A 43730-nucleotide genomic window follows, 5' to 3' on the forward strand; every position below is an offset into this window, starting at 1 on the left:
GGTTGATGCCGACGTCGATGACGATGGCGCCTTCCTTGATCCATTCACCCTTGACCAGGCCCGGCTTGCCGGCGGCCACGATCACCAGATCGGCACGCCCGACGTGGCCGGCCAGATCCTTGGTGAAGCGGTGGGTGACGGTAACGGTGCAGCCGGCCAGCAGCAGCTCCATCGCCATCGGGCGACCGACGATGTTGGAAGCGCCGACCACGACTGCATCCATGCCGTACAGATCGGCACCGGTGCTTTCCAGCAGGGTCATGATGCCTTTCGGGGTGCATGGACGCAGCAGGGGGATGCGTTGGGCCAGGCGGCCGACGTTATAAGGATGGAAACCATCCACGTCTTTATCCGGGCGGATGCGTTCCAGCAGTTTGGAGGCATCGAGGTGTTCGGGCAGTGGCAGCTGTAGCAGGACGCCATCGATGTTCGGGTCATCGTTGAGGCGGTCGATCAGGCCGGCCAGTTCTTCTTGAGTGGTGCCTGTAGGCAAGTCATAGGCTTTTGAAAGAAAGCCGACCTCTTCGCAGTCTTTACGCTTGTGCGAGACATAAACCTGAGAGGCCGGGTCGCTGCCGACCAGGATCACCGCGAGGCCTGGAGTACGCAGGCCTTGCTGGCGACGCTCGGCGACACGTTTGGCGATCTGCTGGCGCAGGCTAGCGGCGATCGCTTTGCCGTCGATTAGTTGTGCAGTCATGACGCGTGATTAACCATCGAGAGGGAGAGAAAAAGAGAACGCATTCTCGCATGCCAGGACGTGAGGGCAAAGGCGCTTGGTCTGCAAATTCCCCTAACTCCTTTAATTAAATGAATTTTTTTCAAAAAAGAGTTGACGACCTAACGGCTCGTCTATAACATTCGTCGCACTTGTCGGGCACAGCCTAGCACTGGTTAAGAAGGTCGGGCAGAGTTGATGTTTAGCTCGTAACGACTGAAAGCACTTAGTTTGTAATCATTAAAGAATACAGATTAATAAGGCGCCCGTAGCTCAGCTGGATAGAGCATCCGCCTTCTAAGCGGATGGTCGCAGGTTCGAGTCCTGCCGGGTGCGCCATTAGGCAGCTTTGGCACAAGTAACGCAACAACGCAATATGGTGGGCGTAGCTCAGTTGGTAGAGCACAGGATTGTGACTCCTGTTGTCGTGGGTTCGATCCCCATCGTCCACCCCATATTCCGAAAGGCGCCAGATTAATAGTCTGGCGCCTTTGCTTTAAAAGCTTGATACGCGGACGTGGTGGAATTGGTAGACACACTGGATTTAGGTTCCAGCGCCGCAAGGTGTAAGAGTTCGAGTCTCTTCGTCCGCACCAATTAAGTAGCTATTTATATAGCAGATAACGGCGCAGCACCTGAAAAGGGCTGCGCCGTTTTCGTTTCAGAAGTCTGTATTTCCAGCGGGTCGCAGGTGGTGGACCAAGGATGCGACGAAACACTCGTCCTTTTGTCGCTGGAATGCTGAAGGTTTACCGGTCGGGCTGTGGTTTGGTCCGGCTATCGGGGAGGTGATGCGCCATTCCTTCTATATATAGAAGCGTTGGTGCAGAGGCCCTGGTTTGATTCGCTGTATTTGCTCTCAGGGCGAGGCTCAACCGTTGGTCCCCGCCTTTAAATCGCCAGCTGTTTTTTTACCCGTTTTCAGTAGGGTGACTTCTTGAGTTTGACCCACTAGAATGCATGCCCTTGATTCTGGGGTCGGAAACGGCCGGCTAACGTCTGTGCAACGAGGAATATCCATGCAAGTTTCTGTTGAAAATACTTCTGCTCTTGAGCGCCGCATGAGCATCACCGTGCCGGCTGAGCGCATCGAGACACAGGTCAACAAGCGTCTGCAGCAGACTGCCCAAAAGGCCAAGATTCCAGGCTTCCGTCCTGGCAAAGTCCCAATGAGCGTGATCCGTCAGCGTTATGAAGCTGATGCGCGTCAAGAAGCTGTGGGCGACGTGATCCAGGCTTCCTTCTACGAAGCTGTTGTCGAGCAGAAGCTGAACCCGGCTGGCGCTCCTTCGGTTGAGCCAAAGGTTCTGGAGAAGGGCAAGGATCTGGAATACGTTGCAACGTTCGAAGTGTTCCCTGAGTTCACCGTTGCCGGTTTCGAGTCCATCGCCGTTGAGCGTCTGAGCGCTGACGTGGCTGATGCCGACCTGGACAACATGCTGGAAATCCTGCGCAAGCAGAACATTCGCTTTGAAGTGGCCGACCGTGCCGCTCAAAACGAAGACCAACTGAACATCGATTTCGTCGGCAAGGTCGACGGTGAAGTGTTCGCTGGCGGTTCCGCCAAGGGTACTCAACTGGTGCTGGGTTCCGGCCGCATGATCCCGGGCTTCGAAGAAGGCCTGGTCGGCGCCAAAGCTGGTGAAGAACGCGTTCTGAACCTGACTTTCCCTGAGAACTACCAGAACCTGGACCTGGCTAACAAAGCTGCCGAGTTCACCGTGACCGTCAACACTGTTTCCGAGCCTAAGCTGCCAGAACTGACCGAAGAGTTCTTCGCTCAATTCGGCATCAAGGAAGCCGGTCTGGAAGGTTTCCGTGCCGAAGTTCGCAAGAACATGGAGCGTGAACTGCGTCAGGCCATCAAGTCCAAGGTCAAGAACCAGGTAATGGACGGCCTGCTGGCTGCCAACCCGATCGAAGTGCCTAAGGCTCTGCTGGACAACGAAGTGAACCGTCTGCGCGTTCAGGCCGTTCAACAGTTCGGTGGCAACATCAAGCCTGATCAACTGCCGGCCGAGCTGTTCGAAGAACAAGCCAAGCGTCGCGTCGTACTGGGTCTGATCGTGGCTGAAGTGGTCAAGCAATTCGACCTCAAGCCTGACGAAGCCCGCGTGCGTGAGCTGATCCAGGAAATGGCTTCTGCTTACCAAGAGCCGGAGCAGGTCGTGTCCTGGTACTACAAGAACGAGCAGCAACTGAACGAAGTCCGTTCGGTTGTGCTGGAAGAACAAGTTGTGGATACTGTTCTGCAGAAAGCTAGCGTGACCGACAAATCGGTCTCTTACGAAGAAGCGGTCAAGCCGGTAGAAGCACCACAAGCCGACTGATTTTTTACTCGTTCGAAAATACACACCATAAGCCAGCCTTCGTGCTGGCTTATGCGTATTCAAGACATGACTATTTGGGAGTGACTGCAGGACATGTCCCGCAATTCTTATTATCAGCAGAGCTCTGACATCCAGGCCGCAGGCGGCCTGGTCCCGATGGTTATCGAGCAGTCCGCCCGTGGCGAACGCGCCTATGACATCTACTCGCGCCTCCTCAAGGAGCGGGTGATCTTCCTGATTGGCCCGGTAGAAGACTACATGGCCAACCTGGTCGCGGCACAATTGCTCTTCCTTGAAGCGGAAAACCCGGACAAGGACATCCATCTCTACATCAACTCGCCAGGCGGTTCGGTGACTGCGGGTATGTCGATCTACGACACCATGCAATTCATCAAGCCGGACGTTTCCACCATCTGCATCGGCCAGGCCTGCAGCATGGGGGCTTTCCTGCTTGCCGGTGGCGCAGCGGGCAAACGTCACTGCCTGCCTAACTCGCGGATGATGATTCACCAGCCTTTGGGCGGTTTCCAGGGCCAGGCTTCGGATATCGACATCCATGCCAAGGAAATCCTGCACATCCGTTCGCGCCTGAACTCGCTGCTGGCTCATCACACCGGTCAGAGCCTCGAGACCATCGAGCGCGACACCGAGCGCGACAACTTCATGAGCGCAGAGCGTGCGGCTGAATACGGCCTGATCGACTCTGTGATCACCAAGCGTCAAATGCCTGCCTAAGCAACTCAAATGTAGGTGGTTGGTTTAACCGGCCACCTGCGGACTTGAAAAAGCCCGCAATTGCCTTCATCTTGTGTTGCAAGCCTATCGGATTTGGATCGATCGAATGACTGACACCCGCAACGGCGAGGACAACGGCAAACTGCTTTATTGCTCCTTCTGTGGCAAAAGCCAGCATGAAGTACGCAAATTGATTGCCGGCCCCTCGGTCTTTATCTGCGACGAGTGCGTCGACCTGTGCAATGACATCATCCGTGAGGAGGTGCAGGAAGCACAGGCCGAAAGCAGCGCGCATAAATTGCCTTCGCCTAAAGAAATCAGCGGCATCCTTGATCAGTATGTGATTGGTCAGGAACGTGCGAAAAAGGTTCTGGCGGTAGCGGTATACAACCACTACAAGCGCCTCAACCAACGTGACAAAAAGAATGACGAGGTCGAACTGGGCAAGAGCAACATCTTGCTGATCGGCCCTACAGGTTCGGGCAAGACTCTGTTGGCAGAGACCCTGGCGCGCCTGTTGAATGTACCGTTCACCATTGCCGACGCCACCACCCTGACCGAAGCCGGTTATGTGGGTGAGGACGTCGAGAACATCATTCAGAAACTGCTGCAGAAGTGCGATTACGATGTAGAGAAAGCTCAAATGGGCATCGTCTATATCGATGAAATCGACAAGATTTCCCGCAAGTCTGACAACCCTTCGATTACCCGTGACGTTTCGGGCGAAGGCGTGCAGCAGGCCCTGTTGAAACTGATCGAAGGCACTGTGGCTTCCGTTCCGCCTCAAGGTGGTCGCAAGCATCCGCAGCAAGAGTTCCTGCAGGTCGATACGCGCAACATCCTGTTCATCTGCGGTGGTGCGTTCTCGGGTCTGGAAAAAGTTATCCAGAACCGTTCGACTCGCGGCGGCATCGGCTTCAATGCTGAAGTACGCAGCAAGGAAGAGGGCAAGAAGGTCGGCGAATCCCTGCGTGAAGTCGAACCGGACGATCTGGTCAAGTTCGGCCTGATTCCGGAGTTCGTGGGTCGTCTGCCGGTTCTTGCGACCTTGGACGAGCTGGATGAGGCAGCGTTGATCCAGATCCTTACCGAGCCGAAAAACGCCTTGACCAAGCAGTATGCCAAGTTGTTCGAGATGGAAGGCGTCGATCTGGAGTTCCGTACCGATGCCCTCAAGTCGGTCGCCAAGCGTGCGCTTGAGCGCAAGACTGGTGCTCGCGGATTGCGTTCGATTCTCGAAGGCGTGTTGCTCGACACTATGTACGAAATCCCCTCGCAGTCCGAGGTAAGTAAAGTAGTGATCGACGAAAGCGTTATAGAAGGTAAGTCCAAGCCACTGTATATCTATGAAAACAGTGAGCCGACTGCCAAGGCAGCCCCGGACGCCTAAGCGCCGGACTGCTGGTTTGACAGAAGGGGCCTTCGGGCCCCTTTGCTTTTACTGCCTTTAAAGTACTGTCTTTGAGCTTGTTTTTTTTCGAGGCAGCCCCCATCTTGGTTTCAAGCTTACTTCCATCTGTTTACGGCCTTATGGCCGCCGTAGAGGCGAAATCATGAAGACAACCATCGAATTGCCTCTCTTGCCATTGCGTGATGTCGTGGTTTATCCGCACATGGTTATCCCGCTGTTCGTGGGGCGCGAGAAGTCTATCGAAGCCCTCGAGGCCGCGATGACGGGCGACAAGCAGATTCTTCTGTTGGCTCAGAAAAATCCTGCTGATGATGATCCCGGTGAAGATGCACTCTATCGCGTAGGTACCATTGCCACTGTTCTGCAATTGCTCAAGTTGCCTGACGGCACCGTCAAAGTACTGGTCGAGGGCGAGCAGCGGGGTGCTGTGGAGCGTTTCAGCGAAGTGGATGGCCACTGCCGTGCCGAAGTCGCCCTGATTGACGAGGTGGACGCTCCTGAGCGTGAGTCGGAAGTCTTCGTCCGCAGTCTGTTGTCCCAGTTCGAGCAGTACGTGCAGCTGGGCAAGAAAGTCCCTGCCGAAGTGCTGTCGTCCCTCAACAGCATCGATGAGCCGAGCCGCCTGGTAGATACCATGGCTGCGCACATGGCGCTGAAAATCGAGCAGAAGCAGGAAATTCTCGAAATCATCGACCTGTCGGCGCGTGTCGAGCACGTGCTGGCGTTGCTGGATGCGGAAATCGATCTGTTGCAGGTCGAGAAGCGCATTCGCGGTCGCGTGAAGAAACAAATGGAGCGCAGCCAGCGCGAGTACTACCTGAATGAGCAGATGAAGGCCATTCAGAAAGAGCTGGGCGACGGTGACGAAGGTCATAACGAAGTCGAAGAGCTGAAAAAGCGCATCGACGCCGCCGGCTTGCCAAAGGACGCCCTGGCCAAGGCCCAGGCCGAGCTGAACAAGCTCAAGCAAATGTCGCCGATGTCGGCCGAGGCCACAGTGGTGCGTTCCTACATCGACTGGCTGGTTCAGGTGCCGTGGAAGGCGCAGAGCAAGGTTCGTCTGGACCTGGCGCGCGCCGAAGATATCCTCGATGCCGATCACTATGGCCTGGAAGAAGTCAAAGAGCGGATTCTCGAATACCTCGCCGTGCAAAAGCGCGTGAAGAAGATTCGTGGCCCGGTACTGTGCCTGGTCGGGCCTCCTGGGGTCGGTAAAACCTCCCTGGCGGAGTCGATTGCCCACGCCACCAACCGTAAATTCGTGCGTATGGCCCTCGGTGGCGTGCGTGATGAGGCGGAAATTCGTGGCCATCGTCGTACCTACATCGGTTCGATGCCAGGAAGATTGATTCAAAAGATGACGAAAGTGGGCGTTCGCAACCCGCTGTTCCTGCTCGATGAAATCGACAAGATGGGCAGCGACATGCGTGGCGATCCGGCTTCGGCATTGCTCGAAGTGCTCGACCCCGAGCAGAACCACAACTTCAACGACCACTATCTGGAAGTCGATTACGACCTCTCCGATGTGATGTTCCTCTGCACCTCCAACTCGATGAATATTCCGCCAGCGTTGCTGGACCGGATGGAGGTGATTCGTCTGCCGGGTTACACCGAGGACGAGAAGATCAACATCGCGGTCAAATACCTGTCGCCCAAGCAGATTCAGGCCAACGGCCTGAAGAAGGGCGAGCTGGAATTCGACGAAGAAGCCATTCGCGACATCATCCGTTACTACACCCGCGAAGCCGGTGTGCGTGGGCTGGAGCGCCAGATCGCCAAGGTTTGCCGCAAGGCGGTCAAGGAGCATGCGCTTGAAAAACGCTTCTCGGTGAAGGTCACTTCCGACCTGCTGGAGCATTTCCTCGGCGTGCGCAAATTCCGCTATGGCCTGGCCGAGCAGCAGGATCAGATCGGTCAGGTAACAGGCCTGGCCTGGACCCAGGTCGGTGGTGAGCTACTGACCATCGAAGCGGCCGTGGTGCCTGGCAAAGGTCAGTTGATCAAGACCGGTTCGCTGGGTGACGTGATGGTCGAATCGATCACTGCGGCGTTGACGGTGGTGCGTAGCCGTGCGAAGAGCCTGGGGATCCCCCTGGACTTCCACGAGAAGCGCGACACCCATATCCATATGCCGGAAGGGGCGACCCCGAAAGACGGCCCTAGTGCTGGCGTAGGCATGTGCACGGCCCTGGTTTCGGCATTGACCGGCATTCCGGTACGGGCTGATGTGGCCATGACCGGGGAAATTACCCTGCGTGGCCAAGTGTTGGCGATCGGTGGTTTGAAAGAGAAACTTCTTGCAGCACATCGTGGTGGAATCAAGACTGTCATCATTCCAGAAGAAAATGTGCGCGATTTGAAGGAAATTCCTGACAATATCAAGCAGGATCTTCAAATTAAGCCAGTTAAATGGATTGACGAAGTCCTCCAAATTGCGCTGCAATACGCGCCGGAGCCCTTGCCGGATGTGGCTCCCGAGATAGTTGCAAAGGATGAAAAACGCGAGTCTGACTCTAAGGAAAGAATTAGCACGCATTAGTACGCATTAGCCTGGGGGGCTTCCTTGACAGCTTTTTAGAGCCCTTGTTATAAAGCGGCTCTTAAGTGTCTGTAGGCCATTCAGCACTGGTTTTTGCTTTCACCAAAAAACTTAGAATCATACTCAAATAGATATATAAGGGGACTTAGAGTGAACAAGTCGGAACTGATTGATGCTATCGCTGCATCTGCTGATATCCCGAAAGCTGCTGCTGGCCGTGCGCTGGATGCAGTAATCGAATCCGTCACTGGCGCTCTTAAGGCTGGCGACTCCGTTGTACTGGTTGGTTTCGGTACTTTCTCTGTTACCGATCGTCCTGCTCGCATTGGTCGTAACCCACAGACCGGTAAGACGCTGGAAATCGCTGCAGCCAAAAAACCAGGTTTCAAAGCTGGTAAAGCACTGAAAGAAGCCGTTAACTAAGCTTCCTTCAAGCCTTTGCCTACCCGGGTCGGGGTCTTTCCCGACCTGGCAGCGGAGCGGTAGGGCAGCCGGTTAGAAATCCGGTTTGTCACATCGGGGATCGAGGGTTCGAACCTCTGTCCGCTTCGCCAGTTACGAGAAAGGCGCATCCTCGGATGCGCCTTTCTTCTATCCGGACTCTACCCACGCTCCACGGTTGCTTAATTTGAAGTACAACCGTTTCTGGGGGACGCATGCTGCAGAATATCAGGGACAATTCACAAGGCTGGATTGCCAAGACCATTATCGGGGTCATCGTCGCACTGATGGCGCTGACCGGTTTCGATGCCATTTTTCAAGCCACTTCCACCAGTCAGGACGCGGCCAAGGTCAATGGTGAAGAAATCACCCAGAATGAGTTGAGCCAGGCGGTTGATATGCAACGCCGTCAGCTCATGCAACAACTGGGCAAGGATTTCGATGCTTCCTTGCTCGACGAGAAGCTGCTGCGTGAAGCGGCTCTCAAAGGTCTGATCGACCGCAAGCTGCTGCTGCAAGGCGCGGAAAACTCCAAGTTCGCCTTCTCTGACGCCGCTCTGGACCAGGTGATCCTGCAAACGCCGGAATTCCTGGTGGACGGCAAGTTCAGCCCTGAGCGTTTCGACCAGGTGATCCGTCAGCTGGGTTATAGCCGGATGCAGTTCCGTCAGATGCTGGCTCAGGAAATGCTGATTGGCCAAGTGCGCGCCGGTCTGGCTGGCAGCGGTTTTGTCACCGATGCACAGGTGCTGGCATTCGCTCGCCTGGAAAAGCAGACCCGCGATTATGCCTCCCTGACCATCAAGGCCGACCCGGCGGCAGTCAAGCTGACCGACGACGAGGTCAAGGCTTACTACGACGAACACGCCAAGGAATTCATGTCGCCGGACCAGGTGGTCATCGACTACCTGGAGTTGAAGAAGGCTTCCTTCTTCGATCAGGTCAGCGTCAAGGACGAAGAGCTGCAGGCGCTGTATCAGAAAGAAACCGCCAACCTGTCCGAGCAACGCCGTGCCGCGCACATCCTGATCGAAGTGAACGACAAGGTGAACGAGGCACAGGCCAAGGCCAAGATCGAAGAGATCCAGGCGCGCCTGGCCAAGGGCGAAAGCTTCGAGGCGCTGGCCAAGGAGTTCTCCCAGGACCCGGGTTCGGCGAACAACGGTGGTGACCTCGGTTATGCCGGCCCTGGCGTCTATGACCCGGCCTTCGAGGAAGCGTTGTACGCCTTGAACAAGGATCAGGTCTCGGCGCCGGTACGTACCGGTTTCGGTTTCCACCTGATCAAGCTGCTGGGCGTCGAAGCACCTGAAGTACCGAGCTTCGCCAGCCTGAAAGACAAGCTGACCCGCGAGCTGAAAACCCAGCAGGTCGAGCAGCGTTTTGTCGAGGCGACCAAGCAACTGGAAGACTCCTCGTTCGAAGCTTCGGATCTGGCCCAGCCGGCTCAAGAGCTGAAACTGACCGTGCACACTTCCGCTCCATTCGGGCGTGAAGGGGGCGAGGGCATCGCCGCCAATCGCGCCGTGATTCAGGCTGCTTTCAGCCCTGAAGTACTGGATGAAGGTGCCAACAGCACCGCCATCGAACTGGATCCGGAAACCGTAGTGGTCCTGCGCGCCAAAGAGCATCGCAAGCCAGAGCAACTGCCGCTGGAAAGCGTCGCCAGCAGCATCCGCACGCAATTGGCCAAGGAGCACGCCAGTGCTGCCGCCAAGGCCAAGGCCGATGCCTTGATCGCCAGCCTGCGCGAAGGCAAGACGGCGCTGAAGGCGCCAGTCGATGGCCAGAACTGGAAGGTTTCCGAAGCAGTGACCCGCGGCCAGGAAGGCGTCGAGCCGATCGTGTTGCAGGCCCTGTTCCGCATGGCCAAGCCAGCGGCCAAGGACAAGCCGACCTTCAGCAGCGTGACCCTGCCGAACGGCAGCCTGGTGGTCCTGCAGCTCAATGGTGTGAACGAAGCCGCTGCACCGAGCGACGAAGAAAAGGCTCAGTACCGCCGCTTCCTCGCCTCGCGTATGGGGCAGCAAGACTTCGCGGCGTACCGCAAGCAGTTGGAAAACCAGGCTGACATCAAGCGCTTCTGATGCCTGACTGAAGTCACAAACAGAGACCCCGGCCAACGCGCCGGGGTTTTTGTTTTCAGCCTATGGCGGGAAACCCATGGCGGCGGGCGTTCACGACCACTACCAGGCAAACCAGCAGCAGGCCGATGATCACCCAGGGAAACGACAGTACCCCGGGACCTTCCAGCAGTATGCCCCCCACCAGCCCGCCACCGGCGATGGCCAGGTTCCAGGCGGTCACCAGCATCGACTGCGCGGCGTCGGCAGAGGAACCGGAAGTCTTCGCCAGGGCTGTCTGCAGCAGGGTGCCGAGGCCACCGTACGACAAGCCCCAAAGGACCATCGAGGCGTAGACCGCGGCTGGCGCGTCGGGGCGCAGCGCCAGCAACAGTGCACAGAGGCCGAACAGGATGCAACTGACCAGCACCAGCCGCCGCAACCAGCGATCGATCAGCAGGCCGACGACCCAGATGCTCAGCACCGCGGTCAACCCGAATACCAGCAACACCCGGTCGATCTGCCCGGTGATACCGGCCGGCTCAAGGAGCGGCGCGATATAGGTGTAGAGGATGTTGTGGCCCAGGACATAAGCGAAGGTCACGAACAGCACCGGCTTGACCCCGGGCAGGGCAAACACGCTCTTCAGCGACAGGCGCTTGTCGCTGCGCAGGCCGGGAAAGTCCGGCACCTGCCAGCGCACCCAGCCGAGTAGAACCAGAGTCAGCACCGTCATCAAGGCAAAGCTGGCCCGCCAGCCGACCAATGCACCGAGCAGTGTGCCCGCCGGCACTCCCAGGGACAGCGCCAACGGTGCGCCAAGCATGGCGACGGCGATGGCCCGGCCTTGCAGGTGCGGTGCGACCATGCGGCTGGCATATCCGGCCAGCAGGGCCCAGAGCAGCCCGGCGAATATCCCGGCAAAAAAGCGCGCGACCAGGATCAGGCTGTACTGGGTGGAGAACGCGGTGACACTGTTGACCAGCGCAAAGCCGCCTATCGCGATCATCAGCAAGGGCCGGCGGCGCCAGCCCTGGGTGAGGATCACCAGCGGGATCGCCGCCAGGAGCGAACCAATGGCGTACAGCGTAACCAGTTGGCCCACCAGCGCCGGGGACACCGCCAGGTCCTGGCTCATCTGTGGCAACAGGCCGGCTGGCATGGCTTCGGTAAGGATGGTGATGAACCCGGCGGTCGCCAGCGCCAGCAGGCCGCTCAGCGGAAGTCGGTCGTGACGTCTGGATTCAATGTCCAGCAGGTCGACGGTGGCAAGAGGTTCGGTCATGGTCTCAGGCTCGCTACAGGTTTCAGGAAGTAGGGAGGCTGAGGGTAGGGCGCTGTGATAAAGAGAAAAATAGGCTAAGGTTCCGAACTTATCGGACATCCATGTCCGCAATAGCGAGGTTGGCGATGGACTGGTTGAGCAATATCTCAGTCTTCCTGCAAGTGGCGAAAACCCGCAGTTTTACCGAGGCGGGGCGGTTGTTGGGGGTATCGTCTTCGGCTGTCGGCAAGAGCATCGCGCGGCTCGAGGAGCGTCTGGAGACCCAACTGTTTCATCGCAGTACCCGCAGCATCACCCTGACCGCCGAAGGCGCAAGTTTTCTCGAGCGCTGCCGCCGGATTGTCGCCGAGGTCGAGGCGGCCGAATTCGATCTGTGCAAGTCTTCCAATGCTCCGAGGGGCAAGCTGCGGGTCAGCCTGCCGCAGGTGCATGGCCTGGTGATGCCGGTGTTGGTGGAGTTCATGCAGCGTTATCCAGAGATCGAGCTGGATATCGTGCTGACGGACCGCATAGTGGATGTCGTGGAAGAGGGGTTCGATGCCGTGATACGTACCGGCAGCCCCGGTGACTCACGGCTGGTGGCCCGGTCCCTGGGGCAGTACCGCCTGGTGCTGGTGGGGACGCCTGAGTACTTTCGCGAGCATGGCGTTCCGCAGACGCCCGCGGACTTGGCTAACCACGGGTGCTTGCGGCATACCTTCCACAACACGGGCAAAGTCGAGCACTGGCCATTGCGACGAGCGGTCGACGCCCCGGAACCGCTGCTGCCGACACGTTTTGTCAGTACCTCGATCGAAGCGCTGGACCACGCGGTACGGCGCGGCCTAGGGATCGCCTGCCTGCCCGATTTCATGGTTCACGAAGCGGTCGAGCGGGGCGAGTTGCAGCGGGTGCTGGACGAGCATCTCGAACACAACGGCACCTTCTGGCTGCTCTGGCCTGCGAGCCGGCACACCGCCGCCAAGCTGCGTGTGTTCATCGATCATCTGTGCGCGCGACTTTTTCCGGCAAACCGTGGTCAGTAACCTTGTATTCACCTTAAGACACTAATCCGCGCGCCCTGTGGCCTCGAACTGTTGCACAATACGCCCCGGACCGTTTTCCTCAGGATTTTCGATGCATAGAACATTTCACCTGCGTGCCGCCGGGTTGACGCTGCTGCTGGCGGCCGTCGCCGGTTGTTCGTCGCAAAAGACCGCCATTTACGAGCATGAAAACTTCGATGACTCCGGCACCTTTTCGCGCAATTACCCGGTGAGTGACACGGCGTCCTGCGAGGCCGCCCGTCGCGCCCTGCTCAGCCAGGGCTACATCATCACCAGCAGCGATCCGAAACTGGTCAGTGGTCACAAGAGCTTCCAGCAGACGGGCGAAACCCACATGGAGATCAGCTTCAGCGTGGTGTGCGCCCAGGACGGCAGCACCGATCACCGCTCCACGGTGTTCGCCAACGCCCTGCAGGACCGTTATGCCCTGAAGAAGGTCAACAACTCGGCGAGCCTGGGGGTGGGCGTGCTGGGTTCGGTGTCGATGCCGATCGGCTCGACCGACGACTCGATGGTCAAGGTCGCCAGCGAGACGGTTTCCTCGGCGAAGTTCTATGAGCGTTATTTCGCCCTGGTGGAGCTGTTCCTGCCGCAGGAAGCGAAAAAGGCCGCGCATATCATCGAGAAGCCGAAGACCGATCTGGGCATGCCCGAACCCAAGCCCGCCGAGCCCGCCGCAGCGCCAGCCCCGGCGCCTGTGACGCCACAACCGGCACCTGTCGTACCGCCTGCTGTACCGGCTGCCGAGCCGACTCCGGCCACTGCACCCGTTGCGCCACCCGCATCGAACTTCTCGGAACCGCTAGCGCCACCCGCGGAAGCGGCGCCCATCGCACCGGGCACATCCGCCGAGCCTGCGCCGGCCACCGAGATCGTTACCCCGCCTCCCGCCAGCACCTTGCCGGCGCCGACAGAGCCGATTCCGGCACTGCCACAGTAAGTATCTGCGGATAGCTGCGAGATCGACCCAGGTGTCGATCCCGCGGTTGCCAGCCCTCTCTGAAGATTTCTTTGCCTGCTCGCGGGTAAATCCGTTGCCAGCTGCTACGTTCCATTTGAGGGACGGAGATTGCGCACGTTTTTTTTTCTGTCACATCGGCACTTTATGCTGACGGCTCAGTCAGTAAGAAGACGACTCAGCACGCAGGTTACCTACGCCCCACCCACAAGCCACACACAAGGAGTCCGCGATGGACGATTACCAAGAAGAACTGCTGGAATTCCAGGCCTTTGAACTGGACCCACTGGAACCCGCAGAAGACGCCACCGAGCTGTAACGCCGGTGGCGTTTTTTTTCAGGCGGACTGCCGGTGGCTGCGACGAAATTCACCCGGTGTCTGGCCGCTCCAGCGCTTGAAGGCGCGTTGAAAGGCCTCGGCTGAGGCAAACCCCAACAGATAGGCAATTTCCCCGAAGGCCAGTTCGGTATCGCGAATGTAGGTCATGGCCAGGTCGCGGCGGGTGTCGTTGAGAATGGCGCGAAACTGCGTCCCTTCCTCGGTGAGTTTGCGGCGCAGGGTCCAGGTTGGTAGCTTCAGGCGTGCCGCCACTTCTTCCAGGTCGGGCTCCCGGCCACCATTGAGCAAAGGCCCCAGCAACTGAGTGATGCGTTCACGCAGGCTGCGGGTGCGGGTCAGTTGCTCCAGTTCCCGTTCACAGAGTTGCAGCAGATGGCGCCAGGTACTGGGGCAGTGCTCGACATTGCGCTGGGCCAGGGTGGCCTGGCTCAGGCGCAACTGATTGTGCTCGGCGCCGAACAGGATCGGGCAATCCCCCAGGCTGTTGTAGCGTTCGCGGTAATCGGTCTGGACAAACTCGATCTCGATGCGTTCAGCCTTGACCGGCGAGCCGAGGCTGCCCAGTTGCTGCAGCCAGCCGGCCAGGATCGAATCCACCACAAAGCGGTTGTAGGCGTTGTAGGGGCTGATGGAATAGAAGCGCAGCCAGGCGCCGTCGGCGTCTTCATGGAAGCTCGACTGGCCGCGATAGTTCGAGCCATACAAAGCTTCGAAACGGGTCAGGCAGCGCGCGGCTTCGCGTACGGTCGGCGCCTGGGCGGCGGTGACGCCCGCCAGCCCGGCCTGGCTCAGGCGGCTGAACTGGCCCATGCACAACCCCAGCGCCGGATCGCCGGTCAGTTGAATCGCCGCGTGGCCCAGGCGCATGTAACGGGGAATCGACAACCGCGCCCCGGCCTCGGCCAGGCGCGCGGCGTCCAGTCCGTATTGTTCCAGCAGCGGCTGCGGGTCGAGGCCATGGCTGCGCACGGCGTCGGCCAGGCTATGGACGAAGCCCACCGACAGGTCTCCGAGGCGCATCGGCTGGGGTTTCATGGACTTACAACCAGATATTCAGCAAACGTGCGCCACGGGCATCGCCATCGGCGAAGTGCTCGCCGTTGCTGTTGATGAAGCTTTGCCCGGCGCTGCCCTGATCCCAGAACTGACCGCGCAGGAACACGCTGACGCCGGCGCTGGCCAGGCTGCTGGGCGCGCGGCTGGTCAGGGTCAGGCGGCGCCAGGCCTCGCCTTCGCTGACTTCTTCAGGCTTGAGGCTGACCTCGCTCGGGGTCGAGAGATTCTTGTAGCCGCGCCATGGCCTGTCCCAGGCGCCACGGCCCATGACGAAGGCCGGGACTGCCACCAGTTGCGCGCCCTGGGCGTTGAGCTTGCGGTAGTTGTCCGGGTACCAGCTGTCGCTGCCGATCAGCACGCCCAGGCGGCCGGCCGGGGTGTCGACCACCTGGACAGCCTGGTCGGCGCTGGCCTGGATAAAGCCGCGCTCGTCGAAGGTCGGGTACAGCTGGCGTTGCGGCTGGCCGATCGGCAGGCCATCGCTGCCGAAGACCAGGGTGGTGTTGTACAGCGCGCCGCTGCCGATGCGCAGGTTACTGCCTTCGATCACCGGTTCTGGCAGGACAATGGAGCCCGCCACCAGAGTGATGCCAAATTCCTTGGCCAGGCCGCCGAACAGCCGCTGGTACTGCTCGGCCATGCTCCTGGCCTTCATCCGCAGGTGCGCGTCGCTCAGGCGATTGTCACCCTTGGCGGTGATCAGGGCGCGCAGGAAGGGCAGGGGGTTGCTTACCGCCAGCCAGTTCATCGCCTCTTTCAGGCTGGCGGCCTGGTACAGCTCGTTTTTTTCGCCGCTGACCATCAGCCAGGTGCCGATGTGCTCCGGTAGCACCACCACGGTCTTTTCGTTCAGCAGCCCCTGGTCCCGGGCCTGTTGCAGGTAGGCCGCGAGCTTGCGGTGCAGGCGCTCGGGGCTCTGGTAATCGGTGGGGAACAGCTCGGGCTGGATGCCCAGCAGGTTGCCGTGGTCGGCAGGGGTGCCCTGGTCCACCGCGAGCTGGATGCGCAGGTCGGACAGGTAATGACCGATCGGCCGCTCGCGGGTCCACAGGGTGTAGCTGGTCAGGGCGGCAATCAGGGCCAGGGTGAAGGTGAAGTAAAGAAGTTTGCGCATGGGAAGACAGTCGGCAGCCGTGTGCGGGATTCGCTGACTAGGGTAGGGCCCATGTCCACGATTGCCAAGGGCGGGCTGCGCATTTGGATCAATAAGTTGTCAGTTACGGTCATTGAGCGCCTTGGGGGCTGCTCTTAGTCTGTCGAACATGACCGACGGGAGCCGCAGAGCTTCCGCATTTTTCCCGTGATCGTTCGATGTGGAGTTACCGATGGCCGCCGCTCACTACCCGCATTTGCTGGCCCCGCTGGACCTGGGCTTTACCACCCTGCGCAACCGTACCCTGATGGGCTCGATGCACACCGGCCTGGAAGAAAAGCCCGGCGGTTTCGAACGCATGGCCGCCTACTTCGCCGAGCGGGCCCGCGGTGGCGTCGGCCTGATGGTGACTGGCGGCATCGGCCCCAACGACGAAGGCGGCGTGTACTCCGGCGCGGCCAAGCTGACCACCGAGGAAGAGGCGCTCAAGCACCGTATCGTCACCCGCGCGGTCCACGAGGCGGGCGGCAAGATCTGCATGCAGATCCTCCATGCCGGGCGTTATGCCTACAGCCCGAAACAGGTGGCGCCGAGCGCGATCCAGGCGCCGATCAACCCGTTCAAGCCCAAGGAGCTGGACGAAGAGGGCATCGAGAAGCAGATCCGCGACTTCGTCACCTGCTCGACCCTGGCGCAGCTGGCCGAGTACGACGGCGTCGAGATCATGGGCTCCGAAGGCTACTTCATTAACCAGTTCCTCGCCGCGCACACCAACCACCGTATCGACCGCTGGGGCGGCAGCTACGAAAACCGCATGCGCCTGCCGGTGGAAATCGTCCGCCGCGTGCGCGAAGCGGTAGGTCCGAACTTCATCATCATCTTCCGCCTGTCGATGCTCGACCTGGTGGAAGGCGGCAGCACCTGGGAAGAAATCGTGCAACTGGCCAAGGCCATCGAGCAGGCCGGCGCAACTATCATCAACACCGGTATCGGCTGGCATGAAGCGCGGATCCCGACCATCGCTACCAAGGTGCCGCGTGCCGCCTTCAGCAAGGTCACGGCCAAGCTGCGCGGTTCGGTGTCCATCCCGCTGATCACCACCAACCGCATCAATACTCCGGAAGTGGCCGAGCAGATCCTCGCCGAAGGCGACGCCGACATGGTCTCCATGGCGCGGCCGTTCCTCGCCGACCCGGAGTTCGTCAACAAGGCGGCCGCGGGGCGTGGTGATGAAATCAACACCTGCATCGGCTGCAACCAGGCCTGCCTGGACCACACCTTCGGCGGCAAGCTCACCAGTTGCCTGGTGAACCCGCGGGCCTGCTACGAGACCGAACTCAACTACCTGCCGGTGCAGCAGATCAAGAAGATCGCCGTGGTCGGCGCCGGCCCCGCCGGGCTGTCCGCCGCGACCGTGGCGGCCGAGCGCGGCCATCAGGTGACGCTGTTCGATTCGGCCAGCGAAATCGGCGGCCAGTTCAATGTCGCCAAGCGCGTGCCGGGCAAGGAGGAGTTCTTCGAAACCCTGCGCTACTTCAAGCGCAAGCTGCAGACCACCAACGTCGAGCTGTGCCTGAACCGTCGGGTCGATGTCGAGCAACTGGTGGCTGGCGGTTATGACGAAATCATCCTGGCCACCGGTATCGCCCCGCGCACGCCGGCGATCCCGGGCGTCGGCCACGCCAAGGTCCTGAGCTACCTGGACGTGCTGCTGCAGCGCAAGCCAGTGGGCCAGAAAGTGGCGGTGATCGGGGCTGGCGGCATTGGCTTCGACGTCTCCGAATTCCTCGTGCATCAGGGCGTGGCCACCAGCCAGGACCGTGAAGCGTTCTGGAAGGAATGGGGCATCGACACGCACCTGGAGGCCCGTGGCGGCGTCGCCGGTATCAAGCCCGAGCGTCATGCCCCGGCGCGTCAGGTGTTCCTGCTGCAGCGCAAGACCTCCAAGGTCGGTGACGGCCTGGGCAAGACCACCGGCTGGATTCACCGCACCGGCCTGAAGAACAAGCAGGTGCAGATGCTCAACAGCGTCGAGTACCTGAAGATCGACGACGCCGGCCTGCATATCCGCATCGGCGAGAGTGGCGAGCCGCAGGTGTTGCCGGTGGACAATATCGTGATCTGCGCCGGCCAGGACCCGCTGCGCGAACTGCACGAAGGCCTGGTGGCCGCCGGGCAGAACGTGCACCTGATCGGTGGCGCCGACGTGGCCGCCGAGCTGGACGCCAAGCGTGCGATCAACCAGGGCTCGCGCCTGGCCGCTGAACTCTGATCCAGCGGTAATCATGGCCACCGGGGTTCTGCGAAGAGCCCCGGTGGCTTTTTTATGTCTGTTCCGACGCCATCGCGGGCAAGCCTCGCTCCTACAAAAAGCCCCACGGTCTTCGTCTGTAGGAGCGAGCGGGCGGCGATCCGACTTGCCTGCGATAGGGCCCTTCAGGCTGGTAGACTTCCTGCCCCCGCTATCCAGAAGTTGCCAGTCATGCATCACCGTCTTGCTTCATGAGCCTCGGACCTTTCCACTGGCTGCCGAGCGCGCCCCTGCAAACCCTGGCCCTCGACTGGCTGTCCCGCGCCGGGGTGGAAGTGGCGGTCCTGCGCCTGGATCGGATCGACCCGCTGATCTCCGGTAACAAGTGGTTCAAGCTCGCCCCGCATCTGGCGGCGGCTCGTGACGCCGGCGCCCGGGGCATCATCAGCCTGGGCGGCGCTCACTCCAATCACCTGCATGCGTTGGCGGCCGCCGGCAAACGTTTCGGTTTCGCCACCGTGGGGCTGCTGCGCGGCCATCCGCAGGACACGCCCACCGTGCTCGACCTGCAAGGCTTCGGCATGCAGCTGCACTGGCTCGGCTACGGCGGCTACCGAGCGCGGCATGAGCCAGGCTTCTGGCAGCCCTGGCAGGCCCAGTACCCTGAATTGTTCCCGGTGGCGGAGGGCGGTGGCGGCTTGCTCGGGGCCAGCGGCTGCATGCCGCTGGTGAACCAGGTGCGCAGCCAGTTGAATGCCTTGGGCTGGGACGACTATCACGGCTGGTGGCTGGCCGCCGGCACCGGCACCACCCTGGCCGGGCTGGTATTGGGGGAGGCCGGCGCCCACCCGGTGTATGGCGCCCTGGCAGTGCCGGACGATCACGGTGTCGCGCAACAGGTGGCGGCTATTGTGCGGGAGGCGGGCTTGCAGGACGGGGGTTATGAGCTGTTCGACAGCAGTCGCGGCGGTTTCGCCAAGGTCGATCCGCTGCTGCTGGCGTTTATCGAAGAGACTGAACGCCACAGCGGCATCCCCCTGGAGCCGCTGTACACCGGCAAGGCCTTGCTGGCCCTCAAGCAACAGGTGGAGGCCGGGCGCTTTGCCGCCGGCAGCCGCCTGGTCTTCGTCCATACCGGCGGCTTGCAGGGCCGCCGGGGTTTCGCCGAGCCGGCGCAGCCTTAGCCGCGCTTGGGCAGCATGCGTTGCAGGGTGTTGTCGCGCATAAAGTAGTGGTGGTAAAGCCCGGCCACCGCATGCAGCCCGATCAGCCAGTAGCCGACGGTGCCCAGCAGCACGTGCCAGCCTTCGACCTGTTTGGCGAACTGTTTGTCTTCAGCCACCAGCAGCGGCAGGTCGATGCCGTAGAACATCACCTGATGGCCTTCGGCGCTGGTGATCAGCCAGCCGAGGATCGGCATGGCGATCATGAACAGGTACAGGGCCCAGTGCATCAGCTTGGACAGCAGCATCTGCCAGCTTGGCGGTGTGGGCAGGATCTTCGGTGCCACCCCCAGGCTACGGGCCAGCAGGCGCAGCCAGACCAGCACGAACACGGTCAGGCCGAGCATGAAGTGCGCTTCCTTGATCAGCGTCCGGCCACCGCTGCCCTTGGGGAAAATGCCGCGTAATTCGATGCAGGCGTAGACCGCGATCAACAACACCAGCATCAGCCAATGCAATGCAATCGACACCGTGCTGTAACGGTTGTCGGAGTTCTTCCAGGGCATAGAGCCTTCCTCGTTCATCAGGTCAGTAGCCTCCGTTCTTAACGACGGAGTGCTGTAACTGTAATCCTGTTTCCGAGGCTCTGCCCGGGGCAAATGCGCGGTTTGCGCGAGTGCCGGTAAAAAAACGGCAGCTCCATGCCGGGCTGCCGCTCGGGGGAGGCCAATGGCCGATCAGCTGCTTTGGGGCATCTCGCCGTTGGCCAGGCGCTGGTTGATGTCGGCGATCACCTGCGGTAAATCGCTGATGGTGTCGATCATGTAGTGCGGCCGCGAACCCTCGAACAGCCCGTGGATGCGCTGGCGCTCGCTGGCCAGGGTGTCGCTGCCCAGGGCGCGATAACCCTCGTAGGTCAGGCCCAGGGCGTTGCCGGAGCAGATCAGGGCCACAGTCCACATGCCGGCGCGACGGCCTTCGAGAATGCCCGGCACGGTGTCGTCGATCTTCACGCAGGCGGCGACATCGTCGATCCCCAGGGCGATCACGTTGGCCAGGGCCTGGGCCGGCCATGGGCGGCCGTTTGGCACCTCGTCGGTGGCCACTACGTGGTCGGCGACGTAGCCATTGGCCGCCGCCAGTTCCACCACCTTGTCCATGACCTGCTTCGGGTAGCCGGAGCAGGAGCCGATCCGGATGCCTTGCTGGCGCAGGTTGGCGATGGTTTCCAGGGCGCCGGGGATCAGCGCCGAATGTTCGGCGATCTTTTCGATCTGCAGCGGCATGAAGCGCTGGTAGATGGCGGTGACATCGTCGTCGGTCGGGGTGCGGCCGAACACCTGGCGATAACGCTCGGCAACCTGCGGCAGGTCGCACAGGGTGCGGATGTGGTCCCACTTGCCCATGCCCATCGGGCCGCGGGCTTCTTCGATGGAGACCTGCACATCGAACTCGGCGAAGGCCTCGACGAAGATCTGGGTCGGCGCAAAGGAGCCGAAGTCGACCACGGTGCCGGCCCAGTCGAGGATCGCGGCTTGCAGCTGCTTGGGGGTGTTGTAGTTCATGTGTTGAAGACCTGTGTAGGAGCGAGGTTTGCCCGCGATGAACGATGACGAGGTTGACCTGATGGAACGCGGTGCCCGCAATCGCGGGCAAGGACTAGGCGTCCCCCCCTGCTCCTACAGGTTGTGTGTCGGGATCAGATATCCAGCACTTGCATTTCCCGCAGCACATCGGCGATGGCCTGGACCGCGGCGCGCATCCCGGCTGGATCGACATGACCGATACAGCCGACGCGGAAGGTTTCGACCTGGGTCAGCTTGCCGGGGTAGAGGATGAAACCCTTGGCCTTGACCCGTTCGTAGAACTCCTTGAACTGGTAGCGCGGATCGTTCGGCGCGTGGAAGGTGACGATGATCGGCGCCTGGATCGCCGCCGGCAGGAAGCTGCGCAGGCCCAGTTGCACCATGCCGTCGAGCAGCGCCTGGCAGTTGGCGGCATAACGCTGGTGGCGCGCCGGCAGGCCGCCTTCTTCGTGGTATTGCAGCAGGGCTTCGTGCAGCGCCGCGACCACGTGGGTCGGCGGCGTGAAGCGCCATTGCCCGGTCTTGGTCATGTAGCTGTGCTGGTCGTGCAGGTCCATGGCCAGCGAGTGCGAATTGCCGGCGGCCGCGGCCAGGGCTTCCTTGCGGGCGAAGACGAAGCCCATGCCGGGGACGCCTTCCAGGCACTTGCCGGACGCGGCGATCAGCGCGTCGAACGGCACCTGTCGGGCATCGATCGGCAGCGCGCCGAAGGAACTCATGGCGTCGATGATCAGGCGCTTGCCATGACTGGCCACCACCTGGGCGATGCCCGGCAGTGGGTTGAGGATGCCGGTGCTGGTTTCGCAATGGATCAGCGCCACATGGCTGATGGCCGTATCGGCACGCAACAGGCGATCGACGTCGGCGGCGGTGGTGGGCTGGTCCTCGGCGGTTTCGAAGGTGCTGAAATCGCGACCCAGCACTTCGCAGATCCTCGCCAGGCGCTTGCCGTAGGCGCCGTTGATCAGCACCAGCACCTTGCCGTCGCGTGGCACCAGGGTGCCGATGGCGGCTTCCACGGCGAAGGTGCCGCTGCCTTGCAGGGGCACGCAGTGGTGGCTGGCGGCGCCGTTGACGATGGCCAGCAATTGTTCGCAGACGCTGGCGGTCAGCTGGTTGAAACGGTCATCCCATGAACCCCAGTCCAGCAGCATCGCCTGGCGGGTACGGGCCGAAGTGGTCAGGGGGCCGGGAGTGAGCAGGATGGGCGCGGCAGTACTCAATTCGGGTGTCCTCGCAAAAGCGTTATGGGATGCGCTTGGGATAAAAACTACGGGGCTTAAATTGCAGTTTGCCTCGCTATCAATCAAATTGTTTGTTGTTATGCCAGTCATAAGTGAGGCCGATAGATATGAACCTGTTCCAACTGCGCGCATTCGATGCCGTGGCCCGTGAAGGCAGCTTCACCCGGGCCGCCGCGCGGCTGTTCATCAGCCAGCCGGCGGTCACCGGGCATATCAAGGCGCTGGAGGAGCACTACCAGATCACCCTGCTGCGTCGCACCGCGCGCCGGGTCGAGCTGACGGAGGAGGGCACCAAGCTGGCGGCGATCACCCGCGCCCTGTTCGGCCTGGCTGAAGAGGCCAAGGCCATGCTCGAAGCTAACCGGCAGTTGCTCACCGGGCGCCTGGAAGTGGCGGCGGACGGCCCGCATTTGGTGATGCCGATGCTCGCCAGCCTGCGCGAGCGCTATCCGGGGATTACCGTCAACCTGCGCCTGGGCAATGCCCAGGAAACCCTGGCGGCGCTGCTTTCGGAGCATGCCGATGTGGCGGTGCTGACCGAGGTCGAACCGCGCAAGGGCCTGCACCTGCAGAGCCTCGGCGAGTCGCGGATCTGCGCGCTGGTGCCGCAGGGCCATCCATGGCTGGCCGAGCCCGAGGGCGTGCGGCTGGAGCGGCTGGACCAGGTGATCATGGTCCTGCGCGAACCCAGCTCGATTACCCGTCGCACCTTTGATGCGGCCTGCGCCCAGGCCGGAATCAACCCCAAGGTGCTGCTGGAGCTCGACAGCCGCGAGGCAGTGACCGAGGCGGTGGCGGCGCAGTTGGGGGTGGGCGTGGTGTCGTCGCTGGAACTCAGCCCCGACCCGCGGGTGCGGGCGCTGCCGATCATCGGCGAGGGGCTGCTGAACCGGCACATGCTCGGCTGCCTGGAGCGGCGTCGGGAGTTGCGCCTGATCCAGGCCTTCCTGGCGCTGGCGCCCACGCATTGAACCTGTAGCCGCTGCCGCAGGCTGCGATAAGGCCCGCAGGGCCTTCCTGGGGCCTCAAGGGCGCGTCCCGTTCCGGGCCGAACGCAGCCTGCGGCAGCGGCTACAGGGAGCGAGCCGGGCGGTCGCGCAGCCTATCGAGAAAGGTCGTCACCTCGTGCCAACACGGCTCCTGTGCGCAGTCGATGCAACGTGCGCCTGGCCCGGCTCGCCGCCGTGGCGGGCAAGGCCGACAAGGGCTGAGGGGCGGGACAGGTGGTCGCGGATCTGACTTTTTGGTCGATTGGTGCCTTCAGGCCGTATAAACTTGCCCATCGCGTCGGCCAAATCCAACTCGACGCCACAGATCAAAGAGAGTGAGTAATGGGCGCACAGTGGAAGGTTAAACACAAAGAAGCAGCAGCCAACGCCAAGGGCAAGATCTTCGGCAAGCTGGTCAAAGAGATCACCATTGCTGCCCGCAACGGCGCTGACGTCGCCACCAACGCACACCTGCGTCTGGTGGTGGAGCAGGCGAAAAAGGCCTCGATGCCCCGCGAGACCCTGGAGCGTGCGATCAAGAAAGGTTCGGGCCAGCTCGGCGAGACCGTGCAGTACCACCGCGTGACCTACGAAGGTTTCGCGCCGCACCAGGTGCCGCTGATCGTCGAGTGCGTGACTGACAACATCAACCGCACCGTCGCGGAAATCCGCGTGGCTTTCCGCAAGGGCCAGCTGGGCGCTTCGGGTTCGGTGTCCTGGGACTTCAACCATGTCGGCATGATCGAAGCCATGCCGGACAGCCCGGACGCCGATCCGGAACTGGCGGCCATCGAAGCCGGGGCCCAGGATTTCGAGCCGGGCGAAGAGGGCGCGACCCTGTTCCTGACCGAGCCTGCGGACCTCGACGCAGTGCAGAAAGCCCTGCCCGAGCAAGGCTTCACCGTGCTGTCGGCCAAGCTGGGCTACCAGCCGAAGAACCCGGTCAGCGGCCTGTCCGACGAGCAGATGGCGGAAGTCGAAGCCTTCCTCGAAGGCCTGGACAACCATGACGACGTGCAGGACATGTTCGTCGGCCTGGCGGGTTAATCCAGCCCGGTGAATCGCGCTACCTGAGCGATTCTTGCGCCAGCCGGCAAGCTCCAGCAGGAGCGAGCTGGCTGGCGATGCTCTTCAAATCCCCCGCAACACGTCCCCGACTTCAGCAAACCCCGGCCGCGCCAGCACCTGCGGCTGACAGCAGTCGCTGACCAGCGCTTGCAGGCGTTCGTGCTGCCGCGGGCTCAGGCCCGACTCGATCCTTGCCAGCAACTCCTCCAGCAGAATGCCGAAGGCCCGTACTTCGATGCGTTGCAGGGCCCGGGTTTCCTCGGTGTCGGCCAGCGCATGGAAGGACGCCGCGCCAAAATCCCCGAGCAGGCACTCGCCCTCCGGGTTCCACAGAATGTTATGGCCGTACAGGTCGCCGTGGGTGATGCCCTGGCGGTGCAGGTGCGCGCCGACCGAAGCGATGCCGCGGGCCATGCGCAAGGCCGCGTCGGCGCTGAAGCGGCTGCTCTCGTCGTAGATGTCGCGGGTGCAGGAGGCCAGGCTCGGCAAGGCCGCCAGGTTGCGGTAGCTCGGCTCGATCAACTGCATCACCAGGCCGTTCTGCCCTTGGGGATGATCGCTGATCCGGCCTTCGACCCGGATCAGGTTCGGGTGCCGGCCGGCGCTGATGCAGGCGTTCATTTCATGCAGCGGCGAGCCGTCGCTGGTCATGCTGCCCTTGTACAGCTTGACTGCCACCTCGACTGACGCTTGTCCGGGGCGCTGCCAGCGGGCCTGGTGAATCACCCCGGAGGCGCCTTCGCCCAGGCGCTGCTGCAACTCCAGCTCGGTCCAGGGAATCTGCGCCACCGATTCCAGCGCCGCCGCGTCGGCCTCGGATTCCAGCGGATTGCCGGCATAGGCCAGCCAGGTCAGGCATGGCAGGCCCAGCAGGAAGGCCGGCAATGCGCTGAGGCGGTTGGCGGCGATGCGGATCAGCTCCAGCTGGTGGCATTGGCCGAGGCTCTGGGGCAGCCGGGTCAGGCGGTTACCGGAGAGCATCAGCTTTTGCAGGTGCGGGCGCTGGCCCAGCTCGTCCGGCAGTTCCTCGATGCGGTTGTCGGTGAGGATCAGCCAGCGCAACAGCGGTGGCAGGGCGGCGGCGGGCACCCGTTCGATCCGGTTGGCCTTGAAGCCGACCATGCTCAGTTGCGCGCACTGGCCGACACTGGCCGGCATTTGCGTGAAGTGGTTATCGGAGCAGAACAGCACCCGCAGGCGGGTCAGGCGGTGCAGGTCGTCCGGCAGGCTGCTCAGGGCATTGCCGCTGAGGTTGAGGACTTCCAGCGAGTCCGCCAGGTCGAAGATTTCCCGGGGGAATTCGGTCAGTCCGCAAGACAGGTCCAGACGCTTGAGCCCGGCCAATTGGCCGGCCCGCAGTTGGGCAAGGGTATCCATGAACAGGTTCGACACTCAGGCAGGAGGAGGGCACACGGCCCTGGAAATGGTCGCCATGATAGCGGCGCGGGGCGGCGAGTGGCGACCGCCGGTTCAGCTCGGCGGCGTATCCGCGCTGATTTCCTGCAGCTGGCCCAGGCGGCTGCGGGTGCGCGCCAGGTCGATGGCGTTGCCGCCCAGGCTTTCGCGCAGGGAACGTTCGCCGATCAGGGTCAGGTGCTTGTCCTGGTCGTACAGCACGTCGATCAGGTTGATAAAGCGTTGTTGCACGGCGATCGGGCATTCGCCCAGTTCGGGCAGCTCGTCGATGATCCAGTGATCGAAGCGCCGGCTCAGCTCCAGGTAGTCCATGACTGCGGTCGGCTGTTCGCACAGGTCACTGAAGGCAAAACCCACGCTGTGTTGTTCGCACAACCGCACCTGGAGCTGGCGCGCGCCGACCATCAGCGCCGAGGTCGGGCTGTTGCGTGGTGGCAGGCCCAGGCTCTGGCGCTGCTGCTCGCTGCCGGGCCACAGGTAACGGCCCTGGGTGAATACCTGCTGCGAATGGCTGCGGGGCTGGCTGCGGTAGTCGTGTGGGCCGCCGACCTCCATCACCTGCATGCGGCTGGCGATCAGGTCGATCACCGGCTTGAAGCGCGCATGGTAGAGCGGGTTGGGCAGCAAACCCTGGGGGGCGTAGTTGGAGGTCACCAGCAGCAGGATGCCGCGCTGGAACAGGGCCTTGAACAGCCGCGTGATCAGCATCGCGTCGCCGATATCGTGGACGTGGAACTCGTCGAAGCACAGCACCCGGCAGTGGCTGAGCAGTTCGTCGAGGGTGGCCTCCAGGGCGTCGGGCTGCTCACGGTGACGGAACATGCCCTGATGCAGCTGGGCGAAGAAATCGTGGAAGTGCAGGCGCTGTTTTTCCGCCAGCGGGATGGCGCGGAAGAAGCCGTCCAGCAGCCAGCTTTTGCCCCGTCCCACCGCGCCATAAAGATACAGGCTGCGGCTGGCGTGTGGCCTGGCGTCTGGCTGGAGCAGGGCGTTGGCCTGCTGGGCCATGTAGTCGATCACCCGTTGCTGGCTGTGGCTCAGGGTGTAGCCCTGGTCGTGGGCCTTGTGCCGGAAATACTCGTGAATCACTCGGCCGTGGCTGGTGCTGGCGGCGGGCCGGGCGAAGGCCTTGCCGAAGAACGCGCGCAGCCTGGGCCAGCGCGATGGGCGTAGCGAGCGGTTTGGCGGTAAAGCGGCCAATGGTGTCACCCCGATTGTTCCAGGCCCGCTCCCCCCCTGGAACCGGCGCGGTAATTTAACCAATCCCCGGCCCGGCATCCAGCGCTGTCTGAAGGCGCCGATTGGTTCTACGAAAAGCTCGGGTCGGTACAGCTTTTTGCCCGTGTCACTGTGTTCGACCACGGTGCACCGGGCGCTCAGGGGGCTGTTTTATTGGCACGCGGCTTGCCCCCCCGACGCTGGCGATTTCCCCAGCGCTGACTAACCTGAGCTGTACCTATCGTTCCTCAAAAGGATTGAGGCGTTGAATGGCAAGCTGGTTTTCGCAGTCATGAGCATGCTGCTTGGCGCGACGGCATGGGCCGCGGAGCTCCAGGTGGAGGTCCGGGTCAACGTGCAGCGTGGCTGCCAGCTGGTGGGGCAGCAGCGCGATGCCGGCATCGAGCAACTGGGCGTGCTGGATTTCGGCAGCAGCCCGCGCCTCGACAACCCCGCCGGTCCCCTCAGCGCGGCGTTGCTCGACGCCCGCCTGCCCAGGCTCGAATGCAACCCGGACACCCCTTATCAATTGCGCGTCGACGGCGGACAACACGGAGGCGTCGGCGAAGTGCGCTACCTGGCCGGCAGTGCCGAACACAGCAAACCCATTCCCTATCGCCTGTACCAGGATCCGGCCCGGCGCATTCCGCTGCCGGTGAACGTGCCGGTGAGCGGCCGGGTGCCGGACTCGGGGTCGGTGGACCTGCCGTTGTACGGGCGGATCGAACCGTTGGCTGAGATCCCGCGGGTCAGTCGTTATTCCGACCTGCTGAAAGTGACGGTTACCTGGTAGTGACTGTGAAGGAGCCGTCCGGTGGGTCCGGGCGGTACAGGGAAGTCGCTCGCCATGAGCGGTCAAGGGAGAGTCCTGATGGATCTGGGATGGATGCGGTATGACAAGTAGACGCTGGGCGCTGGCGGCCCTGGGTTCCCTGCTACTGCTGGCTGAGCACGCGCAAGCGGCGATCAGCGGGCAGATCCATGCGCGGCTGACCATCATCGCCGGCTGTGAAGTGACCAATGGCGCCACCAGCACCCCCGAAAGCCCGCTCAGCGACTTCGGCCTGCTGGATTTCGGCCAGCACGGCCCGACCTGGGCCAATCCTCTGAATGCCAGCCTCAGCGGCGCTGGCAATGGCCACCTGGAAGTCGCCTGCAACCCTTCGGTGACCGGGTTCACCGTGACCATCGACGGCGGCCTGAACGGCGACGGCAGCACCCGGCGCCTGAGCAATGGCCGCCAGACCATTGCCTATCGGCTGTTCCTCGATGCGTCCGGCAGCGACAGCTACAGCATCGGTCAACAACACAATTTCGCCGTTACCAGTGGAGCCCAGGTACCGATCCCGGTGTTTGGCTCGGTGGTCGCGAATACCCGCGCGCTGCCGGCAGGGGTCTACACCGACACCCTGACGGTCACGCTGGATTGGTAAACCCCAAGAGGACGAATGTCATGCATATGTTTGTATCCCGGATGGCCCTGGCCCTGCTTGGCCTCGCGATCTTCTCCAGTGCCCAGGCCGCGACGGTCACCGGCCAGATCACGTCCAGCCTGATTCTCACCAGCAGTTGCCAGGTCAACGGCGCAGGCGGCAGCAGCGGCCTGAACTTCGGCGCCCTGAACTTCGGCACCACCGACAGCCTGTTCACCCAGGCCACGGCCCAGGTGCTCGGTGGCGGCGGCGGGGCCTTGTCGATCCTTTGTTCCAGCGGCACCAGCCCGGTGGTGAAGGTCCGCGCGGGTGCCCATGACGGCGAGTCCGCCGGCGGCACCCGGGCCCTGGCCGATGGCAGCGGCAACTTCGTGCCTTACGACTTGTACACCGACTCCGGCCACTCGCAGCTCCTGGCCATCGACGATGTCATCAACCTGGCCACCAGCACCGGTGTGGCGCAGACCGTCAATATCTACGGCAAGGCGCTTGGCAAGGCCGGCCTGCCGGCGGGGACCTACACCGATACCGTCGCCGTCGAACTGACCTTCTGACGCCATGGCCCGTCACGCCTGCGCGGCGCTGGTGCTGTTCGGTGCCAGCAGCCTGCCGCTGCCCCTGGCAGCGGTGACCAGCCAGAGCTTCCAGGTCAGCGCCACGGTGGTCGCCGGGTGCCTGGTGGTGGGCGGGGTGAGCAATTACGGCAGCCTGGACTTCGGCAGCCAGTCGGCGTTGTCCACCAGCACGCTGCAGGTCGCCCTGGCGAGCAGCGTGCAGCTGCAATGCACACCGGGGGTGACCCTGAACATGAGTGTCGACGGCGGCCAGTACAACAGCAGCGGACGGCACATGCAGCTCGATGGCGGCAGTGCGCGGGTGGCTTATCAGCTGTTTCGCGACGCGGCGTTCAGCCAGAGCCTGGGCATTGGCCAGAGCGTGGCGGTGGCCTACAGCGACGCGAACGACATCAGCCTGCCGATCTACGGCCAGGTGCAATTACCGGGTAACCAGCCTGGGGGGACGTACAGCGATGTGCTGCAGGTGCAGCTGTCGTGGTGATGGGGCAAGACCATAAGGAGTAGCAGCATGTATTCGACTTCCCGGCGCTTGCAGGCCATTCGTTGTGCCGTGCTGGCCATGGCGTTGCTGGGGGCGGCCCAGGCAAGCGCCGCCAGCTCGGTGTTGATCTGGCCGATCGACCCGGTGCTGGAGGCCGACCAGCAAGCCAGCGCCTTGTGGCTGGAAAACCGCGGCACGGAAACCGCCAACCTGCAGATCCGGGTCTTTGCCTGGAGCCAGAGCGGCTTCGAGGACCAGTACCAGAACCAGCGGGAGGTGATCGGCAGCCCGCCGGTGGCGAAGATCGCGCCCGGGCAGAAGCAACTGGTACGCCTGACCCGGACCCGCGAAGTCCCGCCCGGCCAGGAGCTGGCCTACCGCATCATCATCGATGAAATCCCCTCGGCCCAGCCGCCGATTGCCGAAGGCGAGGGCAAGACGGCGGCGGCGATCCGGTTCCAGATGCGCTATTCGGTGCCGCTGTTCGCCTACGGGGCCGGGCTCTGGAGCAAGGAAGACAGTACCCGCCAGCGCGACCCGAAAAGCGCCGGCGTGCCCGAGCTGAGCTGGCGCAAGGTGGCGGTGGACGGGCGCAATTACGTGGAGGTACGCAACCAGGGCGCGGTACATGCGCGCCTGACCGATGTGGCGTTCAAGCAGGCGGGGCAGACCCGGCCGCTGGTGGAAGGGCTGCTGGGCTACGTGCTGCCGGGGGCGATCATGCGTTGGCCACTGCCCGCTGCGCCGACCACGGACGCGGTGCTGCAGGTGCGGGTCAATGGCGCGCCACAGGTGCAGAGCGTTGCGCCGGCCCGCTAAAGCCGCTTGCCGCCGCGGACAGGCGGGGTTGCAGAGCTGCCGCTCGGGCTGACCGGTAACGGGAACCACGGCTGGCCATGGAAGAAAGGTCTCCATCGATGGACGAAAAGCCACAATGAGCCTCGGCGCAGCTCGTCGTTTCTGGCGCCCGGGGTGGGCGGCGAGCGGGCTGTGTTGCTGGGTGTTCGCCTCCGCCAGCCTGGGGGGCGAACTGCCGCCGCCGCCCAGCGGCATGGAAGCGATCAGCGATGCCCAGCTGTTCCTGGAACTGGTGGTCAATCAGATGAATACCGGGCGAGTGATCGCTGTCGAGCAACGTGCCGGGCGCCTGTTCGTGCCGGCCCAGGCCCTGCGGGAAAGCGGGATGAAATTGCCCGAGGGGCTCGATGCGCAGGTCGCCCTCGACAGCCTGCGAGGGCTGCACAGCGACTACGACAGCCAGGGCCAGCGCCTGTTGCTGGAGGTGCCGCCGGACTGGCTGCCGGAGCAACGGATCGGCAGCCGCCAGGCCTATCCACGAACCCCGGCGCTGAGCAGTTTCGGCGCCTTGCTCAATTACGATCTGTACCTCAACGACACCGACGATGCCGGCACCTACCTGGCCGCCTGGAACGAGGTGCGGCTGTTCGACAGCTGGGGCACCCTGTCCAACACCGGCCAGTACCGGCGGACCTTTTCCGGCCTCGGCGAGGGCACGCTGAACAACGGCTACCGCCGCTACGACACGACCTGGCGTTACTCCGATGACGAACGCCTGCTGACCTACGAGGCCGGCGACCTGGTCAGCGGCGCCTTGCCCTGGAGCAACGCGGTGCGCCTGGGCGGCGTGCAACTGTCCCGCGACTTTGCCGTGCGCCCGGATCTGGTGACCTACCCCTTGCCGCAGTTCGCCGGGGAGGCGGCGGTGCCGTCCTCGGTGGACCTGTTTATCAACGGCTACAAGTCCAGCAGCGCCGACCTGCAGCCGGGGCCCTACACCCTGACCAATATCCCGTTCATCAACGGTGCCGGCGAAGCGGTGGTGGTGACCACCGATGCCCTGGGGCGACAGGTGTCCACCACCGTGCCGTTCTATGTCACCAGCAGCCTGCTGCAACAAGGCCTGAGCGATTTCTCGGTAGCCGCCGGGACCCTGCGCCGCGACTACACGCTAAAGGATTTCAGCTATGGCCCAGGCGTCACCTCCGGCAGCCTGCGCTACGGTCTGAGCAATAACCTGACCCTGGAAGGCCATGCCGAAGCCGCAGAGTCCCTGACCCTCGGCGGCTTCGGCGGCAACCTGCGCCTGGGCAACTTCGGTGTGCTCAACAGCGCCATCAGCCAGAGCCGCTTCGACGGCCAGGGCGGGCAGCAGATCAGCCTCGGTTATCAGTACAGCAGCCAACGCTACAGCCTCTCCTACCAGCGCATGCAGCGCCGCGACGGCTATGCCGACCTGACGCTGGTGGACAGCCCCTACGCCAGCCTCAGCCAGCGCAGCGAACAGCTGACCCTGAGCCTCAACCTCGAGCGCTACGGCAGCCTCGGCGCCGGCTATTTCGATGTGCGCGCCGCGGACGATTCGCGCACCCGCCTGCTCAACCTGACCTGGAGCAAGCCGCTGTGGCGCAGCAGCAGTTTCTACCTGTCGGCCAACCGCGAGATCGGCGACAGCAACTGGGCGGTCCAGGCCCAACTGGTGATTCCGTTCGACCTCCACGGCAGCCTCAGCCTGAGCAGCGAACGCAGCAAGGACGGGCAGAACCGGCAGCGGGTCAACTACAGCCGGGCGGTGCCCAGCGAGGGCGGCTTCGGCTTCAATCTCGGATATGCCCAGGGCGATGCGCCGGCCTACCGCCAGGCCGACCTGACCTGGCGTTTGCAGTCGGTGCAATTGCAGGCCGGGGTCTATGGTTCCAGCGAGGCGCAAACCCGCTGGGCCGATGCCAGCGGTTCGCTGGTGTGGATGGACCGCCAGGTGTTCGCCGCCAACCGCATCGACGATGCCTTCGTGGTGGTCAGCACCGACGGCTACCGGGATATTCCGGTGCGCTACGAAAACCAGCTGGTAGGAAGCACCGATAAGAATGGCCATCTGCTGGTGCCCTGGAGCAGCGCCTATTACCGCGGCAAATACGAGATCGACCCGCTGAACCTGCCGGCCAACGTGCAGAGCCCGCTGGTCGAACAGCGGGTCGCGGTGCGTCGTGGCAGCGGTTACCTGGTGGAGTTCCCCTTGACCCGCATCCTCGCCGCCAGCGTGGTCCTGGTGGACGCTCGGCACCATGAGCTGCCCTTGGGCAGCCTGGTGACCCACGAGCAGAGCGGCGCCCAGACGGTGGTGGGCTGGGACGGCCTGGTGTACCTGGAAAACCTGGCGCCGAACAACAACCTGCGGGTCAGCCTCGCCGACGGCAGCAGCTGCCAGGTGAGCTTTGCCCTGGAGCCGGAGCAGGAACAGGTGCCGTTGATTGGGCCGCTGGTGTGTCAGTGAGGATTCATGAACGGAATCGGGAGTCAGTGAACATGGACAGGTTGCGTCGTTTTTGGGGGCGGGGGTTGTTGCTGCTGGCGCTGCTGCTGCCCGGGCCGGTCCAGGCCCTGTGCTCGGTGGTCAGTACCTCGCCGGCGAGTTTCGGCACCCTCAGTTCGATCCTGGTGCGCACCACCTCGCAACCTGCTTCCAGCACCAACGCCGGCCTGGCCTGCACCGGCTCGTTGGCGACCCTGATGGCCAGCAACGACCATTTCTACGCCACCATCACCTCCTCGCAGAGCGGGCTGCTGGGCCCCACCGGCGATGTCATCGGCTACACGATCTACGGCGACAACAGCACCAATTACCCCATCACCCGCGGCGTGCAGTTCGACTTCGCGCGCAACTCCATCGTCGACGCCCTGGGGCTGCTGGGCAGCCCGACCGTGGCCAAGGCCATACCGATCTACCTGGGCAGCATCACCGGCAGCAACGTCGCCGCCGGCATCTACACCGAGACCCTGAGCATTGCCTGGAGCTGGAACTACTGCGCGGGGATCGGTGCGCTGGGCGCATGCCTGGGGCGCGATATCGGCAGCGGCGTCGCCAGCCTGACGGTCAACCTGACGGTGGCCAACGACTGCGTGATCACCGCGCCCAACATCAGCTTCGGCAGCGCGCCGGTGATCAGCGCCTTCGCCACTGTCAGCGGGCAGACCATCAACCTCGCCTGTACCAAGGGCAGTGCCTACACCGTGGGCCTGGACGATGGCCAGCAGCCCGTCAGCGTCGGCGGGCGGCGGCGGATGATCTCGGGGGGCAACTACCTGGCCTACGACATCTTCAAAAGCGCCGGCACCACCCGCTGGGGCAGCGTGGGCGCGGCGCGGCGGGCCAGTTCCGACGCCGAGGTGAACCCCGGCAACGGCTTGGGCACCGGCAGCCAGGTGTTCAACTACAACGCCCGGATCTACACCGACCAGGCCACGCCGCCGGCGGGGACCTATATCGACAATGTGGTGCTGGATGTGGGGTTTTAAAGGGGGGAGTGACCCTATTGTGCTAGTCGCAGGTGTTTGTGGCGTGGCGCAGATCCTGCGGCTGCTTCGCTGCCGATCGCAGCCTACGGCAGCGGCCACAGGAGAAGGTGATGGCCCAGATGACGGGGTCGAGGTAGCCGCTGCCGCAGGCTGCGATAGGTCCGAAGGACCTCTGGCGGTCTCAAGGCCGGCCCACGGGGATGCGGCTGCCATGGGTCAGAACTTCTGGGTATCCTGCAGCCGCTGCGCCACCGCCGAACCGCTGGGGCTGACCATGGCGTAGTTGTAGCCGCTGTCGGACCAGTAGTCGGCCTGCAGTTCGCCATCGCTGCGGCTGCCCCGGGGTAGCAGGTAGTTCTTCGGTCCCGGCGGGCGGATATAGAAACTGATCCTGTGCCCGCCCTGGTCCTCGTACAGCACCATCGCCGCCGGTCCTTGATCGGTGCTCAGCAAACGCCCGCTGACCGCCTGGAACCCGGCCTCGCGCAGGTCCGGCAGGCGCTCGGCCTGGGTGAAGTAGCGGTCGAGCCAGGCCTGCATGGCGCCGTTGCCCCGGACCTCGAGGTCGGCCGGGAGGACGCCTTGCTGGGCGAACAGGCGATAGGCCTGCAGGGCGTCGGTCATCGGCAGCGGCAGAGCACTGGCCAGGGTCATTTCCCGCGCCTGCCAGCCACTCAGGCCGCCGACGCCGAGGGCGATCAACAGCAGCGCGGCGCTGGCCAGGTGGCGGCGCGACTGGCGCTTGAGGCGCTGGCGAATCAGCGCCGGGTCGAGGTTGGGGTTGACCGGTTGCTGCAAGGCACCGCCGAGGGCCGCACGCAGCTGCTGGGCGTCCTGCTGCCAGGCCTGGACCTGGGCGGCGAGCTGCGGGTGGCTGCTCAGGTAGGTCTCCAGCAGGCGCCGGTCGCTCTCGCTGAGCTGATGGTCGATGTAGGCGTGCAGGTCGCGTTCGCTGGGGGGCAGGCTGATCATTTGAGTATCCGCAAAGAAGGGCTGCTGATTTCGCCGTCGCTGAGCTGGCGCAGGGCCTGGCGCGCCCGGGACAGGCGGGACATCACGGTGCCGGTGGGCACGTCGAGGATAGTGGCGACTTCCTTGTAGCTCAGGCCTTCCACCGAGACCCAGAGCAACAGCGCGCGCTGTTCGGCGGGCAGGCGGTCGAAGGCTTCCAGGGTCGATTGCGCGACCACGCTGCGTTCCACCGAAGGCTGGGCGTCGTCGCGCCCGGTGAAGAATTCCAGCATGCGCGCATAACGCCGTGAGCGGCGGTGCGCGTCGAGAAACTGGCGGTAGAGAATGGCGAACAGCCAGGCCCGCAGATCGCCCTCGGGGCGTTTTTCGCCCCAGCTCGACAGCGCCCGTTCCAGGCTCGCTTGCACCAGGTCGTCGGCGCTGCTGGGCTGACGGCTCAGGGACAGGGCGAAGCGCCGCAACCGGGGGATGATTTCACGCAGCTGTTCGTCGATATCGTTCATGGGGTCCTGCGGATCGTTGGCCAGTCGCTACGCTTGCAACAGCGTGCTTGCAACAGCCAGACGCCTGGTCGTGCAGGTTATTCCAGTGCTCGGAAAATAAATATCGGCGACGGGAATAAAGCTTGCCGGGGTACGTCTGACCTGTCCTTTCCACCTGTGGCCCGCGGCCCTGGAGATATTCATGGTAGATCGTCCATCCCCCCCTGATCGTCCGCCCTTGAGCGCGGCCAGCCTGAGCCTGCGCCTGGGCGGGATCGCCCTGGTGGTCGCGGCCCTGGCCGGCGCCATGGCCTATGTGCACGGCACTTTCGATCCGCAGCGCCTGACCCCCAAGGCCCTGGTGGATGTGCTGGAGAAAAACAACGGCGTGCATCCGGGCTTCCGTCGCAACCACGCCAAGGGTGTGTGCGTGGTCGGTTATTTCGAGAGCAGCGGCGAAGCCCGCAGCTATTCCAGCGCCCAGGTGTTCAACGAAGCGCGGACCCCGGTGGTCGGGCGTTTCGCCTTGCCCCCCGGCAACCCCTATGCACCTGACGGCAGTGTGCCGATCCGCAGCCTGGCGCTGCGTTTCACCCAGGCCAACGGCCAGCAATGGCGCACCGGGATGAACAGCATGCCGGTGTTCCCGGTGGGCACCCCCGAAGCGTTTTACCAGTTGCAGCAGGCCAGTGCGCCAGACCCGGCGACCGGCAAGCCGAACCCGGCCAGCGTGCCGGCGTTTTTCGCCGCCCACCCGGAAGCCATGCCGTTCCTGCAATGGATCAAAAGCGCCAAGCCCTCGGTCAGCTACGCCACCGAAACCTACAACGGCATCAACGCGTTTTACCTGGTGAGCGCCACCGGGCAACGCCAGGCGGTGCGCTGGGGCGTGGTGCCGCTGACCCAGGACGCGCCCGGCGCGGTGGTGCCTGAGGGTAACGACTTCCTGGAAAAAGACCTGGTGCAGCGCCTGGCCGCGGGGCCGTTGCGCTGGCGCTTGAGCATCACCCTGGCCAACCCGGGCGACCCGACCGACGATGCCAGCAAGGCCTGGCCCAGCGAGCGCAAGGTGCTGAATGCCGGGACCCTGGTGCTGGAGCGCAGCCAGCCGCAGAACGAGGGCGAATGCCGCGACATCAACTACGACCCGCTGGTGCTGCCGAGTGGCATTGCCGCCTCCGACGACCCGCTGCTGGCGGCCCGTTCGGCGGCCTACGCCAGTTCCTATCTGCGCCGCACCAGTGAAGTCGATCAATTGCCCCATGCTGCCCAGGAGTCCCGCCCATGAGCGCCCAACCGAATCATTTCGCGCCACTGGCGCGCCTGCTGCACTGGCTGATGGCGCTGATGATCATTGCCATGCTGTTTATCGGCGCCGGCATGGTGGCCTCGGTGTCCGAGCGCCATGAGTGGTTGATCCACCTGCACAAGCCGCTGGGCATTGCCATTCTGCTGCTGGTGATCGTGCGCCTGGTCGTGCGCTTTTCCACCCGGCAACCGCCACTGCCGGCGGACCTGCCGGGCTGGCAGGCGTTGGCGGCCAAGGCCTCCCATGTGCTGCTGTACGCGCTGATGCTGATCCTGCCGCTGCTGGGCTGGGCGATGATTTCGGCGGCGGGCGACCCGGTGATGCTTGGCAGTTCGCTGCAGCTGCCGTCGCTCCTGCCGGCCAATGCCCCGCTGTTCGCCTGGTTGCGCAAGGCCCACGGCTTTCTCGCCTACCTGCTGTTCCTGACGGTGCTGCTGCATCTGGCGGCGGCGCTGTTCCATGGCTGGGTGCGCCGCGACGGGGTGCTGGAAAGCATGCTGCGCGGCAAGGACTGAGAGCAGGGCGGTGCGCTCAAGAGCCCTGGCAATGTGTTTCAACCGGCACACACCGGGGCTTTGCGCGGGTTCAGGCTCCACCGCCAGTACAGCAGCGCCACGCCATTGATCGCGGCGCCCAGCAGGCATACCCCGGTCCAGCCCGCCCAGGCGTACAGGGCGGTGGCGCCGATCGAGCCGCTGGCGCTGCCGATCGAATAGAACAGCATGTAGCCCGCGGCCAGGCGGCTCTGGGCCTCGGGGCGGGTGCTGTAGATCAGGCTCTGGCTGGTGACATGCACCGCCTGCAAACCCAGGTCGAAGACGATCACCCCCAGCAGCAGGGCCCAGAGCGACGATTGGGTGTAGGCGATCGGCAACCAGGAGGCCAGCATCAGGCTCAGCGCCAGGCCGCTGGTCCATTGTCCCAGGCCACGGTCGGCCAAGCGTCCGGCACGCGAGGCGCCCAGGGCACCGGCGGCGCCGGCGAGGCCGAACAGGCCGATCTCGGTGTGCGACAGCGACAGCGGCGGGGCGCTCAGGGGCAGCACCAGCGGGGTCCATAACACGGTGCCGGCGCCGAAGATCAGCATCGCCAGCACCGCTCGATCGCGCAGGACCTTTTCTTCGCGGAACAGGCCGAACAGCGAACGGATCAGTTGGCCGTAGCTGTGCATTGCCGCCGGTTGCTCGACCTTGGGCAGCACCCGCCACAACAGCAGCGCCATCAGCAGGGTCAGCCCGGCCGACAGCAGGTACACCGAACGCCAGCCGGCCAGGTCGGCCATGGTTCCCGAGACCGTGCGCGCCAACAGGATCCCGAGCACGATGCCGCTGGTCACGCTACCCACCACCTGGCCACGTTCGCCTGGCGCGGCCAGGTTGGCGGCATAGGCCACCAGCACCTGGGTCACCACCGCGAGCAGCCCGGTCAGGGCCATGCCCAGCAACAGCCAAGTGCTGTCCGCCGCCAGCGCCACCATCAACAGGGCCACGACCGACAAGCTCGTCTGGCCGACGATCAGGCGCCGGCGGTTCAGCAGGTCGCCCAGCGGCACCAGGAACAGCAGGCCGAGACCGTAGCCGACCTGGGTCAGGGTGATGACCAGGCCGATGGTCGCTCGCGGCATGTCCAGGCTGTGGGCCATGGCGTCGAGCAGGGGTTGGGCGTAATAGACATTGCCCACCGCCAGCCCGCAGGCAATGGCAAAGAGCAGCACCACCGACGCCGGAATGGTGGCGGATGGCAAAGGGGCGATTGCGGCTGTCATGCTCGGCTCCGTGAGTTCTGGTTGCTTTATGAAACCAGTTGTACGGTAGAGAGGCTGGTTTTATATTGCAACCACTTTCCTGTCGCGAGTCTGCATCATGGTCAAACGCACAAGCCTGGAGGGCGCCGAGTGCCCGGTGGCCCGTTCGCTGGACGCTATCGGTGACTGGTGGTCGCTGCTGATCATTCGCGATGCCTTTGACGGCATCCGCCGCTTCAGCGAGTTCCAGCGCAATCTGGGGATGGCCAAGAACATCCTCGCCGCCCGCCTGCGGACCCTGGTGGCCCACGGCATCTTCGAGGTGCTGCCGGCGTCCGACGGCAGTGCCTATCAGGAGTACGTGCTGACGCAGAAGGGCAACGGCCTGTTCAACCTGATCATCGGTCTGCGGCAGTGGGGCGAGGCGTATTTCTACGAGGAGGGGGAAGCGCATTCGCTGATGGTCGACCGCGAGCAGGGACTGCCGCTGCGACCGCTGGAGCTGCGCTCGGCGGATGGGCGCTTGCTCGGGCCCGAGGATTGCCGGCGGGTGCCGGTGCAATAGGCGCCGGCCGCGGTTCGCGCCGCGGCCAGCGCAGCAGGATCAGCGCAGGATGCCGACCATGTCGGCCACGGTGCTGAGGACGTCCTTGCCCAGTTGCATCGAGCGTTTGCCCGACCAGCCGGTGAGCGGGTTGGGGTTGTCGTCGTGGTCCTTGAACGGCATTTCCAGGGTCAGCGACAGGCAGTCGAACTTCTCGCCGACGCTGTTGCAGGCCAGGGTCATATTGGCTTCGCCGGGCTTGTCCCTGGTGTAGCCGTGGGTGGTCTGGAAGTCCCGGGTCTTGTGTTTCAGGTGGCTGCGGAAGTGCTCCTCGAGCTTGGCCAGGCGCGGCGTGTAGCCCGGGTTGCCTTCGCAGCCGGCGGTGAACACATGGGGGATTTCTTCGTCGCCGTGCACGTCGAGGAACAGGTCGACGCCGTACTGCTCCATCTGCTGCTGGACGAACAGCACTTCCGGGCTGAGCTCCTGGCTGGCGCTCTGCCAGGCGCGGTTCAGGTCCTGGCCCATGGCGTTGGTGCGCAAGTGACCGTGGAAGGCGCCGTCGGGGTTCATGTTCGGCACCAGGTACAGATCGGCGCTGGCCAGCAGCCTGTTCAGCTCGGCATCGTCACGGTGCTGCAGGCGTTCGATCACGCCCTCCATGAACCATTCGGCCATGTGCTCGCCAGGGTGCTGCTGGGCGATGATCCAGACCTTGCGTCGGCCTTCGCCGCCGCTGCCTTTGCGCAGCAGCTGGATATCGCGACCCTCGACGCTTTTGCCGGTGGCCAGCAGTTCGGCGCCGGCCTTGATCAGCGCCTGCTCGATCAGCCAGTCATGCCGGCCGCGGCTGTAGGGTTCGAAATAGGCGAACCAGGCGTGGGTCTGGGTGGCTTCAAGGCAGAAGCGCAGGGTGTCGCCTTCAAAAATCGTCGGCACGCGGAACCAGTTGACGTGGTCGTAGGACGCCACCGCCTGATAACCGCTCCAGGCCTTGTTGTACGAGGACTTGCTGGCATTACTCAGGCGGAACCAGTGTTCCTGGCCGACACGCAGGCCGCTGGCCTTGAAGTGGAACCACTGGAAATGCGCGCTGCGAGTATCGGGCTTGATGGCCAGCAGGACTTGCGAGGGGTTGCTGGCATCCAGTACTTCGATATTGCCGCTGTCGAAATTGGCAGAGATTTGAAACGAGCTTTGAGCCACGGTCATGGTCGATTCCTGAACAGGATTTTTTATGGCCGTTACTTTAGCAAGGCAGGGAAAATACCGGGGTAATTTCCACGGGAGAGGGGGGCGTCGTCCTTGACGCGAAAGCAGCTTAGAAGCTATGCGATTGATTCTCAAGCGCTGTTTTTGCATTTGCGAGCCGTTGCGGCGGGCGTCGGCTTGCAATGAGGCATTCTTTTGCTATCATCGCCGCCAATTTAGCGGGACCCAGTCTTCATTAGCCTGAAGCCAAGCCAGAAAAACTGGCAGAAAAAAAAGACCCGGCAAAAAGCCGGGTCAAAAACCGTGATTAGCCTGATGAGGAGATAATCCAGGAGTCCGACCTAAGGTCTCTTGGGTTATCGACTGATCTCGCGACCAGTTGCTTGCAATAATAATCATTATCATTTGCAAGTCAAATGTTTTTCCCCGCCGTTTAGAAAATAATTTCCTGTCCCTGTTGTCAGCCTTGTTCATCGGCCGGATCGGCCGTGGGCGAATTCTGCCGCGCCTCTCATTCCTGGCGCTGGCTGTCCAGCGAGCGATCCACCAGCGCCTTGGCCATGTCGATCATGTGCACCACGGAAAACGCCAGGTCCCGCCGGGTTCCCCGCAGGTGGTCGGCGGCCTCGTAGGCGCTGGCCGCGGCACAACGCAGCAGGTCGGAAGCGTGGATCATCGCTTCCTCGCTGCTGATGCTGTCTTTGACTTCGAAGAACTTCTCGTCGATCGACGCTTCTGCAATAGCCGGCTTCAAGTAGTAGTCCATGGCCCGGCGGGCGGCCTCGCTGTCCTTGAGGGCGTTGAAGCCGACATCGGTTTCCAGTTCCGGTGCATCTTTGCTGGTTGTGCTCATGAGCGGTTCCATCCTTTGACGTGGAATAAGAGGGTCTGAGGAATGGTAATACTTAATGTATTTGTGACTAGGTTTCAAATACTACAACTTGTGTGTTGAGGGCGGAAATACACAACGTATTGTTCCGGTCCATGGACAAATGGATCGAGTTGGTTAAATCCAACATGAAGGACCGCAAGGTCACACAAGAAAAGCTCGCGGAGCGCCTGGGCATGTCCCAGGGCGGCATCGGCCATTGGCTGAGCAAACGGCGCCAGCCGAAGATCGAAGACATGAACCGGGTGCTGGAAGAAATCGGCCTGGGTTTTCTCGAAGTCGCGCTGGTGATCCGCGAAAAACCACAGGTGGATGACGAGGGCCAGTTGCTGCTGGAAGGGCCGTCACTGGTGCAGAAGTACAACCCGTACTTTCGCTACCCGGTCAGCGACTGGCGGGGCGTTGGCGAGGTGCGCGAGGCCGGTGGCGCGGGCTACGCCGCCGAGCGTTACGAGCTCTCCGACTACCAGGCCGAAGGCTCGGCGTTCTGGCTGGTCGTGGTGGGCGACGCGATGATTGCCCCGAGCGGCCTGAGCATCGCCCAGGACATGTTGATCCTGGTGGATCCGGCGGTGGAAGCGGTTCCCGGCAAGCTGGTGATCGTGCAATGCCCGGGCAGTACCGAAGCGATTTTCCGCAAGCTGGTGGAAGAGGGTGGGCAACGTTATCTGGTGCCGTTGAATCCGACTTATCCGAAGACGCTTTACAGCGATGAGTGTCGGATTATTGGTGTGGTAGTGCAGGCTACCGCTAAATTCTGACGTAAAAATACGATCGTTCCCGCAAGGCTGCGGGAACGATCTTCTGCCTCAGGAGCTTATTCCAGCTCCACCAGGGCACTTCCCTCACTGACCATCTCGCCTTCCTGGCAATACAGCGCCTTGACCACCCCGGCTTGCGGTGCGCGGATGCTGTGTTCCATCTTCATCGCCTCCAGAACCACCAGTTGCGCGCCGGCTTCGACACTCTGCCCGGCCTGCACCAGGACCCGCACGATGCTGCCGTTCATGGGCGCGGTCAGGCCGCCATGATGACTGTGGCTGGCCTCCACCGCGGCAATCGGGTCATAGGCCGTGACCCGGTGCATCTCGCCCTGCCACTGCAGGTACAGGCTGTCGCCCTGGCGAATCGCCCGGTGCTGCTGGCGCAGTCCCTTGTGTTCGATCGACAGCTGTTCGCCGTGCAAGGCAATGGCCGCGTTGGTGTCCAGCTTGATCGCCCGGTCCTGGCCCTCGCAGTCGAGGTGCAGCACGGTTTCCCGCGGCAGGCCGATGCGCAGGCCATTGGCCTTGGCCCAGGGGGAATGACGGTCGTCGGCGCGCAGCTGGTCCGGCTGGCTCTGGGCGAACGCCTGGGCGGCGGCTTGCCAGAACTCGTCGCTCAAGGCGGTGGCCGGTGGCAGCAACTGATCCTGATAACGCGGGATAAAGCCGGTATCCAGCTCGGCGGCGGCGAAGGCCGGGTGGGCGATGATGCGCCGCAGGAACGCCAGGTTGGTCTTCAGCCCGCCGATGGCGAACTCGTCGAGCATGCTCAGCAGGCGCAAACGGGCTTGCTCGCGGTTCTCGCCCCAGGCGATCAGCTTGCCGAGCATGGGGTCGTAGAACGGCGACACGCTGTCGCCTTCCTCGACGCCGCTGTCCACTCGCCGTCCAGGGCCCGCCGCCGATTCGCGGTACAACGCCAGGCGCCCGGTGGCCGGGAGGAAGTCGTTGCCCGGGTCCTCGGCGTACAGCCGCACTTCGATCGCATGCCCGATCAGCGGCACCTGATCCTGGGTGATCGGCAGCGCTTCGCCCTGGGCCACGCGGATTTGCCAGGCCACCAGGTCCAGCCCGGTGATGGCTTCGGTGACCGGGTGCTCCACTTGCAGGCGGGTGTTCATTTCCATGAAGAAGAATTCGCCGCGGGCATCCAGCAGGAACTCCACGGTGCCGGCGCCGACGTAACCGATGGCCTGCGCCGCGCGTACCGCGGCTTCGCCCATGGCCTTGCGCTGTTCGGCGCTCAGGCCGGGGGCTGGGGCTTCTTCGACGACTTTCTGGTGGCGCCGCTGGATCGAGCAATCGCGCTCGTTGAGGTACAGGCAGTTGCCGTGCTGGTCGGCGAACACCTGGATCTCCACGTGGCGCGGCTTGAGCACATACTTTTCCACCAGCATCCGCGAGTCGCCGAAGGACGACTGCGCCTCCCGCTGGGCCGAGGCCAGGGCTTCGGCCAGCTGGCTGACGTCCTCCACCACTTTCATGCCCTTGCCGCCACCGCCGGCGGTGGCCTTGAGCAGCACCGGGTAGCCGATGCGTTCGGCGGCGACGCGGAAGGTTTCCAGGTCCTGGGCCTCGCCGTGATAACCGGGGACCAGCGGCACGCCGGCGGTTTCCATCAGCGCCTTGGCCGCCGACTTGCTGCCCATGGCGTCGATGGCCGACGCCGGCGGGCCGAGGAAGATCAGGCCGGCGGCTTCGATGGCGCGGGCGAAGCCGGCGTTTTCCGAGAGAAAGCCGTAGCCGGGGTGAATCGCCTGGGCGCCGCTGGCCTTGGCGGCGGCGATCAGTTTGTCGATCTGCAGGTAGCTGTCGGCGGCCTTGCTGCCGCCCAGGTCGACGCGCAGGTCGGCTTCGCGGCTGTGGCGGGCGTCACGGTCAGTGGCGCTGTGCACGGCCACGGTGGTCAGGCCCAGGGCCTTGGCGGTGCGCATCACGCGGCAGGCGATCTCGCCGCGGTTGGCCACCAGCAGGGTGGTCAGGACAGGGGCGCTCATCAACGCGGCTCCTTGGTGGTCGGGGCGGGCTGCCAGCTGGGCGGGCGTTTTTGCAGGAAGG

General features: G+C 63.2%; 38 protein-coding genes and 3 tRNA genes (1 of these 41 only partly in view). 26 read left to right on the top strand and 15 right to left on the bottom strand.

Annotated elements, in window-relative coordinates; genetic code table 11:
• Positions 1 to 700: the 5' portion of a bifunctional methylenetetrahydrofolate dehydrogenase/methenyltetrahydrofolate cyclohydrolase FolD gene (folD, locus tag DK261_RS13320; RefSeq protein WP_110175839.1), read on the bottom strand. Its footprint begins 155 nt before the window's first position; only the first 700 of its 855 coding nucleotides appear in the window; its start codon is at positions 698 to 700; its stop codon lies beyond the left edge, outside the window.
• 280 nt (positions 701 to 980) lie between these two features.
• On the opposite strand from folD, the gene DK261_RS13325 reads away from it, so the two are divergent.
• The 9 genes from DK261_RS13325 to DK261_RS13365 all read left to right on the top strand — a co-directional run bounded on the left by DK261_RS13325 (position 981) and on the right by DK261_RS13365 (position 10261).
• A tRNA-Arg gene (locus tag DK261_RS13325) sits at positions 981 to 1057 on the top strand.
• Positions 1058 to 1097: 40 nt separating this feature from the next.
• Positions 1098 to 1173: transfer RNA gene (locus DK261_RS13330), tRNA-His, on the top strand.
• A 56-nt stretch (positions 1174 to 1229) separates the two neighbouring features.
• A tRNA-Leu gene (locus DK261_RS13335) sits at positions 1230 to 1314 on the top strand.
• A gap of 423 nt (positions 1315 to 1737) precedes the next feature.
• Positions 1738 to 3048 carry a trigger factor gene (gene tig, locus DK261_RS13340; RefSeq protein ID WP_009044653.1) on the top strand — a complete coding sequence of 437 codons (1311 nt, stop codon included), beginning with the start codon at positions 1738 to 1740 and terminating at the stop codon, positions 3046 to 3048.
• A gap of 93 nt (positions 3049 to 3141) precedes the next feature.
• Positions 3142 to 3783, top strand: coding sequence for an ATP-dependent Clp endopeptidase proteolytic subunit ClpP (gene clpP, locus DK261_RS13345; RefSeq protein ID WP_007927205.1), 642 nt, complete (start codon positions 3142 to 3144; stop codon positions 3781 to 3783).
• A 106-nt stretch (positions 3784 to 3889) separates the two neighbouring features.
• Entirely contained in the window at positions 3890 to 5173 is a 1284-nt protein-coding gene (gene clpX / locus DK261_RS13350) for an ATP-dependent Clp protease ATP-binding subunit ClpX (RefSeq protein WP_007927204.1), read from the top strand.
• A 163-nt stretch (positions 5174 to 5336) separates the two neighbouring features.
• Positions 5337 to 7733: an endopeptidase La gene (gene lon / locus DK261_RS13355; RefSeq protein ID WP_016701944.1), complete on the top strand. Its 2397-nt coding sequence runs from the start codon at positions 5337 to 5339 to the stop codon at positions 7731 to 7733.
• A 93-nt stretch (positions 7734 to 7826) separates the two neighbouring features.
• Positions 7827 to 8156 carry an HU family DNA-binding protein gene (locus tag DK261_RS13360; protein WP_020296819.1) on the top strand — a complete coding sequence of 110 codons (330 nt, stop codon included), beginning with the start codon at positions 7827 to 7829 and terminating at the stop codon, positions 8154 to 8156.
• Between the two features lie 233 nt (positions 8157 to 8389).
• Positions 8390 to 10261: a SurA N-terminal domain-containing protein gene (locus DK261_RS13365; RefSeq protein WP_023964295.1), complete on the top strand. Its 1872-nt coding sequence runs from the start codon at positions 8390 to 8392 to the stop codon at positions 10259 to 10261.
• Between the two features lie 55 nt (positions 10262 to 10316).
• On the opposite strand, the gene DK261_RS13370 is transcribed toward DK261_RS13365, so the two are convergent.
• Positions 10317 to 11522: an MFS transporter gene (locus DK261_RS13370; RefSeq protein WP_009049848.1), complete on the bottom strand. Its 1206-nt coding sequence runs from the start codon at positions 11520 to 11522 to the stop codon at positions 10317 to 10319.
• A gap of 125 nt (positions 11523 to 11647) precedes the next feature.
• Between DK261_RS13370 and DK261_RS13375 the strand changes: the two genes are divergently transcribed.
• Positions 11648 to 12547 carry a LysR family transcriptional regulator gene (locus DK261_RS13375; protein ID WP_038577713.1) on the top strand — a complete coding sequence of 300 codons (900 nt, stop codon included), beginning with the start codon at positions 11648 to 11650 and terminating at the stop codon, positions 12545 to 12547.
• A 91-nt stretch (positions 12548 to 12638) separates the two neighbouring features.
• Complete coding sequence (locus tag DK261_RS13380) at positions 12639 to 13508, top strand: DUF2242 domain-containing protein (RefSeq protein WP_110175840.1); 870 nt, start codon at positions 12639 to 12641, stop codon at positions 13506 to 13508.
• Between the two features lie 355 nt (positions 13509 to 13863).
• Here the strand turns inward: DK261_RS13380 and DK261_RS13385 are convergent, their stop codons facing one another.
• Complete coding sequence (locus DK261_RS13385) at positions 13864 to 14901, bottom strand: AraC family transcriptional regulator (protein ID WP_110175841.1); 1038 nt, start codon at positions 14899 to 14901, stop codon at positions 13864 to 13866.
• A 4-nt stretch (positions 14902 to 14905) separates the two neighbouring features.
• Positions 14906 to 16036 carry a carbon-nitrogen hydrolase family protein gene (locus DK261_RS13390; protein WP_028682792.1) on the bottom strand — a complete coding sequence of 377 codons (1131 nt, stop codon included), beginning with the start codon at positions 16034 to 16036 and terminating at the stop codon, positions 14906 to 14908.
• A 211-nt stretch (positions 16037 to 16247) separates the two neighbouring features.
• Between DK261_RS13390 and DK261_RS13395 the strand changes: the two genes are divergently transcribed.
• Positions 16248 to 18287 carry an NADPH-dependent 2,4-dienoyl-CoA reductase gene (locus DK261_RS13395; protein ID WP_110175842.1) on the top strand — a complete coding sequence of 680 codons (2040 nt, stop codon included), beginning with the start codon at positions 16248 to 16250 and terminating at the stop codon, positions 18285 to 18287.
• 230 nt (positions 18288 to 18517) lie between these two features.
• Positions 18518 to 19450, top strand: a complete 933-nt coding sequence (locus DK261_RS13400; protein ID WP_101282849.1) for a 1-aminocyclopropane-1-carboxylate deaminase/D-cysteine desulfhydrase — start codon at positions 18518 to 18520, stop codon at positions 19448 to 19450.
• On the opposite strand, the gene DK261_RS13405 is transcribed toward DK261_RS13400, so the two are convergent.
• From DK261_RS13405 to DK261_RS13415, 3 genes are all read right to left on the bottom strand, one after another.
• On the bottom strand, positions 19447 to 19995 hold the full coding sequence (locus DK261_RS13405; RefSeq protein WP_009049841.1) for a cytochrome b: 549 nt from the start codon (positions 19993 to 19995) through the stop codon (positions 19447 to 19449). The two genes, DK261_RS13400 and DK261_RS13405, sit on opposite strands and share 4 nt — an antisense overlap.
• Before the next feature lie 171 nt (positions 19996 to 20166).
• A complete protein-coding gene (phnX, locus tag DK261_RS13410) occupies positions 20167 to 20994 on the bottom strand; it encodes a phosphonoacetaldehyde hydrolase (protein WP_110175843.1) in 828 nt (275 codons plus the stop codon).
• Between the two features lie 134 nt (positions 20995 to 21128).
• Positions 21129 to 22238, bottom strand: a complete 1110-nt coding sequence (locus DK261_RS13415; RefSeq protein ID WP_101282848.1) for a 2-aminoethylphosphonate--pyruvate transaminase — start codon at positions 22236 to 22238, stop codon at positions 21129 to 21131.
• A gap of 128 nt (positions 22239 to 22366) precedes the next feature.
• On the opposite strand from DK261_RS13415, the gene DK261_RS13420 reads away from it, so the two are divergent.
• Together DK261_RS13420 and DK261_RS13425 are read left to right on the top strand one after the other, a co-directional pair.
• Positions 22367 to 23230 (top strand): LysR substrate-binding domain-containing protein, encoded by an 864-nt coding sequence (locus tag DK261_RS13420; protein ID WP_110175844.1) that lies wholly within the window; start codon positions 22367 to 22369, stop codon positions 23228 to 23230.
• Positions 23231 to 23590: 360 nt separating this feature from the next.
• Entirely contained in the window at positions 23591 to 24295 is a 705-nt protein-coding gene (locus tag DK261_RS13425) for a YebC/PmpR family DNA-binding transcriptional regulator (protein WP_009049837.1), read from the top strand.
• Positions 24296 to 24379: 84 nt separating this feature from the next.
• On the opposite strand, the gene DK261_RS13430 is transcribed toward DK261_RS13425, so the two are convergent.
• The gene (locus DK261_RS13430) at positions 24380 to 25693 is read right to left on the bottom strand and encodes a leucine-rich repeat-containing protein kinase family protein (RefSeq protein ID WP_110175845.1); all 1314 of its coding nucleotides are present in this window, start codon (positions 25691 to 25693) and stop codon (positions 24380 to 24382) included.
• Between the two features lie 93 nt (positions 25694 to 25786).
• Positions 25787 to 26932 (bottom strand): cell division protein ZapE, encoded by a 1146-nt coding sequence (zapE, locus tag DK261_RS13435; RefSeq protein ID WP_016701931.1) that lies wholly within the window; start codon positions 26930 to 26932, stop codon positions 25787 to 25789.
• Between the two features lie 310 nt (positions 26933 to 27242).
• Here zapE and DK261_RS13440 point away from each other — a divergent pair, with 310 nt between their 5' ends.
• The 7 genes from DK261_RS13440 to DK261_RS13470 all read left to right on the top strand — a co-directional run bounded on the left by DK261_RS13440 (position 27243) and on the right by DK261_RS13470 (position 33756).
• A complete protein-coding gene (locus DK261_RS13440; RefSeq protein ID WP_371920944.1) occupies positions 27243 to 27743 on the top strand; it encodes a spore coat U domain-containing protein in 501 nt (166 codons plus the stop codon).
• A 100-nt stretch (positions 27744 to 27843) separates the two neighbouring features.
• Positions 27844 to 28383, top strand: coding sequence for a spore coat U domain-containing protein (locus tag DK261_RS13445; RefSeq protein ID WP_009049833.1), 540 nt, complete (start codon positions 27844 to 27846; stop codon positions 28381 to 28383).
• A gap of 20 nt (positions 28384 to 28403) precedes the next feature.
• Complete coding sequence (locus DK261_RS13450) at positions 28404 to 28937, top strand: spore coat U domain-containing protein (RefSeq protein WP_009049832.1); 534 nt, start codon at positions 28404 to 28406, stop codon at positions 28935 to 28937.
• Between the two features lie 4 nt (positions 28938 to 28941).
• Positions 28942 to 29442 (top strand): spore coat U domain-containing protein, encoded by a 501-nt coding sequence (locus DK261_RS13455; protein WP_009049831.1) that lies wholly within the window; start codon positions 28942 to 28944, stop codon positions 29440 to 29442.
• A gap of 27 nt (positions 29443 to 29469) precedes the next feature.
• Positions 29470 to 30261, top strand: a complete 792-nt coding sequence (locus DK261_RS13460) for a molecular chaperone (protein ID WP_028682799.1) — start codon at positions 29470 to 29472, stop codon at positions 30259 to 30261.
• A gap of 115 nt (positions 30262 to 30376) precedes the next feature.
• Entirely contained in the window at positions 30377 to 32734 is a 2358-nt protein-coding gene (locus tag DK261_RS13465) for a fimbria/pilus outer membrane usher protein (RefSeq protein WP_110175846.1), read from the top strand.
• 32 nt (positions 32735 to 32766) lie between these two features.
• Positions 32767 to 33756 carry a spore coat U domain-containing protein gene (locus DK261_RS13470; RefSeq protein ID WP_110175847.1) on the top strand — a complete coding sequence of 330 codons (990 nt, stop codon included), beginning with the start codon at positions 32767 to 32769 and terminating at the stop codon, positions 33754 to 33756.
• A 216-nt stretch (positions 33757 to 33972) separates the two neighbouring features.
• On the opposite strand, the gene DK261_RS13475 is transcribed toward DK261_RS13470, so the two are convergent.
• Both DK261_RS13475 and DK261_RS13480 read right to left on the bottom strand, forming a co-directional pair.
• Entirely contained in the window at positions 33973 to 34728 is a 756-nt protein-coding gene (locus DK261_RS13475) for an anti-sigma factor (protein WP_110175848.1), read from the bottom strand.
• Positions 34725 to 35231, bottom strand: coding sequence for an RNA polymerase sigma factor (locus DK261_RS13480; RefSeq protein ID WP_009044629.1), 507 nt, complete (start codon positions 35229 to 35231; stop codon positions 34725 to 34727). Before DK261_RS13480 ends, DK261_RS13475 begins: the two co-directional genes overlap by 4 nt.
• A gap of 181 nt (positions 35232 to 35412) precedes the next feature.
• Between DK261_RS13480 and DK261_RS13485 the strand changes: the two genes are divergently transcribed.
• Positions 35413 to 36498, top strand: a complete 1086-nt coding sequence (locus tag DK261_RS13485; RefSeq protein WP_110175849.1) for a catalase family peroxidase — start codon at positions 35413 to 35415, stop codon at positions 36496 to 36498.
• A complete protein-coding gene (locus DK261_RS13490) occupies positions 36495 to 37034 on the top strand; it encodes a cytochrome b (protein ID WP_016701926.1) in 540 nt (179 codons plus the stop codon). The genes DK261_RS13485 and DK261_RS13490 overlap by 4 nt, the downstream gene beginning before the upstream one ends.
• Positions 37035 to 37072: 38 nt before the next feature.
• Here the strand turns inward: DK261_RS13490 and DK261_RS13495 are convergent, their stop codons facing one another.
• Positions 37073 to 38284, bottom strand: coding sequence for an MFS transporter (locus DK261_RS13495; protein ID WP_110175850.1), 1212 nt, complete (start codon positions 38282 to 38284; stop codon positions 37073 to 37075).
• A gap of 97 nt (positions 38285 to 38381) precedes the next feature.
• On the opposite strand from DK261_RS13495, the gene DK261_RS13500 reads away from it, so the two are divergent.
• The gene (locus DK261_RS13500) at positions 38382 to 38828 is read left to right on the top strand and encodes a helix-turn-helix domain-containing protein (RefSeq protein WP_009049823.1); all 447 of its coding nucleotides are present in this window, start codon (positions 38382 to 38384) and stop codon (positions 38826 to 38828) included.
• A gap of 39 nt (positions 38829 to 38867) precedes the next feature.
• Here DK261_RS13500 and DK261_RS13505 read toward each other — a convergent pair whose 3' ends face one another.
• Entirely contained in the window at positions 38868 to 40019 is a 1152-nt protein-coding gene (locus DK261_RS13505) for a M14-type cytosolic carboxypeptidase (protein WP_110175851.1), read from the bottom strand.
• A gap of 511 nt (positions 40020 to 40530) precedes the next feature.
• Entirely contained in the window at positions 40531 to 40872 is a 342-nt protein-coding gene (locus DK261_RS13510) for a DUF6124 family protein (RefSeq protein WP_009049821.1), read from the bottom strand.
• 131 nt (positions 40873 to 41003) lie between these two features.
• On the opposite strand from DK261_RS13510, the gene DK261_RS13515 reads away from it, so the two are divergent.
• Positions 41004 to 41669, top strand: a complete 666-nt coding sequence (locus tag DK261_RS13515) for a LexA family transcriptional regulator (protein ID WP_009049820.1) — start codon at positions 41004 to 41006, stop codon at positions 41667 to 41669.
• A 56-nt stretch (positions 41670 to 41725) separates the two neighbouring features.
• Here the strand turns inward: DK261_RS13515 and DK261_RS13520 are convergent, their stop codons facing one another.
• Positions 41726 to 43669 (bottom strand): acetyl/propionyl/methylcrotonyl-CoA carboxylase subunit alpha, encoded by a 1944-nt coding sequence (locus DK261_RS13520; RefSeq protein WP_110175852.1) that lies wholly within the window; start codon positions 43667 to 43669, stop codon positions 41726 to 41728.
• Positions 43670 to 43730 lie beyond the last annotated feature (61 nt).

Origin of the sequence: Pseudomonas sp. RW409, from assembly GCF_003184125.1 — a bacterium.
Lineage (GTDB): Bacteria > Pseudomonadota > Gammaproteobacteria > Pseudomonadales > Pseudomonadaceae > Aquipseudomonas > Aquipseudomonas chlororaphis_I.

What these genes read in the sequence shown, in the direction of transcription:
- tig (WP_009044653.1), top strand. Translation starts at nt 1,738, where the DNA reads ATGCAAGTTTCTGTTGAAAATACTTCTGCTCTTGAGCGCCGCATGAGC.
- clpP (WP_007927205.1), top strand. Translation starts at nt 3,142, where the DNA reads ATGTCCCGCAATTCTTATTATCAGCAGAGCTCTGACATCCAGGCCGCA.
- clpX (WP_007927204.1), top strand. Translation starts at nt 3,890, where the DNA reads ATGACTGACACCCGCAACGGCGAGGACAACGGCAAACTGCTTTATTGC.
- lon (WP_016701944.1), top strand. Translation starts at nt 5,337, where the DNA reads ATGAAGACAACCATCGAATTGCCTCTCTTGCCATTGCGTGATGTCGTG.
- DK261_RS13365 (WP_023964295.1), top strand. Translation starts at nt 8,390, where the DNA reads ATGCTGCAGAATATCAGGGACAATTCACAAGGCTGGATTGCCAAGACC.
- DK261_RS13370 (WP_009049848.1), bottom strand. Translation starts at nt 11,522, where the DNA reads ATGACCGAACCTCTTGCCACCGTCGACCTGCTGGACATTGAATCCAGA.
- DK261_RS13375 (WP_038577713.1), top strand. Translation starts at nt 11,648, where the DNA reads ATGGACTGGTTGAGCAATATCTCAGTCTTCCTGCAAGTGGCGAAAACC.
- DK261_RS13380 (WP_110175840.1), top strand. Translation starts at nt 12,639, where the DNA reads ATGCATAGAACATTTCACCTGCGTGCCGCCGGGTTGACGCTGCTGCTG.
- DK261_RS13385 (WP_110175841.1), bottom strand. Translation starts at nt 14,901, where the DNA reads ATGAAACCCCAGCCGATGCGCCTCGGAGACCTGTCGGTGGGCTTCGTC.
- DK261_RS13390 (WP_028682792.1), bottom strand. Translation starts at nt 16,036, where the DNA reads ATGCGCAAACTTCTTTACTTCACCTTCACCCTGGCCCTGATTGCCGCC.
- DK261_RS13395 (WP_110175842.1), top strand. Translation starts at nt 16,248, where the DNA reads ATGGCCGCCGCTCACTACCCGCATTTGCTGGCCCCGCTGGACCTGGGC.
- DK261_RS13400 (WP_101282849.1), top strand. Translation starts at nt 18,518, where the DNA reads ATGAGCCTCGGACCTTTCCACTGGCTGCCGAGCGCGCCCCTGCAAACC.
- DK261_RS13405 (WP_009049841.1), bottom strand. Translation starts at nt 19,995, where the DNA reads ATGCCCTGGAAGAACTCCGACAACCGTTACAGCACGGTGTCGATTGCA.
- phnX (WP_110175843.1), bottom strand. Translation starts at nt 20,994, where the DNA reads ATGAACTACAACACCCCCAAGCAGCTGCAAGCCGCGATCCTCGACTGG.
- DK261_RS13420 (WP_110175844.1), top strand. Translation starts at nt 22,367, where the DNA reads ATGAACCTGTTCCAACTGCGCGCATTCGATGCCGTGGCCCGTGAAGGC.
- DK261_RS13425 (WP_009049837.1), top strand. Translation starts at nt 23,591, where the DNA reads ATGGGCGCACAGTGGAAGGTTAAACACAAAGAAGCAGCAGCCAACGCC.
- DK261_RS13430 (WP_110175845.1), bottom strand. Translation starts at nt 25,693, where the DNA reads ATGGATACCCTTGCCCAACTGCGGGCCGGCCAATTGGCCGGGCTCAAG.
- DK261_RS13440 (WP_371920944.1), top strand. Translation starts at nt 27,243, where the DNA reads ATGAGCATGCTGCTTGGCGCGACGGCATGGGCCGCGGAGCTCCAGGTG.
- DK261_RS13445 (WP_009049833.1), top strand. Translation starts at nt 27,844, where the DNA reads ATGACAAGTAGACGCTGGGCGCTGGCGGCCCTGGGTTCCCTGCTACTG.
- DK261_RS13450 (WP_009049832.1), top strand. Translation starts at nt 28,404, where the DNA reads ATGCATATGTTTGTATCCCGGATGGCCCTGGCCCTGCTTGGCCTCGCG.
- DK261_RS13455 (WP_009049831.1), top strand. Translation starts at nt 28,942, where the DNA reads ATGGCCCGTCACGCCTGCGCGGCGCTGGTGCTGTTCGGTGCCAGCAGC.
- DK261_RS13460 (WP_028682799.1), top strand. Translation starts at nt 29,470, where the DNA reads ATGTATTCGACTTCCCGGCGCTTGCAGGCCATTCGTTGTGCCGTGCTG.
- DK261_RS13465 (WP_110175846.1), top strand. Translation starts at nt 30,377, where the DNA reads ATGAGCCTCGGCGCAGCTCGTCGTTTCTGGCGCCCGGGGTGGGCGGCG.
- DK261_RS13470 (WP_110175847.1), top strand. Translation starts at nt 32,767, where the DNA reads ATGGACAGGTTGCGTCGTTTTTGGGGGCGGGGGTTGTTGCTGCTGGCG.
- DK261_RS13475 (WP_110175848.1), bottom strand. Translation starts at nt 34,728, where the DNA reads ATGATCAGCCTGCCCCCCAGCGAACGCGACCTGCACGCCTACATCGAC.
- DK261_RS13480 (WP_009044629.1), bottom strand. Translation starts at nt 35,231, where the DNA reads ATGAACGATATCGACGAACAGCTGCGTGAAATCATCCCCCGGTTGCGG.
- DK261_RS13485 (WP_110175849.1), top strand. Translation starts at nt 35,413, where the DNA reads ATGGTAGATCGTCCATCCCCCCCTGATCGTCCGCCCTTGAGCGCGGCC.
- DK261_RS13490 (WP_016701926.1), top strand. Translation starts at nt 36,495, where the DNA reads ATGAGCGCCCAACCGAATCATTTCGCGCCACTGGCGCGCCTGCTGCAC.
- DK261_RS13495 (WP_110175850.1), bottom strand. Translation starts at nt 38,284, where the DNA reads ATGACAGCCGCAATCGCCCCTTTGCCATCCGCCACCATTCCGGCGTCG.
- DK261_RS13500 (WP_009049823.1), top strand. Translation starts at nt 38,382, where the DNA reads ATGGTCAAACGCACAAGCCTGGAGGGCGCCGAGTGCCCGGTGGCCCGT.
- DK261_RS13505 (WP_110175851.1), bottom strand. Translation starts at nt 40,019, where the DNA reads ATGACCGTGGCTCAAAGCTCGTTTCAAATCTCTGCCAATTTCGACAGC.
- DK261_RS13510 (WP_009049821.1), bottom strand. Translation starts at nt 40,872, where the DNA reads ATGAGCACAACCAGCAAAGATGCACCGGAACTGGAAACCGATGTCGGC.
- DK261_RS13515 (WP_009049820.1), top strand. Translation starts at nt 41,004, where the DNA reads ATGGACAAATGGATCGAGTTGGTTAAATCCAACATGAAGGACCGCAAG.
- DK261_RS13520 (WP_110175852.1), bottom strand. Translation starts at nt 43,669, where the DNA reads ATGAGCGCCCCTGTCCTGACCACCCTGCTGGTGGCCAACCGCGGCGAG.